Below are 57671 nucleotides of genomic sequence, written 5' to 3'. Positions count from 1 at the left end.
ATGGTCCGATTTATAATGTAACTACTGATGAATATGGTAGAGCAGGATTGCAAATTAACCTTGCTGCTGCTAATACATACACTTATGCATTAAGCTTCCAAGGTGATGATATGTATAATGCTGCACCGATTGCTTCATCCAAGTTGATTCTCACCAAGAAGGCAACAACAATTAAAGCAACTGATAAAACATTTAAATCAACTGCAAAAACAAAAACTGTAAGTGTACAACTAACAACCAGTAAAAACCCGTACGACGGTAAAACATACCTCAGTGCTGGTAAAAAAATTACCTTAAAAGTTAATGGTAAAACTTACACAGCAAAAACAGATAAAAATGGAATTGCTAAATTTAATATTAATTTAACTAAAAAAGGTAAGTACACAGCATCAATTAAATTTGCAGGTGACAACACATACAAAGGTTCATCAAAATCTATAAAAATAACAATTAAATAGAAGAGTACAACTCTTCTATCTTTTTCTTTTTTTCCAAAACCTAATTTTTACAAATGCTTTAAAATTAGCTATTTTTATATAATATTAAAACTAAAATTTAAATTATAATATATGGTGGTTAAATGAGAATTTTATTAATTCATTCTGATTATTTAAATTATAATGTAAAAAATAAAACACCTGTCGCTGAAGAAATCGAGGATGTTAAAAAAGAAGGATCCTTTGACGACTCTTTAGTAGTATTTACAGCTGTTGAAAAAGACGATGAGAATAATCCAGAAGGTATTGTTAAAAATTTAGTCAGTGAAGTTAAAAAAACTAATGATCAAGTTAAAGCCGAAAATATAGTATTATATCCCTACGCTCACTTATCTTCTTCATTAAGTTCTCCAAAAGTTGCCGTACAAATTTTAAAAGATGCAGAACAAGCTTTACTTTCAGAAGACTTAAATGTAAAAAGAGTACCTTTCGGATGGTATAAGGCATTTGAAATTTCATGTAAAGGTCACCCATTAAGCGAACTTTCAAGAACTATTGCTGCTGATGATGCACAAGAAGCTAAAGTTGAGAGAAAACCTTCAAAATGGCAAATCCTTGAAGGAGATAAAATTACTCAAATCAAAGACTTCAAATTTGAAAATCATGCTTTCAAACAACTTGTTGATTATGAATTAGGACAAGGCGCATCTGATGAAGGCGAACCTCCTCACGTTAAATTAATGAGAGAAAAAGAAATATGTGATTACGAATCCGCTTCAGATGTTGGAAACCTTAGATGGTATCCAAAAGGTAGGCTAATAAGAGATTTGCTTGCTGATTATGTTTATAACCTTAGTGTTGATAATGGAGCAATGCCTATTGAAACTCCGATTTTCTATGATTTGGACGACGATGCAATTTACCAGCATGCATACAAATTTGGTGAAAGGCAGTACAGAACCGATACTAAAAAGAATTTAATGCTTAGATTTGCATGCTGCTTTGGAGCATTCAGAGTAATGGCAGATTCATACTTAACTTGGAAAAACTTGCCTGCCGGAGTTTATGAATTATCTACCTACAGTTTCCGTTATGAGAAAAAAGGTGAAGTTGTAGGTCTTAAAAGATTAAGGGCATTTACCATGCCTGATTTCCATTCATTCTGCGCAGATGTACCTGCATCACTTAAGGAATTCTCAAAGCAAACTGACATGTGTATGCAGACAGGCAAGGATTTGGATTTGGACTTTGAAGTAATTTTCAGAGCAACTCAGGATTTCTTTGAAGAAAATGAAGAATGGATGTATGAAATAGCTGAAAAATTCCAAAAACCTATTTTACTTGAAATCTTACCTGAAAGACATCATTACTGGGTATGCAAAATCGATTTAGCAAATATTGATGCTTTGGGCCGTCCAATTGAAAATCCGACTGTTCAAATCGATGTTGAAAGTGGTAAGAGATTCGGTATTTCTTACTTAGGTGAAGATGGGGCTCAACATAATCCAACAGTTTTGCACTGTTCACCGACTGGAAGTATTGAAAGGGTTTTATGTGCAATGCTTGAAAAAACAGCAATTGAATTAAATGATAAAGCTCCGATGCTGCCAACCTGGCTAAGTCCGATTCAGGCAAGAATCTTAACTGTCGGCGAATCCCATAAAGAATTTGCAGAGGAATTATATTCAAAAATCAATGATTCAAATATCCGTGTAGATGTTGATGATAGAGATGAAAGCGTAGGTAAAAAAATCAGAAATGCCGCTAAAGAATGGATTCCTTACATCTTTGTTGTTGGAGATAAAGAAGTTGAATCTGGTAAATTCCAAGTAACTGTTCGTAAAACCGGTGAAAAAGTTGATATGACTGTTGATGAGTTAATTGCTGAAATCAATGATGAATGTGAAGGAAAACCTTTCAGAAGATTACCTTTACCTAAAGATATCTCAAGAAGGATTAACTTCCAATAAATAATTATATTTATAAATAAACTAATAACTTAATATGGAGGAAATTTAATGGACCCAATGTATAAAATAGGAGAAGCTCTTATTGGAGATGGCCCTGAATTAGCACACATTGATTTATTAATCGGTGATAAATTTGGCCCTGTTGGTCAGGCTTTTGCTAATGGTTTATCAAACTTATCTGTAGGACACACTCCTTTAACAAGTGTAATTAGACCAAATTTAATGACTAAACCAGCTACTTTAATCATTCCTAAAGTAACTGTTGGAGATTTAGAAGATGCAGGCAAAATATTTGGACCTGCACAAACTGCTGTTGCAAGAGCAGTAGCTGATGCAGTAGAAGACGGATACATTCCAAAAGAAATTGTGGAAGACATCGTGATAAATGTAAGTGTATTCATAGATCCTTCTGCTAAAGATTACAGAAAAATTTATCAATACAACTACGGCGCAACTAAATTGGCTATCAGAAGAGCAATGGAAGATTATCCATCTATTGACAAAGTATTGGCAGAAAAAGACCGTGGAACTCACCCGATTATGGGATTCAAAGTCAAAAAACTTTGGTCACCACCATACCTGCAAGTTGCACTTGACTTAGATAATGAAGCGGCAATGGAAAAAATCATTAATGATCTGCCTGACAACGACAGGATTTTACTCGAAGCAGGTACTCCGCTCGTTAAAAAATTCGGTGTCGGAATTATCGGAAAAATCAGAGCATTACGTCCTGATGCATTCATTATAGCTGATTTAAAAACTTTAGATGTGGGTCGTGTAGAAGTTAAAATGGCTGCAGACGAAACTGCTGATGCAGTGGCTATTTCCGGTCTTGGTACTGTTGAATCTATTGCAAAAGCCATCCATGAAACTCAAAAACAAGGAATCTATTCAATCCTTGACATGATGAACGTGGCTGAATTTGAAGAAAAGTTAGCTAAACTTCCTGAAGGATTAAAACCGGATATTGTTTTATTACACAGAAATGTTGATATGGAAACCTACAGAGCAGAACATGGTGAAGATACAAGCGACATGACTGAATGGGGTAATATTAAAGATATTAAAGCAAAACTCGGTGATAAAGGACTTATTGCTGTTGCTGGTGGTATCAAACCTAACAATGTTGAAGAAGCTATTAACAAAGGTGCAAACATCATTATTGCCGGCAGATACATTATCGGTTCTAGAGATGTAAGAAGGGCTGCACAAGACTTCTTAGAACATTTCGACCCGGATCCTGACAACATGAGACTTGCTATGGATGAAGATGAAAATATTGAAGTGAAAGACGAGTAAATTAGATTTATTCTAATTTACAACTATTTTTTTTAATGGAGTTTTTATTATGGGATTTTGCAATTCATGTGGCAGACCAATTGTAAAAGCAGATTATGGAACCAATAAGGATGGAAGTTTAAATCCGGAATTTTGTTGTGATTGTTATCAAAATGGTGAATACACTGAACCGGATATAACTCTACAGGAAATGATTATAAGAAAAACAAGGGAAATGATGGATAAAAATCCGAGATTATCCGAAACACAAGCAACTGGTATTACAGCGTTTGTTATTCCTGGACTTAAGAGATGGAATCCTGAGTTTCAGGATGATTACTAAACTTTTTACTTCCCGTTTTTTAAAATAAATTCTTTAACTTTGTTTGCAATAAATTCGTTATGGGATTTTGTGGACTTGACTTTATACAATTCTTCTTCCAACTCATTGAATCTGTCAACTAACTCATTATATTCTAGACGAAGTGAATCATATTCTTTTTCTAAATTTTCGTTCATTTCATATATTTCGGCATAGTTGGTTCTTGTGTTGAAACTTTCTTGTTTTAACTGGTCATATTTAGTTGAAATTTGATTGTAACTGTCTTTAATAGTTGCATGTTCGTCTTTTAAGTTAGAACATTTGTTTTTAAGATTCTTATTTTCTTCTTTAATGCTTGTATATCTAGTTTTCAGGTTTTCATTTTCAATTTTAATATTGGTAAATTTTGTTTTCAGGTTTTCATTTTCAACAATTAACTTGGAATGCTTATCTTTTATGTTTAGGTTTTCCTGCTTTAATGAGTCAATGTTACTTTTTTTCATTGATTTGTATTCATCTTCAATGTCTTTTAAAGAATTGATTTCATTTTTTAATTTTTCAATTTCCTTTTTGTATTCTGAAGTAAAGTCTAAATTTTCATCAATCTTTTTTTGCAACTCTTCCACTTCCTCAACATAAAAATAATTAGCGACTTTTAAAAATTCAATTTCTTCTTCTAGGCCCTTGAAATTTTCAATTTCGTTATTTGGAATAATTAAAACTTCTTCTTTGTCCTGATAAATATCTTCATTTTTTGGAATGGTGATTTGTATTTGTTGAGTAGTATATTTCTTCTGCTCGCCGCTTTTAAGCGTCCGCTTATACTCCCGTGAATATTTTTTTACAATACCATTTCCAGTTTTCATAATCATCCCTTTATATAGTATTTTAATATTTATGTTTTAGATATTATAAATATATCTAGTTTCAAAAATGGAGGGGTGAATTGAAATATTGCTATGATTGTTTTTTTTAGATTATAAAGACTCTTTTATTTCTTCAAACAAAAAAATACCTAGTAATTGTACCAATCCAATTTGTTTCATTATTTGTAGAGCTCCATATTCGAAGTCACTGCTTTATAATTAATGCTGGAAAGGAGGTATTATTTGAATATTACATGTTCAGAATATTTTTTTCGAATTGTATTACTTTTTAATTTAACTAATAATTTATTATTTCTTATAATTGCTAAAAATATAACAAAGTTACTTATTACTTTTTTAAAAAAGACTAAACCTCTTTTTATTTTAGTTTTTAATAAATTTAGGATATATTTCAGTAAATAACTCCTTTATTATAATGTTTTTAGTTAATTGACATATGTATGTTAATATGGGAGGTAATGATTTTATAATTAGGTATTTCCATGTGTTAAAATAATGAAATAGTAATACTTTTTTATAATTTTAATTAACTTTAGTAATAACTATATTTATATGTGTATTACTTTAACTTTTAAAATGTATTCATATGATTAATTTTTTCATATTATGTGTATTTACTTATGAATACAACTGAATTTAAAGAAAAATGGGGGTAAAATTATTAACAAACGGTTAATTTCACTTTTATTTTTTAGTATGCTTGTTTTGCTAATGATGGGTGGTGTTTGTGCAAATGATATTGATGAATCAACTCTTGGAGATTCAAATTCCACTGATATTCAACAGGATGGTATGCCTCAAGAGGATTTGGCAAATTTAAATGTTGCCGTTAATTATCAATATTCTGAAGATAATGGAAAAATAAATCCGACTATTATGGTTAATAATAAACATATTGTCTCAAAAGAGTATAATAGTTCATCCAACTATTATAATGTTGTAATTAACTCTACAAATGCGGATAAACTTAATATTTCTATTTATGCACCTGGATACTTAACTCAATATAAAATTATCACTCCTGTAGGTAACTCTGTTTTACCTAATGTTACCTTTGATATGAAAGCCTCTGAAAGTTACAAATTAGGACATGAAGTAACTGTTCAGGCGGATAAATATCTTGATTTTGACAATGCGGATGATGTTTTGGCCATCACTACAGCAGGTGTTGCAAAATATAAAGGTAAAACTAGTGAAGATACAATGGAAGCAATTGTTAACTATGGCAAGGTATCTTATAGTAATATATTGATGTTACGTCAAAGTGCTGTTGATCCTATTGACTTTGCTTTTATTGTTAAAAAAGGAAATGAGTTAAAAGCTGTCGTTTTCCAAAACGGGTCTACAAAATATTCATATTTGGGCACTATTTCTGAGAACATGACTAAATCCCAATGGAATAAATATTACAAAGCGGTTGTAGGTGAAAATTCATGGGCTTTTGCAAGTTTGGCAAATGGTTGGTCTGCTGGTGTTTCTAGAGAGATTCTTCAAGAAGCTGCTTTCCATGGTCATATTTGTGAAGGTACTTTAGGCGGATACAGTATTATTCAAGCTTTATTGAAGTACTATCCTCCTGAACAAGAAACAAATCCTGGCGGTGTCGGCTCTCCTGCGGATATAACTGCATATAAAGTACTTGGCGTTCCTGGCGGATCAGATGATGATGCTGCATTATTCTTTTTAGATGATACAATTGGTAAAACTGGTTATACTGGTATGAACACTACTAATACTGGCGCTACTGAAAATATGATCGGTTTTATTAAATGGAATGCTAAATTAAAAACTGGTGATTTAATTATCATGTCCTTTAATTCTACTAAACTTAAAAAACTCTTTACTAAAGAAACTAAAATAAACCCTGATGGTGGAAGTTTAGAAGAATTGAAATATTGTTCCTGGTGGATTAAAAAAATTAACAGTAATCCTGAAAAATTAGTCGATTTCTTATATGAATTTACAGGTTTGACTGAAGAACATTATAATTACTTGATGGGAACTACTGCAAATGTAACCTATGATGGTGAACCTGCAGAATATGGTGTTGATGGTCATGGATTAGACTTAAAATATATTTTATCATTAAATCTCCCGTCAGCTACAAGGGCTACTGTTTCTGATGATGGTCATTCTAAATTAACTGATGCTGAAATTAAACAAATAGGTACCGATGCAGCTAATGAAGCTAAGAAAATATTTAAAGATGAATTGGGTATTGACATTGAAAGAGATGACGTTGATTTCCTTGCTTTAACTGATGCAGGATACGCTTTCTTAAATGGTCAAGATACTGTAATTGCACGTGATGGTATTTTTGAAGTATTTGGAGGAACCTTATACAGTCAAAACTTATTAAGTCTCCACCAAGCTGTATGGAAACCTTTATGGTTTGCGTTTGCAATCCGTTATCCTGATTCTGATTTAGTAAATATGATTTACTTAAGATATAATCCTGATACTAAAGATTTCTTCGTTGGAAATCTTGACGGTAAAAGGGTTGTCGATATTGGATTTGAAACATTAAACAATAGTGCTAAATTAAGGGCTATTGAAAAAACTTTTGTTCCTGATGGAAACTGGTTTAATGTGCAAACTATTATTAATGCATGGAATGAACATCCGTTATTTGACCAAATGGCAACTTTCTTGTACCATGCTCACGTATGTCCTGGTGTACAACCTGGATTTTTCATAACTGATTATATCCAGAATAATTATCCATTAAGTGAAAACGAGTCTTACACTTACATTGCATCTAACATTTATTGTAAAGATGATAGTCTAACTTATTTATTAGATTTGTCTCCTGGTTTAGGTAATTTCTTTGTACAAAAATTACCAAAAAATGAAACCGAAAACGGTTTATCACAAGGTGTTCTTATTGTATGGGATGACAATCTTAAAATAGGTAGGGCAATGATTGTAAATTTCCAAAATGGTAAAATTGACACCAGCAAATATGTAACTAGTGAAGCACAACGTGCTAATATGATTAAAGGATTTATTGACATGTATGGTAATAGACCTAATGATGACATTAAATCCAGACCGACTATTACAACTGTAAGTGAAAAATGGATTACTGAAGAACAATTTAACATGTTAAAACAAGGCGTAGGTGCGGGATTCAATTCTATTTCCTACTTGAAAAGTCTTGCTAATGTTACTAAAGAAGATTTATTAAAAGCTATGAATCAGAACTCTAATAATAGCAATTCAAATTCAAACACAAATTCTAATTCTAGCTCAAATAGTAATTCTAACAGTAATTCAAATGCACAAGTGCCTAATGTCAATCCTTCACAATCCAGTAGTGTTGGAACTTCAGGTTCTGTAATTTCCAGTCCATCTGCAAGTGTTTCTGCTCAAAATAATGAAGCTGATGATTCACAAAATGACCAAGGGGATGCAAAATCATATGAAATTTCCAAATCTCCAGCTGCTAAATCTGTTGATTCAAATAGTTTAATATATGCTTTAATTGGTGTATTGGCTATTGGAATATTATTAGGTGTAGGTTATATAAAACGTGATAAAAAATAGTTTTTAAAGTAATAACTCTCTGAGTTATTATTTTTTTATTTTTTTTAAGTTAAATTTAATTAAATGGGTTTCAGATTGTTTAATTAAATTTAATTTATAATGTGGTGATAAAATGAGGTATAAAAAATTAGCATTGTTTATTACAATTATTTTCATGATATCTTTTGCTGCATCTGCAGTAAGTGCTCATCCGGGGCACGGTTCTGAGTATGTGGAGGAAGTAACTTCTGAATCAGTTAGTTCTTCAGGCAGTTCCGGATCTTCTTCTGGAGGCTCCAGTTCTTCCAGTCATTCAGCTTCCAGCTCTTCAGGTAGTTCAAGTCATTCATCTAGTTCAGGACATTCTTCTGGAGGTTATAGTTCTTCAGGCAGTTCCGAATCTCATTATAGTGGTTCTAGTTCTTCTAAATCTTATGATTCAAATCAGAATAATCAAGTTCAATCTTCATCTTCAGCCTCTGCGGCAGATAATGGCTCTTCTGTTAAAGAAGTGAAAAATGAAAGTGAAAATTTAACTAATGATTCAAGTGATAATACCAAGAGCAATGAATTATTTACTGTAAATAATATTGCATTATTGATTATTGTCCTGTTCTGCGGATTTTTTATAACAGTTTTTGTATCTAAATTACTTAAAAAATAGTTTGGCGATATTATGGGGTTTAGTTTATTGTGGTCAGTTGGCCTTATTGTTTCGATAATAATTTTTGCTTTATTGATGGGGTTGGTTGTTAGTTCTAATATTAAGTCTAATGGAAATTTGGCTAAATTAACTATATGTTCATTTGTATCTACTTTGATTATTGTTTATCTCCTTGACTTATTTAAAGTCCAGTTAAATTCAATTATGGGCATTTATAACTATACTCTATTGTTTTTAATTGCATTTCTGCTAATGCTGGCAGGATATATAATTATCAAAGAAAAAAGTCATGAAAGAACATTTATGCAAGTTATTTTACTGTCTTATTTAAGTTTTATTCTGATGACTGTAATTTGTATTGGATCTAAAGAGTCTATTTTCGGATTAAATTCTCTGCAAGTTAGTTTATTAACATCAGTCTTGTTTAATCTTGTTATTCTTTGTGTGTTCTTTGGTTGTAAAAAATTAAAGTTAATTGATAATTCATATAAAAATTTTGGAAGTATGTATTTTATATTGGGAATTTATTGTTTGGTTGTTTCACTATTCCTTCCAAATATTATCTCTGTTAATATGGGGGATATGAGCACTATTAATATTGTTTCAATAGAATATACTGCTTTTACATTTGTTTTATTAATTGTAATTGCTGTTTTAGGTTTATTATATTATAAAAAAAATACGTTGTTAAAATGATTTCAAATTTATTAAAAATGTTATGTGGTGATTTATATGGTGGCTATTCCTGGAAGTGAGTTATTAACTGCTACTTTAAATGTGATTTCTCAAAGTTTGCAGATTCCAGTTATTATTTTCTTACTTATATTTGCAGTTTTTGCAGTTTTTGCTTTTGGAGGTCTTATTTCAGATTATAAAACTCGTATAAAATTAAATAGAAATTATAAGGAGGAATTGGTATTTTCTCTTGTCAATGCTCATACGATTGATGAACTTAAAGAAACTATTGGCGGTTCTGATATTTATGACTCTCAAAAAGATGTTTTATTAAAAATTGCTAATTCCCATTCATTGTCTAGTGAATCACGCGAATCATGGGCTTTAAATTTAATAGAGGAAGAAGAAGTGGAGATGGCGAAATCCCTTGAAAAAGTGGATATTGTTACCCGTATTGGTCCAACTCTCGGATTGATGGGTACATTGATACCAATGGGTCCTGGTCTTGCAGCTTTAGGTAACGGTGATGTTACAACATTGGCAGGAGCCATTATCGTTGCATTCGATACAACAGTTGTAGGTATCGGGTCTGGAGCTATCGCTTATGTCATTTCAAAAATTAGGCGCAGATGGTATGAAGAATATTCCTTTAATCTTCAATTATTCGTTAATGCAGTTTTAGAAAACTTAAAAGGTTAATGGGGCAGTATTATGATTCGTCGAAGAAAAGGAAAATTTATTAGTCAGGGCGAAGAAGACCCGATGACTGGAACATCAAATCTGGTTGATGCAATGCTGGTTATTTCTGTTGGACTGTTGATATTTCTGGTTATTTCATGGAACATACAAAATATAGTGTTCAATGAGAACATGGACGAAGAACAAAAACAGAAAGTGAAAAATGCAATACAGGAAATTTCACAAATCGATCAGGGAAGCGAATTAAATCAAACTCCTGATTTAAGCAAATCTTCGGGAAAAGGTTTTACTGAAATGGGTAAGGTTTATAAAGATTCGAACACGGGTAAATTAATCATGGTCGAAGGTTAGTTTCCGAAATTATTTTAATCAATTTTTATATATTATCTTTTATGAAAATCTTTGGTATTTGTGCCAGTCCCAGAAATAATACAACAGAATATGTCCTGTCAAAAGCATTGGATAAGCTTGATGGTGATAACTTTAAGACAAAAATGTTCACCTGCATGGGCAAAGATATTAAACCTTGCATGCACTGCGATTATTGCTTAGAAAATAAAAAGTGCATTATTGAGGATGATATGAAAGAAGTCTATGAAGGTTTGTTAAATGCTGACGGAATAATATTGGCCACTCCAGTTCAAAGCGGAGGAATTAGCAGCAACCTGTCTGCAATTATGGATAGGACCAGGGCATTAGAAGCTATTGACTATAATATATTAAGGGGAAAAATCGGAATGAGCATTGCTGTAGGCGGAGACCGCAGTGGTGGTCAGGATTTTGCCCATTTAAAAAATATTACTTATTTTATGATACACGGGATTATCCCGGTTAGTGGAGGGCCTTTCGGTTCTAATTTAGGCGCTTCGTTTTGGTCAAATGATTCTTTGGATGAAATTAAAGAGGATGAATATGGTATGAACTCTTTAAATAGGACTTTAGTGGAGTTTGAAAATTTTTTAAATAAGTATATTTAAATACTAAAATTAAGTTATATTATTAATAGCTAATTTTTAAGGTAATATTATGGCAAATAAGTTGGTAAGAGGCAGTTTAATAATTTTAATCGGTAATGTGATTTTCCGTATTGGAGGTTATATTTACCGTTTTTTAATGGCTATTTTACTTGGTCCTACTGCCTATGGTGTTTTAGGAATCACTTTGCCCTTTCAGGGAATTTTCCAGACTTTGTCTGCAGGAGGACTTCCTCCTGCGATTGCCAAGTATGTTGCTGAATATGAGGCGATTGATGAAGCCGACATGGCCCGTCAAACCATTTATACGGCCTTAAAGATAATGGTATTTTTAGGTTTGTTCTTCGGAGCTTTAATGATTTTTGTTGTAGCTCCTTATCTTGCTTATAATTATTTGGGAAAACCTGCTGCTTTAGTTCCTCTGCAGATTGTAGGACTTATCACTCCCTTCAGTGTTATTGTCGGCGCTTTTAGAGGAGCATTTCAGGGAGTCTATAAGATGGAGTATATTGTATATACTCGTGCTGTGGAACAACTTGGTATGATTTTATTTGCAACAGCATTTGTTTTAATAGGTCTGTCTACAATCGGTGCTTTATGGGGTACTGTTTTAGGATATTCCCTTTCTGTTGTCGCTGCGGTTTATATCTTCAGGCATCATATGGGAGATTTAATACCTAAACCTAGTGAGGATTTTGTTTTTACAAGACGTGATGAATTGAAACTTGCTTCAACATTGGTTAAATTTTCAATTCCGGTAATCATAACAGCTATTGCCGAAATGCTAATTTATAATATCTGTACAATTGTAATGGGTAAATTTTTAACCTTTGATGACATTGGATTTTTTGCAGCGGCAGATCCTATTGCAAGACTTCCTTTAATAATCTCTGTTTCTATTGCCACTACAATTCTGCCGGCTTCTTCAGAGGCATTCAAATTAAAAGATATTACCTTGCTTCAAAAATATGTTTCTGAGGCTTATAAATTCTCATTACTGTTTGTTGTTCCGATGTGTGTCGGTCTTGCACTGTTCTCAGAACCTACCTTAAGAGTTCTTTACTTTAAGAATCCGGCTTATGTTGCAGGTGCAATGGCTTTGGCTATTCTGTCTTTAGGAATGACTTTTTATTCAATATTTGCCATTTCAACCAGTATTATTCAGGGTATTGGAAATCCGAGAATTCCTATGTATATTCTGATTTGCGGAGCAGTTGTTACAGGTATTCTAAATTGGGTAATGGTTCCGACCCTTGGAATTGCAGGGGGTGCGCTAGCTACCAGTCTTGCCTGTTTTTTAATGATGGTTCCATGTGTTTACTTTGTATTCAGATTGACAAAAACCAAAGCCCCTACTGTTTCGGTAATTAAAATATTGATTGCTTCTTTAATTATGGGTGTTTTTGCATACTTTATTCCGAAAAATACTCTGTACTTGTTCCCTGGAATATTTGCATGTATTGTTGTTTACTTCTTCTCTTTGATTTTAGTTAAGTTTTTCCAAAAAGATGATATTGAAAGTTTAAGGAAGTTTTCATCTAAATTCGGTCCTTTGTCTAATATTATTAATAAAATGTTAAATCTTGTTGAAAGGATTGAATTCAGATAATAATTAAATCAAAATTATTTTATAATATAAGGCTATAAATATACAATTATATTTTGGGGGATTTTAATGGCTGATGTAAAAGCTGGTGTGGAATATAAAATTAATGTGGATGGTAATCTTTTTTTATTGGATTATAAAAAGTACCAATTATTGCAGTCTATCTTGGATACTGGTTCTTTAACAAGCGCTGCTAAGGAAATCAATGTTTCTTATAGGACCGCTTTAAACTACATTGAAAAGATGGAATCCACACTTAACGTAAAAATTGTTAATACAACTAAAGGCGGAAAAGGTGGAGGCGGAGGAACCTCACTTACCGATGACGGTTACTCTATCCTGAAGGAATGTAAAAAAATCAATGCGATAATGGAGCTTCACAAAGATGTAAATGAAATTGAGGCAGATATTGTTGGCATTGATGAGAGTAAAGGCATAATGACTATTAAAATGGGTCAATTTGAGATAAACGCTCCATTAAACAGGAACTATGATGTTGGAGATAGGATATTGGCTTTGATAAGCTATGACAATATCTTCCTAATGTTGGAGCCTTACACTTCAAGTATCCGTAATATTTTAAAAGGCAAAATTGTTGAAATGAAGCTTGAAAATGAAATAATCCGTGTTAAAATCGATGTTGGCGAAGTTATTTTATGTTCTGATATTACCGTTTCTGCTGAAAAGGAATTAAATTTTAACATAGGTAAGGAAGTCTATTTAGGATTTAAAGCAATGTCTGTCGCGACATTGAAATTATAATTATTTTGGGAGATCTTAAATGTTACAAATTTTGGTAGATGAAGAAAAATGTATTGCGTGTGGAAATTGTGCTGAAATTTGTCCTAAATCCGCTAAAATTTGGAAGATAGAGGACGTTGCACATATATTGGATTTAAGATATTGTCATGTTTGTACATTATGTGCAATGGAATGCCCTACACAATGTATTAAAATCATACGTAATGGTTAAAAGGTACGAATTATTGAAGCTAAAATGAATTATTCATGGGTTAGATTATGACTAGAAATGCAAATGTTTCAAGAAAAACATCTGAAACTGAAATTGCCGTTAAACTCAATCTTGACGGCACCGGAAAATATAATATTTCAACCGGCGTGAACTTCTTTAATCACATGCTTGAATCTTTTTCAAAACACAGCATGGTGGATTTGGATATCCAAGCCAGCGGAGATATTGAAATTGATGATCACCACACCATTGAAGATGTTGGAATATTGCTTGGTGATGCTTTTAGTGAAGCTATTGGGGATAAAAAAGGAATAAAAAGAATGGCGCATGCCATTGTGCCGATGGATGAATCAGTAGCCACAGTAGCAATAGATATTAGCGGACGCAGTTACTGTAATATGGATTTAAGTTTTAAAAATGAAAAAATCGGTGACATGACTTCCGATATTGTAATCCATTTCTTTGAATCATTTTCAAGTTCCGCTAAAGTGAATATATATGGTACTGTTGAGGGGGCAAATGACCATCACAAAGCCGAAGCCATTTTTAAAGCATTTGCAAAATCAGTTAAGGAAGCGATTAAAGTTGAACACAATCAGATTCCTTCTACAAAAGGAGTATTATAGCTAATAATTTAGCTATCTTTTTTTTATATTTTTAATATTGATTTTAAAAGTAGTCAGTGTTTAGATTATCAGGTAAAAGTTTTTAAAAAAAGAAAAAAAGAAAAGTAGTGAATACTACTTATTCTGGTTTTGAGATTAACTCTGTTTTACAACCGAGGTTTCCTTCTTTCATGTGAGGGGTTCTTAAAACAGTATCATTTGCTTTTTCGATTTCTCTTGCTTCTTGAGCTAATTTAGCAGCGCATGCAGCAATTTCGTGAGCAGCAGCTACTAATGGGATGAAGTTTTCGAAACCTTTGGTCATGAAACAACCTTTCATGTCTAAGTTAGCAACAGATCCAGCCATTTCATATGCAGCAATAGCTTTTGCTTTTGCATATGGGTTTTCAAATCCGCCAGCTTCTGCAGCTTTTTCAGCAGTAATTATGAGTTTAGGTAATTCGATTTCTCCAGCTTCAGCTTGTTCGATAACAGTGTCGAGAGTTTTTTGAACTAATCTTAATGCTCCAGTTTCAGCTAATACTTTTAAGATGTCTGCGTTGAAAATAGCCATTTCAGTTGGGTCTAACCATTCTCTTTTTGCACCAATCATTGGGTCGGACATTACAATGATGTATCCTAAGCCTTGTTCATCCATTTCATCTTTTTTACCTTTACCTGGTGCGTCACCAATGATAATAGCAGGAATGTCTTTTTCAGATAACATTTCTCTTGCTTTAGCAGGACCTGGTGCTCCTGGGTTTGGACTGATGAAAACTGCGAAATCAGGTTCAAATGCGTCTATTTTAGGTACGACGTCTTCTACTTGTTCTGGGTTCATTTTTGCTCCAGATCCAAATGTTCTTACATCAATATTTGGTCTGTCTGCTCTTTCATCTAACAATAGGTCAATTACTGGTGAAGTACCAATATTACCACTTTTAATAATAGCAATTTTAACTACCATAATATAGTCTCCTTTTTTGATATTACTAAATTTAGTTCAAAAACTATTTAAATTTTATTATTTGTTGTTTTTAATCATTATATTGGTTATTTTTTAAAATATCGTTCATTGTTCAATTTAAATGATAAAAATCTATATTATTATCTAAAATATTTTATTTTTTTTAAACAATAATAATGTTGCACAATAAAATTTCAGGTTAAAATGTAACCTTTCTAAAACGAGAAAAAGCAGACTGAAAGTAATGAATTTTATAAAATTAGAAGTAGTGGTTCCGACGAGATTCGAACTCGTGATCCCCTCCTTGTAAGGGAGGTATCATACCACTAGACCACGGAACCAACAAATATTATTATGAATTTACTATTATATATAGTTTACTGTTTTTTAAATTCAAACAAAGAAATTTTAATATATAATAAAAACATATCTATTTACATATAAAATAATGAAGTGATAAAATGGCATGGGATGATACTGCTAGTAAAATTTGGATAGATGGCAACATGGTTGATTGGAAAGATGCAAAAATTCATGTTCTTTCTCATGTGGTCCATTATGGTACAAGTGTTTTTGAAGGAATTCGCGCATATAAAAATGATAACGGCGTTGCAGTATTCAGATTAAAAGAACACGTTCAACGTTTATTTGATTCTGCAAAAGTTTATAAAATCGATATTCCATTTACAAAAGAGGAAATTGAAGAGGCGATTCTGGAAACTGTTCGTGTAAATGATTTGCAAGGATGCTACATCCGCCCTATTGTATTTAGGGGGTACGGACAGTTAGGTGTGGACCCTTCAGGATGCCCAGTTAATGTGGTTATTGCCGCTTGGGAATGGGGATCATACTTAGGTGAAGAAGGAATGGCAAACGGAGTGGATATTGGAATATCCTCATGGAGAAAACCTGCACCTGACACTTTACCGACACTTGCTAAATGTGGGGCAAACTATATGAACTCTCAATTGGCAAAACTTGAAGCTATTGACAACGGATATGATGAGGCAATCATGCTTGACTATCAGGGTCATGTATCTGAGGGCAGCGGAGAGAATATCTTCTTGATTGAAGGTGAAAAATTATATACTCCTGCCATGTCATCATCTAACCTCAAAGGTATTACAAGAGATTCCCTTATGACTATTGCACGTGACTTAGGTTATGAAGTCATTGAAGATGTCATTTCAAGAGAAAGATTGTATTTTGCTGATGAAGTATTTTTCACCGGAACTGCGGCTGAAGTAACTCCAATCCGTTCAATTGACCACAGAATCGTTGGCAGCGGCAAGAGGGGGCCGATTTCTGAAAAATTACAAAAAGCTTTCTTTGATGTTGTAGAAGCTAAAGCTGAAGATAAATACGGTTGGTTATCATATATTTAAGTGGTGAGTACAGTGGATATACTGCAGGCAATCATTATAGGTATTGTTCAGGGGCTGACGGAATTTTTACCGGTCAGCAGTTCAGCACATTTGATTTTTGCTCATAATGTGCTGGGTGTTGAAAGCTCTCTTGCCTTTGATGTTTTACTTCATTTGGGAACATTAATTGCGGTTTTATGGTTTTTCCGTTGGGATATAGCAAAAATGATTAAATCCTGGTGGTTAAGCATTGGTGATTTGTTGCAAGGCAGATTTATGAAAGGTTTTCGCGAAGACCCTTATAAAAGACTTGCATGGTATGTTATTCTGGCCACTATTCCTGTAGGAATTGTCGGAGTGTTATTTGATGATGCTGTAGAAGCATTATTTGCAGGAGCGCTTTATGTTCCCGCATTTTTCCTGTTTGTCACAGGTACTATTCTTTATTTATCTCAGAGGATGAATAGCGGAAAAATTGATATGAATAATCTCTCCAAAAAAGAAGCATTGGTAATGGGATTGGGTCAGGCATGTGCAATATTGCCTGGTCTTTCACGTTCCGGAACTACAATTGCTGCCGGTCTGACTATTGGTCTTGAAAAAGAATTTGCAGCTAAATTCAGTTTTATATTGTCTATTCCTGCAATATTGGGTGCTTTTGTTTTCCAGTTAAAAGATATTGGGTCTGCAATTGATGTTAATTTTTTACCTATATTTATAGGATTTATAGCTTCAGTAATTGCAGGTTATCTGGCTATTAAATGGATGTTGGATTTAATTAAAAACAGAAGCCTTGATATTTTTGCCTATTATTGTTGGGTAATGGGTATAATTGTATTTATGGGTTCTATAACTCATATATTTTAAAATTAAAAAAATATAGAGATTAACAATCTCTATTTACATACTTTTTCTATTTTTTCTCTTAATTTTTCAACAGAATTTCCCAAAGCAAGGGCTGCAAACATCATTCCTCCTGCACCGACTCCTTCTTTAACGAATCCTGTTAAATAATTTTTCAATCCCTCGTGTGATGATTCTTCGAAGTGAGGGTTCACCACATTTACGGTAATGTTGTCATCAATCTGCTCTAGAATGCCGAACAAGTCTGCTGTTTCGTCTGCTGCAACGTATATGGTAGTAGCTAAATTGATTCTTGAAAAATCAAAGTTAGGCTGAATTGATTTTATTGCAGCACAGGTAGCTGCCATTTGAGTTCCTCCTGCTAAAATAACTGGAACGTCAGAACCTAATACCATTCCTGCTATTGCTACAATGGTGGGGTCTCCTACAGCGCCAATGGCCTGAATTGCATCGGCTTTGCCAGGTTCTATTCCTGCATTTTCCAGTCCTTCATCAACAACTTTTGATTTTAAGTCATGAGGGTTATGAGGCATGCTTCCGCTAACTTTTTCATTGGCTTCATAACCTAAGGCTTTCAGGACTCCCAGTGCGGTTGTGGTTCCTGCAGCTATGCTTTCTCCTATAATGATAATTTCATGCCTTCTTGATAATTCCGCACCTAAGTCTTTTCCGTTTTCAAGAATCTCAAGTGGATTTAAAACTCCTTTTCCGGTTCTTATGTCTCTTCCGTATTCATTTCCAAGCTTATAATATTCCACATCAGGTTTAACTTTGGAACCTGCGTCAACAACAATGAAGGGGATGTTTGTAAGTTGGAGTGCTGCTTTTGTAAGCCTTGCAGGGGTTGGTGCTGCTGCACCGTCAACAACAGTTTCTGCAACTGTTTGAGTACAGTGGACTTCTCCCAAAACCATAAATTCAGCATCTGCAGCAGGTGTAAACACGGTTAAATCAGGTGTTGCTCCTGCTCCTGAAATATCCTGGATTTTTGAAGTTTCGGTTGTTCCAATTGTAAGTAAAAATACACTATCTTCGGATTTCTGTAATTTTTCCATTAAATCAGTTGATCCGTATGTTTCTATTCCATCAATCATCTTTTTCACCTAATTTTTTCAACTGTTCTATAATAATTTTATTCTGATTAATAATTTTTTTATTTTGGAGCATGATTTTCTTTAACATTTCTCTTTCCGGCAATTCATCATCATTGAGGAATTGCTTTCCGTCTCTTGCTCTCGGAGGTATTTTAATCTGTTCTTTTGGAGGGAGTGAAGTTTTTTCATCTGGCTTTGGAGGTATAACTCCTTTTGATGCACTGTCTTCATTGGAAATAAAATCCACATATCTGTGTGTTACCTTGTTTTTTCCTCTCTCATCAAGCAACTCCATTAATCTGTCATCTACTTCTTTAACACCATGGAGCTGTTCCTGTTCTACCTCGTGAAGTAATCGTTTTTGAATATTGTAAGCATTATAAATTGGAATTCCACGAGTTTCACATTCATTTTTGAACATATCGCTGATGTTAATATCTCCTGTTAATTTTTTAACTCTTTTTTCTTCCGGAGTATTATTGTTATAAAATCCCATATAATCAACTTATGTTTTTTAGATTTAAAAAATATTTTTATATTTATTAAAAGTAATATAGTAATTAATTAAATTTTTTCAAGTTGATTATTTTGATAAGTTTAGGAATTGAAGGAACTGCAGAAAAAACAGGTGTAGGTATTGTTGATAGTGACGGCAGCATATTGGCTATGGCTGGAAAACAGTTGTTTCCAGAAGAAGGGGGAATTCATCCAAGAATAGCTGCAGAACATCATGCCGAGTGGATTCCTAAATTAATTCCGATGGCTATTGAAGAGGCCGGACTTTCTTATGGGGATATTGATTTAATATCTTTTTCACAGGGACCGGGTTTAGGTCCTGCCTTAAGGATTGTTGCAACTTCAGCCCGTAGTTTATCATTATCACTTAAAAAACCAATCATCGGTGTGAATCATTGCATTGGTCATGTTGAAGTTGGAAAACTTGATACTGGTGCAGTTAATCCCGTTTCTCTTTATGTAAGTGGGGGCAATAGTCAGGTAATTGCTTATGAAAGTGGAAGATATAGAATTTTTGGCGAGACTTTGGACATAGCTATTGGCAACTGTCTTGATCATTTTGGCCGTGAAACTGGTTTGGGTCATCCCGGAGGGCCTGTTATTGAAAAACTGGCTAAACAGGGGTCATATGTTGATTTGCCATATGTCGTAAAGGGAATGGATTTTTCATTTTCAGGATTGTTGTCTGCAGCACTTAGAAAAGCGCAAAAAGGTGTTTCTATGGAGGATATTTGCTTCTCACTTCAGGAAACTGCTTTTTCAATGCTTGTTGAAGTTACAGAACGTGCCCTGTCCCACACTCAAAAAGATGAAGTGATGCTATGCGGAGGGGTTTCTGCTAATTCAAGATTAAGGGAAATGCTTAAAACGATGTCTGAAGAACATGGCGCTAAATTTTACATGCCTAAAATGAAACTATGCGGAGATAATGGCGTAATGATTGCATGGTTGGGAATTTTGATGTGTAAAGAGTTTGGGCCAATGGATTTGTCCCAGACAAATATTATGCAGAAATTCAGAACAGATGAGGTGGATATTCCCTGGATTGACAATACTAAATCCTATTTAAGGTTAAGCGATGATTTGATTGCAAAAGGTGCCGAGTCAAATATTGTTAAATCCAGTTATTTGGGTCATAAAGCTGTTTTAAAAGATAGAATTCCTAAAAATTATAGAATCAAGGAAATTGACGATAAGATTAGAAAAGCAAGAACAAAAGAAGAAGCCAAACTTTTATCTGATGCCAAACGTGCAGGTGTGAAAACTCCTGTGTTATTTGATATTAATTTAAGCGACAAATCAATTTTAATGGAAGAAATTGAAGGGGATATCGTTAAAGACATTATGGATGAGGATTTGGCGTTCAGAATCGGTTCTGAAATTTCAAAGCTTCACTCTGCAGATATTATTCATGGGGACATTACAACATCCAATATAATGCTTCAGGATAATAAGTTAGTTTTCATTGATTTTGGTCTTGGCAGATATTCTCCATTAGATGAGGATAAGGCTGTGGATTTGCTTGTTTTAAAGAAATCACTTCAAAGCATTGACTATAATTTGGCAATGAAATACTTTGACTGCGTATTGAAAGGATATGGAAATGAAAGTATGTCTAATAAAATATCCGATATTGAATCCCGTGGAAGATATACTCACTAATTTTGGATTAACTATATAAAAAAATGAAATCATATTTAAGAATATGATAACATTTATAACTGGTAACGAACATAAAGTTAAAGAAGCAGAGAATATTTTCAAAGATTATGACATTAACTTGGAGCATATTGATTTAGGCTATGAAGAGCCTCAGGGAACTCTTGAGGAAGTGGCTATATCAGGCGCAAAATATGCTTGTCGTAAACTTGACAAACCTGTGATTGTTGAAGATGCTGGTTTATTCATTAAAGCTTTAAATGATTTTCCCGGAACTTATTCGCACTATGTTCAGGATACAATAGGTAATCAGGGAATTTTAAAGTTATTATCAGATGCTGATGACCGTTATGCCGAATTCAGGTCAGTTATTGGGTACTGTGCCCCCAATTCTGAGCCCAAGATCTTTTTAGGCAAGGTGTCAGGTGAAATCGCAGTTGAAGAAAAAGGAAATTTGGGATTCGCTTTTGATCCGATTTTTTACGTTCCTAGTCTGGATAAGACATTTGGAGAACTTACAACTGATGAAAAAAACCAATTTTCACATAGAAAAAATTCTTTAGAAAAATTTATTAAATGGTATTCCAGTAAAGAATAGCTTTGATTTTCTAAAAATTTTAATATTTTATATTTATTGGGCTTATCTAAAAAAATAATAAGAGGTTATATTATGGCAAGACCAGAATGGGTAACTTATAGTGATGAAGAAATTGAAGAGATGATTTTAAAATTTAACAAAGAAGGTAAAAGTACTTCTGAAATAGGTATTGTATTAAGAGACCAATACGGAATTCCTTCTGTAAAAGATGTAACTGGTGAGAGAATCACTCAAATCTTAAAAAGAAACGGTCAAGGTGGAGAATACCCTGAAGATTTATTAAATTTAATTAAAAGAGCAGTTAACATTAGAGACCATTTAGAAGAAAATCCTAAAGATTTACACTCTAAAAGAGGTTTAACTATCATTGAATCCAGAATCAGAAGATTGGCTTCTTACTATGTAAATGATGGTGTATTACCTGAAGGATGGAGATATAATCCAAAAGAAGCAGCACTCCTTGTTAAATAGAGCTAGTGAAGCTAGTGATATGCTTAAGGAGCATATCGAAAAAAACGATGTTATCAGAATTATTTCTCATAACGATGCTGATGGAATATCCTCAGCAGCAGTCATAGCCAATGCTTTAGCTGAAGAGGATGTTCAGTTCCACACTACAATTATTCCGCGTCTTAAGCAGGATATTGTAAATCAGCTAAGGCATGAAAAATATGATCTATTCATATTTTCAGACATGGGAAGTCAGTTTATTAAGGAATTTAATTCATTTAAACATGATGTTATTGTTGCAGACCACCATCAAATTAATGATACCGAAGCAGAAAGTAATGTTGTTCATATAAACCCTCATCTGTTTGGAATTGATGGCAGTAAGGATTTATGCGGAGCAGGCTCAAGTTATTTGGCTGTTCGCGATCTTGATAAAAAACATTTGGCATATTTTGCTTTAATCGGTGCATTTGGTGATATGCAATATCATGGTGAATTCAGTGGTGTAAATAAGCTTATTGTTGATGATGCTCTTGAAAGCGGAACTATGGAAATTCATGAAGGATTAAAAATAGTTTCTAAAGCATCTGAACCGATTTTCAAATCTTTAACCTACACTTTTTCACCGCCTCTTCCTAAAATCAGCGGGGATTTGGAAGGAGCTCGGGAATTTTTAGAACGCATGAACTTATCTTACGGAATCAAGTTCACCGATATGGAAGATGAAGAAAAGGATCTATTAAAAGATGCTCTTGTATCCATCAATCCTAATATATTGGGGGACTGTTATACAATTCCAAAGGAAGTGCCTCTATTGCGTGATCTTGAAGAGTATTCCTATATTCTCGATGCTTGCGGCAAAAATAAAAAACAGGGTTTAGGTTTAAGCATTGCACTTGGTGAACGTAATCAGGCTCTTGATACTGCTGTAAAACTGCAACGCCAATATCGTGACCAGATTGTTAAAGGTTTGGAATGGGTTAAAAAGCAAGGTGCAGAACAACTCAACAGCATTCAATTTTTATACTCTGAAGATAAGGTATTAAAATCTGTAATGGGCACTATTGCAAGTATTGGTTTGTCAGTTGAACTATTGGATGATTCAAAACCGGTCATAGGCCTTTCAAGACTTCATAATGATATTAAAATCTCAGGCAGAACCACTCGTGAAATGGTTGAAAGAGGAGTTGATTTAGGTAAGGCATTGCAGGACTCTTCAAATAACTTCGGGGGCTCTGGCGGGGGTCATGATATCGCTGCAGGTGCTATGATTCCTTATAAGGATAAAGACAATTTCCTGCACTTAGTTGATGAAATGGTTGAATATCAATTAACTAATGATTAATATGTTTTTAACAAAAAAAGAAGAACAGATGTGTGATGGGGAGTTTGGAGAAACTATTAGAAAAAGCATGGATATCTTAGTTGCTTTGGGAGATATTTATGGCGCTTCAAAATTGGTTGACATAACTTCTGCACAGGTATCTGGCGTCTCATATAAAACTATTGGAGATGCCGGTTTAGAATATCTTGAAGATTTGGCTCGTGATGGTTCAGGAAAAGCCACTATTAACGCTTCTTTAAACCCTCCGGGTACTGATTTAGATAATTGGAAAGAGTTAGGTTTTCCGGAAGAATTTGCTGTTAAGCAAAATAAAATCGTAGATGCTTATGCAAATCTTGGAATTTATAAGACATGTACCTGTACTCCTTATTTGGTAGGTAACGTTCCAAGATTTAGAGACCATGTTTCCTGGTCTGAATCATCTGCTGTGGCATTTGTTAATTCTGTCATCGGCGCTAGAACTAATCGTGAAGGTGGTCCTGCAGCATTGGCAGCAGCCATTGTTGGCAAAACTCCATTATATGGTTTCCACTTAGATAAAAATAGAAAAGCTAATTTAATTGTCGATGTTAATTGCAAACTCAGCGGAGCTGATTTCGGGGCGTTAGGTTACATTATTGGTAAGTTTGTTGGTGGAGGCGTTCCGTACTTTAAATTACAGAATACTCCTGACAATAATGATTTAAAAACTTTAGGTGCGGCACTTGCATCTTCAGGTTCAGTTGCACTTTACCATGTGGAAAATGTAACTCCTGAATATAATGTTTCAGGTAAAGATGATGTTGAAGATATAATGCCGATTTCTCAAAAAGAGATTAATGAAACTCGTCAAAAGTTATCAACTACTGATAAGGAACCTGATTTGATTTGTTTGGGTTGTCCTCATGCATCACTTGATGAAATTAAACAGGTGGCTAACATCGTCAAAGGAAAAACCATTAAAAATAAATTATGGATTTGCACATCAGTTAGCGTAAAAGCAACAGCTGACAGAATGGGTTATACCGGGATTATTGAAAATTCTGGTGGAAACATTGTATGCGACACTTGTATGGTTGTTGCTCCTATTGAGGAAATGGGCTTTGAAGTAATCGGTGTAAATTCAGCAAAAGCGGCAAACTATGTTCCATCAATGTGCGGACTTGATGTTGTTTATAATGATGTGGAAAATTTAATTCATTTCGAATAAAATTTCCTAAAATTCTTTTTTTTAAAAATATTTATTAAATGTTTAAATTTAATAAACTTCAAATATTAAACTAATAAAAATTGTGAGGAAGACTTTTTATGAATTATTTAGTTGTTGGCGCGGGAAATGCTAGCAGGCCCGTTGCAAGATTATTGAATTATTTAGGCCATGATGTTGTAGTAACAGATTTAAAAGACATTTCTGAATTTAAAATTGAATTTCAACGAAGTTTAATTGAGATGGAAAAAGAAGGAGTTACTTTAGACATGCCTAATAAAGATCCTTCAACAGATGGCTTTGATGCGGTTTATATGCCTCCTACTTTGCCGGATTCCGCTCCGATAGCTCAAAAGATTCAGAAATCCAACTTAAAGATTCTAACCAATGAGGATTTCTCCAAAATAGTAAATGACCTGATTCCAGTTGACATTATTGGTATTACTGGAACCATGGGAAAAACCACAACAACATTTATTACAACCAGCTTATTTAAACAGGCAGGATATAAAGTATGGTCCTGTTCGTCTCTTGTAAACAATTTAGTTTCAGAAGCCATTATTGATGGTATTGTTAAAGGCAAATCCGAAGAATGTGATATAGCCATTTTTGAACTTCCTCATGGAACTATTGGTCTTTTGGATAGGCTGGATATTAAAATAGGTCTTTTAACTAATATTGCAGAAGACCATTTATCCGAGTTTGGGGGATCTCTTGAAAAATACCAGCAACGTAAATTGGTGCTTGAAGCTATGAGTGAAACTTTCATTTCAAATAACTCTTGCAGAGATATTATTGAAAAAGTCCGTAGCGACGCAATATTCTATGCCCTCGGAGAAGATGTCGATTTTAAAGGTAGCGTTGGGGACAAATCACTGACTATTGAATATGGGGAAAATGAATTTACAACACCATTTTCCATGATGAGCTATTTTTTTGAAAACTCTGTTGCGGCATCTGCTGTTGCATTAACTTATGGCATTGGTAAAGAAGATATAATTGATGCTTTAACTGAATTTAAAGGATTGCCGGCACACATGGAAGATGTTGGGGATTATAACGGCAGGAAAGTTATTCTTGATTCCGCATTTCTATATGATGGAATGAAAATAACTCTGGATTACTTTAAAGATGAAAGTGTCGTATTATTCCTTGATCATTTTGATACATTGTCTGTAAGGGATAAAGAAGAGGTAGGTCAGCTAATCAGCGGTTATGATATTAAAGTTGTTATAGCTAGCGGATTTAACGAAGTTACACAATGTGTTGAACTGGATGCTGCACAAAAGATTTTAGATGCTGTATCAAACCCTAATATTGAAAAAGTGGCTGTTGAGAATATAGAAAAGGCTGCCGAACTGACTTTTAAATATTCCGAACCTGGAGACATCATTTTACATATGGGGCCGCTTATTGCGTATGACAGGCTGACAACTGTTGATAAAATTATTAAAGGACTTGAAAAAGGAAGTAAAAAATATGAATAAAAATAAAACCTTTGGCGTTATTGGTGTTTGCGGTGCAAACGGAAATTTAATAGCCAGAATCCTTAAACAAAGAGGATATGATGTTATTGGAACTGATTTGTCATTTAAAAAGGATTGTCGTTTTGCCAAATCATTAGAAGGTTATGATATTGAAGTATTTTATGGAAAAGCTCCTGAGGCCTTTTTCAAAAAAGCGGATTATATAATTCCTCCTGCAAGTTTGTCAAAAGATGATGATTTATTTAAAAAAGTAGACAAGCCAATTGTTGAATTGTTTGATGTTATTGACATGATTAAATCTGAAAAACCAGTATTCGGAATAACAGGCACTAACGGTAAAACAACATCAACCACATTGCTTAAAAAAATTGCTTACGATAATGGAATTAAACCATGCGAGCATGATTTAGATGGTATGCAGGGAAATGCGGAGTTTATACCTATTTTACAATCCCGACTTGATGGGGATGTTGGAATTCTTGAAGTCGGAACATTTGGTGTTTCTGGCACTGTTGGAAGAATAGTTAAAGATACTTCAATGTCTTCAGGATTAATTACCAATATCACTCCGGACCATTTAAAAGACCTTGGAAGTTTTATGGATTATGCTAATGTTAAAGGAGAGTTTATTTCAGAATTGGGCCTTGGTCAGTTAATTGTAAATGGGCAGGATCCAACAATAATGGGACTTTTAAGAGAACTTGATTTTAAAGGAGAAGTAATTACCTTTGGTGTTGATGAACTTCCGGAATCCATCGGCATGAAAGAATGCGTATGCGGGGAAGAGATTGCAGTTAAAGAAATAATTTCAGGTTGTGGTTATTATTTCTGCAAATGCGGGCTGACAACTCCTCAAGTGGATTATATTGCAACCAATATCGATTTAAAAAATAGAACTTTTGATTTGCACACTCCAAATGAAAAATTAACAGTTAAAATGGGTATTGATGGACTTCACAATGTATACAATTTAACTGGAGTCATTATTGCAGCTCATAAATTCTTGGACTTGCCTTATGATAAAATTTTACCTTCAATTGCTAGTTTTGATGGTGTTAGTGGAAGGATGGAAGAAGTAGGCAAGGTTAATGGTAAAGATATTTATGTTGATTACGCTCATAATCCTGCAGGTGTGGAAACTGTTTTAAAGGAATTTAAAAAGTTATTCGGTGATTTTACTACTGTTATTACAGTATCATCTGAATCTGGTTATGAAGGGGATATTGATATATTCAATAGTGTTTTAAAATTCTCAAAATTCATTGTTCCGGCTTCTGTAGCATCTCAAAAAATAGCCGTTGAGAAACTAAAAGCAAATTCTAAATTAAACGATAGAATCTTTTTAAATCATGTTGATAATTTTAAAAAAACCGGAACTCTTGGAGCTTCACAAGAAGAAGTAAGAGACGGTTTAAAGAAAGCTTTAAATTTAGATTGTGAAATGGTAATTGCTATTGGCGAAGCCGCCACAAAATTTAAAGATGTAGTTTCAGATTTATAATATCTTTATTATTTTTATTTTTTTTACTTTTCAAATGCTCTTACTAAATATTTTATAATATTAAAAAAGATAAAAATATGATAATAACTTAAGGGTTAGGTATGAATTCTTAAAATTATCAATTATATGGGTTTTATTATGGGCAGTTATATTAATCATCCTTTATTGAAAAAAGACACAATCGAATCAAGATTATACCAACAGATTCTTGCCGGTGATGTCTTAAAAAAAGGTAATACTATGGTTGTTGCACCTACTGCATTAGGTAAAACTATCGTTGCAGTTTTGGTATCGGCAGACAGATTGCAAAAAGTCAAAAATTCTAAAATATTGGTTCTGGCTCCATCTAAACCTTTGGCAATACAGCATGAGGCAAGTTTTAAAGATTTTTTTACTCTTCCATGCACTTCATTAACAGGAGCCATTAAACCTGAAGAAAGAGTTAAAAGATGGGAAGAATCAAGAATAATCTGTGCAACGCCGCAAACTGTCGAATCTGACTTATTAAATGGTCGGTATGATTTAAGTGATGTGTCATTAGTCGTTTTTGATGAATGTCATCATGCTGTCGGATCTTATTCTTATGTTTATCTTGCTTCCCGTTATATACGGGAATCTAAATTTAATTTGATTTTGGGTCTTACCGCTTCGCCGGGTTCTGATAAACTTAAAATTAAGGAAATCTGTGAAAATTTATACATTCAGAATATTGTTGTTAAAACAGAAGACGATTCTGATGTAAAACCTTACTTTAATCCTGTTGAAATCGAATGGGTTAGGGTAAAAATGAGCAGTGAACTTGAAAAAATTAAAAAACACATTGACAAGGCTTTAAAAGTCAGACTTAAAGCTTTAAAGAATATGGATATTATCAGAACCGTATCTGTTGGTAAAGTGGATGTCTTAAATGCAAGAAATAATGTTCAAGGTGAAATTGCAAGATCAACTAATCCTGATAAAGACCTGTTCCAGGCTATTTCAATATTAAGTGCTGTTATTAATATCCAGCACTCTCAAGAGTTAATTGAAACTCAGGGCGTTCAAACTTTCAATAAATATGTTGCAAGACTTCGTAAAAAGAAAACTAAAGCTGCTAAATCCTTGATGTGGGATGACAATTTTGGCCGGGCAGCTAAAATGGCGAGAGACGCTGAAAAACATGGATGGGAACATCCTAAATTAAAAGAAATTACAAATATTATCAAAAAAGAATTAGGCGAAGAAAGCGGTCAGGTTAAACTTAAAACATCTCGTTTTGATGATAAGAGCGATGAAAATGCATCTAAAATCATTGTATTTACACAATACCGAGATACTTTAGAAATGATTCATAAAAAGCTTGAAAGTGAAGGAATCAAGTCAGCTAAATTTTTTGGTCAGGCATCAAAGGATGGTGAAAAAGGCCTGACTCAAAAACAACAAAAGGCCATTATCAAATCCTTTAAAATTGGAGAGTATGATGTTTTGCTCTCAACTAGTGTGGCTGAGGAGGGTATTGATATTCCTGCTGTTGATTTGGTTATATTGTATGAGCCTGTTCCGTCTGAAGTGCGTATGATTCAGCGTCGTGGAAGGACCGGCCGTAAAAGAACAGGCCGTGTGAAAGTATTAATTACAAATGGAACAAAGGATGAAGCTTATTACTGGTCCAGCATCAATAAAGAAAGTCGCATGAGAAACCAGCTCATTGATAAGGATGTGCTTGATGAGTTAAATGCTTCTGCTGTTGAGCGCATGGAAAATGAAAGGCATGTTAAAGTAATTGAAAGGCCTAAAAAAGAAAACAATTTTCCTGTTGTTTATGCAGATTCACGTGAAGGAAATTCTAAGGTAATCAGACATCTGACTGAAATGGAAATTGATGTTAAGGTTCATTCAATGGCTGTTGCGGATTATCAGGTAAGTGATGAAGTGGCTATCGAGAGGAAAACCACTAAAGATTTCGTAGATTCAATTATTGATAAAAGACTCTTTAAACAGGCCAGTGAGCTATCTGAGGAATTCAAACGTCCTTTGCTGATTCTCGAAGGAGATGGTCTGTATAATGGTATGGTCAATCCTAATGCAATTCGAGGTTCACTTGCTTCAATTGCAATTGATTTTGGTATTAGCATTATTCCAACAAGAAACGCTCAAGATACGGCGGCTATGATTAAAAGAATTGCTGTTCGTGAACAAGGTGGTGAAAGAGCACCGATTCAACTTAGAACAGATAAAAAACCTCTCAGTCTTTTAGAACAACAGCTATTCATTGTTGAATCCCTGCCGAATATTGGACCGGTCAATGCTAAAAATTTACTGTCTCACTTCGGAACTGTGGGAAATATAATTAATGCAAGTGAAAGCGAGCTTCAGGAAGTTGAAGGCATTGGTAAAAAAACAGCCAATGATATAAGAAAGGTCATTGATTCAAAATATTTATATTTCCAAAAAGAAATTAGTGAAAAAAGACTTCTCTAGAAGTTATTTTTCATGTATTGATAACTTTTTTTGATGGAATCATAGTCATTTACTTCAATGATATAGATGCCATCATAATTATTTTTCTCTAAAGTATTTACTATATGTTTTAAATCAATAGAGCCTTCACCTAAAGCAAGGTGTGAGTCGTCATCACCAAAATTATCATGGATATGTACGTGTTTAATTGAATCAAAATACATTTCATTTGCAGGATATCCTGCATGTTGGCTGTGACCAATATCCAGTGTCATGTGAAGATTATTATTTTTTAAAAAATCATGGAGTTCCTCCATATTTGAATAAATCATAGTATCAAATATGGGCATATTTTCAAAAGTTGTTAGCACTCCCAAATTCTCTCCGTATTTTCCAATTTCCACCATCGATTCATTGGAAACATTAATGACCTCATTTTTAAAGTATTTGTCGGCTAAAAAGGAGGTTGTTCCCGGATGAACCACAACTGCCTTTCCATCAATTTTATTTGCCAGATCAATCGATGATTTAATTTGTCTGACTGCATTTTTTCTAGTTTGACTTTGAAGACTTGCAATATTAACATCTAAAAATGGAGAATGAATGGAATATTTTAATTTGAAACTGTCTAATAAGTCAATATCAATATTTTCAAAAGGATACTGGTGTACTAGTTCAGCATAATCCATGCCTAAACTTTCAATAAATTCCAAAGTGTTTTCCAAATCATCTTCAATTCCTGCTAGTGTGGATGCCCCAATTTTCATAAATATCACATTTTCCTAATAGCCATTATTTCCAATCCCATTTCAATAGCTTCGATAATAAAATCGGACAGTTCAATTCCTCTTTTGATTTTTATTTCTCCTTTTTTAGAGGTTGTTGCGGTAAGTAAATATTCATCACCTATTAAAATATCAAAATTTTTTCTTCCATTGTCTCTGCCCAGATTTAAAATCAGCTGTTTATTGGTATGGATGATGTCCACTTCAATTGGGGATTTGTTAACAGGTTTGCTTTCAATCACCTCAACTCCAAGTCCTATTCCAATTGACTCTTCAATCTCGGCAATTCTCTTACCATTTTTGCCGATAATTTTTGGAATAAATTCTTCAGGGATATAGATATTCGCTCTTTCAGGAGATATTACTTCAACATCGACTTTGGCTTTTTTAGGAAGAATCTTCTTAATTTTTCTTAAGATTTCTTTTTCAGCAATTTTGTCAACAGATGATTTTTGTGTTTCATTATCACATGAGCCGTTGACTAGATTCATGTCCATAACAATGGTTTGCTCACCATATGTGTAAATTTCATTTTTAAGCTCGCCGGTTTCAAAATCTCTAACTTCAATAACCGGTCTTGCAAGGTCAGCTTCTTTCATTCCGGTTGGAACTTTAACAGTCATTTTTGTTTCATAAACACTTGTAACTCTGCCATCTTCAATATAAATACTTGTATCAACGATTGAAGGTATTACTCCAAGTTCCACTCTTGAAGCTATTCTTTGAATTGCATCAATCGGACGAGTTGCATGTACAACTCCAATCATTCCCACACCTGCTAATCTCATATCCGCAAAGATGCTGAAGTCACTGTTTTTCCTAAGTTCATCATAAATTGTGTAGTCCGGCCTTACAAGCAACAGAACATCTGCAGTATTTTCCATACTTCCTTCTAATGGAGAATATTGTGTAATTTCATCTGGAAGTTGCAAATCTCTTGGGGATTCCATTGTTTTTACGACTTTATTTAATTTTGAGGAATAATATTTTGCAATGGCCTGCACAAAAGTGGATTTGCCCGCTCCTGGTGAACCGGAGATTAATATTCCCTCGGCACTGGTCCTGATTCTGTTTAATAACTTTTCAGATAAATTGTATTCATTTAAACTAATATTGGCTACAGGACGTACTGCTGTGATTTCCAAAGCTTCTGAAAATGGAGGATAAGCTATTGAAATCCGATACTCTCTTGATTGAACAACAAAAGAACCTTCTTTATCACTTTCCAAATAGGTTTTCGGATCATTTTTTGTTTTATCCAGAATTTCCTCCACAATCTTGTTGAGTTCTCTGTATGAATAAGGTTTTTCACTTAATATCTCAAAATCCACATGGCCGGGTGTTCCTTTTTTAGCCATTGGAACAACATTTTCCTTTAAATGTATGGACATGGTATATTCATCAAAGTATTTTTCGATTGAAAGTGGTTTCTCTTTATATTCCTGTTTGAAATAATAAACTGGAATTCCCTGAGCTTTGGCAGTTTCAGCCTGTATTTTATCGTTTGTAAGAAGAGTTCCCATCTCGCTTCTTGCCAAATCCCGTATGATGCTATCGATTTCCCCACTTTTGGCATATTTGATATCATAATTTGTTGGTCTTTTTCCTTTAAAACTAACGGACAATTCTCCTTCATATTGAAGGTTCTGTAATTTCTGTAATTCTTTTAGACCTTTCTTGCCTTCAGATCTATTGGTATTTGCTTGGTGTTCAAGTTCGCAGACAACTGCTTCCGGCACTATAATTTCGGGATAATCCAAGTCTTCTTTTTCAAGTATTTCACTTACTGCACCTATAATGACGGCACTTGTGTCGGGTATTATGCATTTCATTTTAATACACGTCTTCTGGGTTTACAAGTCTTTCTAAAATAACTTCTAAATCTTTATCCTTTAAATTCTCAATATCAACTTCGTTGTCAGTGTTTATCTTCCTGTAAAAGCATGACAGGTATCCTTCATGGCAGGCTGCACCTTCCTGATTTATTTTTAAAACAATTGCATCCATATCACAGTCAACAAGGATTTCTTTTACTTCCTGAAAATGGCCTGAACTTTCTCCTTTAAGCCAAATTTTGTTTCTGGAAGTGCTCCAATAGTGGGCTTTGCCTGTTTCAATGGTTTTAATTAAGGATTCTTTGTTCATATTTGCTAACATTAATATTTGATTTGTTTTAAAATCTTGTGCAATGGCAGTAATTACTTTAACACCATTGATTTCATGCCTGAAGTTGATTTCCATATTCATTCCTCTTTTAGATAATCAATAAGGTTATCAATATCAACTAAGCTTTGCTCGCCGCTTATCATGTTTTTAACAGTAACTTTGCCTTCGGCCAGGTCATTGGCTCCGATGATGATTATCTTTTCAACTTTTATCTTATCGGCATAATTCATTAACTTCCTGAACTTTTTACCATTTAAATCAACATCGGTTTTAAAACCGTTTTTTCTTAAAAGTTGTGTTATTTCAAATGCTTTTGGTCTGACTTCACTTGAAATAGGAGCTACATAAACATCTAAGTGTGAAGGCAATTCTTCTTTATCTGACAGTTCTTCAATTGCATTCATCAACCTATCAAAACCTAATGCAAAACCAGTGGATTCCACTTCCTGGCCTCCGAAGAGCTTAACTAAACTGTATGACCCTCCGCCGCAAATCTGTTTTTGGGCACCTAGTTCAGGAACATAAATTTCAAATACGATTCCGGTATAATAGTCAAGCCCCCTTGCAACACCTAAATTCAGTGTATAATTTTCAACTTTAAAAGCTTCTAATAATGCAATCAATTCTTTTAATTCATCTAATGATTCTTTCGGCTCTTCATAAGGCGCTATTAATTCTTCAACATCTGGGATGATAGATGCATCTCCGACCAAATCAATTAATTTTAACAATATCTGGTTTAATTCATCATTGTTAATTACCGGATTTTCTCCACTTAAAGCTTCAACAAGCAAATCTTTATCGCCTTTGTCAATGACAATCATAATTTCACTTTGGCTTTCAACGGAAATGTCAAAGTGCTTAAATAATCCTCTAATGATTCCTAAATGGTTAATATTAACATCTGCAGTAGTGATTCCCAATGATTTAATTGCATCAGTACAAAGTGCAATGACTTCCGCTTCACCTTGAGGGGTTTTAGCACCGATTAATTCACAACCGAATTGCCAAAACTGTCTGAATCTGCCTTTTTGAGGCCTTTCATATCTAAAGCAACTTCCATAGTAATAAAGCTTGATTGGTTTTGTTGCGGTTTTTTCAAGTTCGTTTAAGTATAATCTTGCAACGGGAGCTGTTATTTCCGGCCGCAGAGTTAATTCTCTATCGGATTTGTCCTTAAAATTGTATAATTGGTTTACAATTTCATCTCCGGATTTGGTTGTAAATAATTTTAATTCTTCAAATAATGGTGTTTTAATCTCCTGATAACCGTAATTTTCAAATACTTCTCTTAAGGTACTTTCTGCCTGTTTTCTTTCTCTCATTTCTTCAAATAAAAAATCTCTTGTACCTCGTGGTCTTGTAAATTCCATTTTTACTCTCCTCATAAATAATATAGTATAAGTTAAGTATGTATATACAAATTTATATAATCTTTGTTAATCTAATTAGATATTATGAAAATTAAAGGTAGTACAAATATTGTCGGGTTAATCGGTCATCCGGTTGAGCATAGCTTCTCACCGCCTATGCATAATGCAGCATTTAAAAAACTGGCAATGGATTATGCTTATGTTGCCTTTGATGTTGATCCTGATAATTTAAAATCAGCAATTATAGGGGCTAAATCATTAAATATTAAAGGATTTAATGTTACAATTCCTCATAAAATCGAAGTATTGGAATTTTTAGATGAAATTGATGAAGTGGCTAATTTAATAGGCGCCGTAAATACAATTGATTTTAAAAACTTAAAAGGGTATAATACTGATGGAATAGGTGCTGTAAAGGCAATTGAAGAAATAACTTCTATTAAAAATAAAAATATTGTAATTGCCGGTGCGGGAGGTGCATCAAGAGCCATTTCATTTTATATGGCAAAATTCGGTGCTGAAGCTATTAGTATATTAAACAGAAATGTTGATAATGCCGAAAAGTTAGCAGGGGATGTTCTTGAATCCGGATTAATTGGCAATGTTAAATCTGATTCTATTTTAGATATTGACGACTATCTTGACAGTGCAGATATTTTAATTGATACAACACCTGTTGGAATGCATCCAAATATTAACGATAATCCAATAGCCAGTGGAGAAAACATGCATGAAGATTTGGTTGTATTTGATGCAGTTTATAATCCTAATGAAACTGTTTTAATAAAAGAAGCTATTAAAGCAAATGCAAAACCAGTTTACGGAATTAAAATGTTGCTTTATCAGGGAGCTGAAAGCTTTAAAATCTGGACCGGCAGAGACGCACCTGTTGAAGTGATGGAAAAAGCACTAAAACAAACACTTAATTTAAAGTGATAATATGGATTTGATGTTTGATATTTCAGGAATGGATAATGAAAAAGAAGAATTTTCAACTTCCAAGAAAGACGTGTTGAAATTTCTAAAAATAATTGGAGTAGATACCCGTTTTATTTCATATACTTCCGATAAAATTTACATTAACAATTTAAGATTTTCTAAGTTTTCAAGAAAAAGACAGGCTACCTTTAATAAACAATATCCTGAAATGGAAGTTGTGAGAAGCTCCCTATTTCAAAAAATTTGCTCAAGATCGTCAAAACACCTGGCATTGGAAATCAGTCCGAATTCCACTATTTTAATGCCAAAGGATAATTTCATTGTAGAACTGATTATGGAGCCATATACTCGTAAATATGGTGCTAAATTGGTTTATGGAGGGGATCATGATTTAGTTGCCAATCCTCTGATTTTGGATGATCAGGTAAATGATATTTTTGAAGGCATTTTTGAAGGTGAAGGTTTAAATTTCAATAAAAGTTCCGATGAAATTTATCCTCTAATTAATGTGCCTTTAAAATGGATTAATTCATTTCTAGAAAATGATGGCAGGGATTTAATTGAAAATAAAAACAAAAATGAGTTGGCAATTTCCTTTAGTGAATTTTTAGAAGATGTGGCTCCTCAATATAGGGAAAATGTTGTAAAAGCTGCAGAATTTATCGAAGAAAAATTGAAAACTCAATAATTCTTCTTATCTTTAAAATAAGAGGGTATTGAAGAGAATTATAACTTTTAATATCTTATTTTAACATTATTCTGAATTAATTAAGAATCCTTAAATAATCTAAAACACCAGATGCTCATTTTTCAATTACTGAATCGGATAAACAACAATTAAAAACTAAATAATGAAACTTGTTTGTCGGTTTTTTTGTCTTTTTTCTCTTCTTTTTCTTCTTTAGGTGCAGGTTCGTCTTCTATTTCTGCAGCTCCCCTTTCAACTTCAGCACTATCGATACCAGATATTTCAAATGGAAGGTCATTTTCACTGCTTTCTTCAACTTCATTAATGACATTAATCATTTGATTTTTAAGCTCTTCAGCACGTCTGTCACGTTCTTCTACTCTTTTTTGAGCTTTTTGTTTTTCCATTTTATTAATAACGGTTTTTGGAATCTTTTTTGATCTAAATCTTTTGATTTCTGTCTCTTCAAGTTCTAAAAAGTCAGAAATTTCCCAAGCAAGTTCGTCATTTTTAAACATTATTTCAAGGTAAGGAAACATTGAAATCGCTATTGAATGTGAAACATGCATTTTTCCTGACATTTTTTCAGCAATTCCATCTCTGAGGTTTCTTTTACCTCTATTCCGACCCATTAATGTGAAAATAGTTGGAGTCTGAATTTTTGTAAATTTTTTATAGGTTTCATGTTTGGAGTTACTCACTCCAATTCCCATAAAGTCACTTGCATATTTCCAATAACCGTAATTTCTGCTGGTCAATGTTCTTCCAAAGAACAAATCTGCTTTTGAGATGTAATCATACGCTTTTTTAATTTCGTCCTGTTTTTTATATTCTCTTGGAATATTTTCTGCAATGTATTCCATAACCAGTGTGGGGTCTTCTTCAATCCAGAGAGCTTCTTTAACATGAGCAGGTGTTTTACTTTTCAAAACTCCGCTTATAGCATTAAAAATATCGGAACGGGTATCTTTGGTTACAAGATTTTCCACATCATTCACTTCAAGTGATGAGTCCTTGCTTGCCAATGCCTGCAGGGTATTAATGGCTGATCTGACGTCTCCTTGTGATTTTGTAGCTATCTCTTTTAATGCTTGAGGATTTGCTTTTATGTCTTCTTTTAGTGAAATTTCTCTTAAGAGTTTTGAGATAGAATTCCATCTTGGCTTTTTCATTTTAATTATTTGGCATTTCGGTTTAATGGATTGCAATCTCTTTGAGTAGAAATCATTAGCAATTAAAATCATTGGATGTTTGGAACTTTTAATTATATCTCCTATAGCTTTAACTCCTCCTCGGTCATTGCTTCCGTGAAGTCCATCTACTTCATCGAGAATGATTAATTTATATTCGTCTCCAAATAAGGATTTTGAAGATGATGACTCTCCTATTGTACTTTTGAGAATGTCCTGTGAACGTTTATCACTTGCATTAAGCTCAACATGTTCTGAAAATTCTTTTGCAATTATTTGGGCGAGAGTTGTTTTCCCGATACCTGGGGGCCCAACTATAAGTAACGGTATTTGGGGGTTATTTGATTTCCAAGCGTTAACCCAATTTGTGATTATTTTAATCTCTTTGTTATTACCTACCACTTCGCTTAATTCTTGTGGCCGGTATTTGTCAGTCCATAACATTTCCATACCTTATAAAAAATGGGTTAGTAAAGCTTCAAGCTGTATTCTTGGGTTCGCTCCTTCCCTTATTCTAAAATCACATTCAGCTATTGCTTCTATTAAATCTAAGTAAATATCTGCACTCATCTTTCCTTCAAGAACTCTTTTGGAAACGTCCTGATAAATTTGGGTAACCATATCTTCTCCGCTGGTTCCCTGAAGAACCATGGTTTCCCTTAAGATATTGCGGGCACTCATAAAGTCACCCATTAATGCTTTAGTTACCATATTTCCAATGTCCTGTGGCTTTGCTTTTGAAACAACTTCATAAACTGAATTTTCTGTAATTGCTTCACCTTCTGAAGCGGCGGCCTGCAGTACATTCACTGCTTTTCTCATGTCTCCTTCTGCAAAGTAGACTATTGTTTCTAAACCTTTGTCATCTGCTTCAAATCCTTCATTTTCACAAATATACTTTAAACGTTCTTTTATTTCTTCTCCTTTTATTGGAGCGAATCTAAATATTGCACATCTGGATTGGATCGGGTCAATAATTTTTGATGAGTAATTACATGAAAGTATAAATGAAGCGGTTTTAGTATACATTTCCATTTCACGACGAAGAGCATGTTGAGCATCTTTTGTCATGTTGTCTACTTCGTCTAAAAAGATTATTCTAAATGGAGCACCAACAGGTTTTAATCTACAGAAATTTTTAATATTATTTCTTACAGTTTCAATTCCTCTTGCATCTGACGCATTTAATTCTAAAAAGTTTTGTCTCCAGTATTCTCCAAGTATGGATTTTACTAATGCTAATGCTGTGGTTGTTTTGCCGACACCTGCAGGACCTGTAAACATCAAATTAGGCATACTTTCTTCGCCGACATACTTCTCTAATCTTGCAATGATTTGTTTTTGTCCTACAACGTCTTTTAATTCTTGTGGTCTATATTTTTCTACCCATGGTCCGCTCATTAAATCACCATTTTTTTATAGTAACATTTATGTATGTTGTAATTAAATTATTTTTTGCTTAACTTTTTAAATATATTGAAATATAATAAATATATAATTAAAGTGAGCATTTGAAAATTAATGTTTACAAAAAATAGGTGTTAATAATGAAAAACACATGGAAACTTAAGTTAAGAATGATTTTAACATCAGTATTAATGTTTTCAATTGTATATTTCCTTATAATGCTTGTAGGGGCATATCTGGGAATAAGTAGTTGGAAATTATACTTTGGAGCAAGCTTGCTCATTGCATTTTTACAATATTGGTTTGGACCAACCTTGGTAAAACGTTCAATGAAGGTCAGGCCTTTATCAGAAGCCGAAGCACCTCATATTCACCAGATTGTTCAAGAATTAGCTGATGCAGCAGGAATTCCGAAACCGGAAATTGGATTATCTGAAATCAACATTCCTAACGCTTTTGCATATGGCAGATCAAGCAGAAGTGGCCATATTGCAATTACTCGTCCGATTTTAGGATTGCTTGACAGGGATGAACTAAAAGCAGTTATAGGTCATGAAATGGGTCATATCAAACACAACGACATGATTGTCACAGCCACTGTCAGTGTTATCCCGATGATCTGTTATTATCTTGCTGTGTCATTTTTGTATTCTGACAATAATAATAACGGTGCTGGAATCATTATTGGTATTCTTGGATATGTATTTTACTTGGTCGGTCAATTGTTGGTATTGTTTATTTCAAGAACTCGCGAATACTATGCTGATGAAGCAAGTGTCGAATATGGAAATCGTCCGGCAGCATTAGTATCAGCATTATACAAATTGTCTTATGGTGCGGCAAATTGCAGCAGCCAATCTATTTCAAATGCAAGTTCAAACAGAGCATTCTTTGTCAATGATATAAACAATGCAAAAAACGATGTTTTTGAGTTCAGGCAAATTGATTTTGACAATGACGGAACAATATCTGATGATGATTTAAGAAGACTTGCCATTTCAGATATAAAAGTTTCTAAAAAGAATGGGCTCATGGAAATATTCTCAACACACCCTGATTCTTTAAAAAGAGTAAAAAGATTAGCGGAGTTACAATAATGAAGATGATTTTAGATGAACGTGGTAAAAAGTATGTTTTAAAACCTGGTGAAGAATTCCAAAGTGATTTGGGAATTGTGTCTGCTGATGTTTTGGATAATGCAGATATTGGTGATGAGGTTAAAAGCCACTTAGACCACACATTTAAAATTGTAAAGCCAAATATCAATGACTTTATTGATGTTATGGATAGAAGATGCTCAATTCTTCTTAAAAAAGATATAGGGTTGGTTCTGGCTCATACAGGATTGGGTTCCGGTTCACGTGTTGTTGATGCAGGAACTGGTGCTGGAGCTATTGCCCTTAACTTTGGAAATGTTGTTGGGTCTGAAGGGGAAGTATTTACCTATGAAATCAGAGAAGACTTTGCCGAAGTTGCCCGCAAAAACATTGAAAAATTTGGAATTACCAATGTTCATGTTAAAAATCAGGATATTAAAGATGGAATTAACGAAGATAACATTGATCTGATTTTTCTAGATTTGCCAAAGCCGTTTGAAATATTTGAAGAGGTAATGGATTCTTTAAATGTTGGAGGATGGCTTGCAGTGTATGCACCTTACATAGACCAGGCAGAAATTTCCCATCGCATTGCTAAAAAACTGGGATTTTATGATATTGAAATCATTGAAATTTTAGAACGAGGCCTTGAAGTCAGACCTCAGGGTGTAAGGCCAAAAACCCGTATGGTTGGTCATAGTGGGTACATTGTATTTGCAAGAAAATTATAGTATATGGATGTGCAGGATTAAAACATTAACGTATAACCTAAACCACTGAAGATTGCTGAAGTTGATTGGTACGTTTTTAAAGAAAAAAAGTTGGAATAATGGGATTATTCCATAAATATTGCTGGTTTGTAAGGCATTGCATTTTTAGCCTTGTTTTGAGGGTCGTATGAATCATCAGTATGGATAATAACTTCATTTCCACATTCTTCTTTAATGTAGTCAAGAGCATCAGTTAAAATATCTTTCTCGTTAATTTTGCCGATATATCTTGTTTTAGTTATTTCTTTACCGATTTTTTTAGCCACCATAGCTATTTCTTTTTTATCATCATAGATTTTGGCTCCAATTGCTCTTCCCATGATTTGTCCGATGTCTGGCTTTCCAACTTCGTCAGCAATTTTGTATAAATCCCATTTCCAGTCCGGTGCAAGGTAAATGTGGACTTTTTCGACATCTTCTCCAACCATCTGTTTAATATGCGCAATATCTTTGATGATATCTTCAACCAATTCTTCTGATTTTTCAATTTTTGAACTTACAAGCTCTTCATCATATTCCGGCCATGCAGCTTCGCTTACAAATCCTTCTCCACCATAACTCGCCCATAATTCTTCACAAGTATGAGGTGTAAAAGGTGCAAGAAGCCTGATCCAAGCTTCAAGAACGGTTGATAAGACATAAATTACTGCAGGATCATTATCATCAATAATGTGTTTAATTCTGTAGAGGTAGTGATCAACATCTTTTTTAAGCAGGAATAGGGAATCCTGTAAAGCCTGTCTGGTTTGGAAGACTTCTAATGCTTCTGTCGCATTTTTAATATGTTGGTTAAGCTGACTAATCATCCACAAATCAACTGTTCTTGTTAATTTCACTTTTTCAATATTGCTTAAGTCTAAAGCGGAACCTTTGATTTCTTCAACTCTGGCAGCAAATTCCCTAAACCATTCAAGCCTTCTTTTGGTTCCTAAAACTTCTTTTTCTCTCCAATCGAAGTCTTGCCATGGTTCGGCAGATGCCATTAAGAAGAGTCTTACAACATCAGCAGTATAATCGCGAATTGCATCTTTAAGAAGCACAACATTTCCTTTAGATGAAGACATTTTATTTCCTTCCAAAAGACCCATACCAAAGACCACAGTTCCTTTTGGCCATTTGTCTTTAGGATAGATTGCACTGTGATGGAACATTAAAAAGCTTAAGTGGTTACCGACCAGATCTTTTGCAGACAATCTCCAGTCAAGAGGATACCAGTAGTTGAATTCATCTTGGATTTCTTTAACTTTTTCAGCAGGTACACTAATTTCTCCTGAATCTTTGTTTAAGAGAACTTTATCAAAGAAAGCAAGGTTTAAATCATTAGGATTCATGTCCTTTAGGTATTTTGCAATTGTATAATAAGACATGTATATTGTAGAATCACTTAAAGGTTCAATTAACCACTGATTATCCCAAGGAAGTCGGGTTCCAAGACCTACTTTTCTAGAGCACGCCCAATCGTCTAACCAGTCAATGTAATATTCGAAATTATTTTTAATTTCCTTTGGAATGATGGTTTCTCCTTCAAGAACTTCCTGTGTCTTTTTGGTCCATTCTTCATCACCATATTTCATGAACCACTGGTCGTCCATGATTTTAACAACACAATTATTGCCGCATCTGCACACAACCGGCCTTTCAGCAAAGTCGTACATGATTGTAGCCATATTATCAGCAATCAGTTTTTCTTTTAGTTCTTCACGTGCAAAACGAACTTTCATACCTCCAAAGTCAGGTATTGACTCGATAATGGTACCTTTACTGTGCTGAGCTTTGTACAATTCATTAGTGGCTTCATGCAGTTTCTCATCGTTTTGGTCTGTAATTCCAAGTCTTTCAATAATGTCTGATGCAGGAATTTCTCCATATCCTTTAAGTGAACATACAGGAATCGGATGAACATTTTCAATAATGCCTTCTAAATTATATTTGGATATTAATTTAGCGTTATTCTTTAAATCTTGAAGAGCAATGTAATCAGCAGGAGCGTCTGCAGGTTCAGAGAAAACAACTCCGCTTCCGTAAGATGCACTTACAAAACTAGCGGGGAAAATTGGCAAATCATCGCCGGTGAATGGATTTTTAGCCATTTTTCCAATTAAATCATTAGGATCAATTTCAGATATAATTTCTAAGTTTTTAATCTGATTTTTCAAATTGTAGTGAGCTTCTTTTGTGATTACCCAATTTTCACCGTTATTATCAACTAAAAGATATTCAACATCAGGATTTAGCCAGATATTGGTTGCTCCAACTATAGTTTCCGGTCTTAAAGTTGCTGTTACAAGAAGTTTATCTTCAATTGGGAATTTAAGTAATGTTAATTCATTGACTCCCACTCCTTCACCTTCAAGCAAATCATGGTCTCCAACAGGGTTGTCACAGTTAGGACAGTATTTTACCGGGTGTTCACCTTTTGCAACTAAACCTTTGTCGTGCAACTGTGTAATGTGCCATTCTATGAATTTTTTGTAAGTTGGATCAATTGTTCTAAATTCTCTTCTCCAGTCAATGGAATAACCCATCTCTTCCATTACTTCATGATATTCGGTTGAGAAGTATTTTACAATGTATTCGGGGTCTTCCAATTTCGGTAAAGTTTCTTTGGGAACGCCATGCACTCTGTGGTACAAGTCAAGAGTCCACTGATCTTTTCTTTTAATTCTGTCAGCTATTCCAATAACCGGAGCACCGGTTACATGCCATGCCATTGGGAATAATACATTAAATCCTTCCATTCTTTTAAATCTTGCATAAACATCAGGCACGGTATATGTACGGCCATGACCTATATGCATTGCACCACTGGGGTATGGAAAAGCAACGGTAAGGTATAATTTTTTTCTTTCATCAGGGTTAGATTCAAATATTTTTGCATCTGCCCATTTTTTCTGCCATTTCTCTTCAATATTTTCGCTCACTAAATCACCAGTCTAGTATTGTTTTTTTAGGGCTTTCAGGAACTTTGCTTTTGTGCTGGTTCCTGATTATTTTTTTAATAATCATATCCACATCATCAACGGAAATACTTAATTTTTCAGCTATTTCAGTATTTTTCATATCTCTTTGTGTGCGGAGATAAAGAATCTGATCAAGTAAATCATAACTCATTCCAATTTCTTCTTCATCAGTTTGATTGTCCCACAATCCTGCGCGGGGAGGCTTTGAGATAATATCTTTTGGAATGTTTAAAAATTCACTTAATTTATAAACGTCAGTTTTATATAAATCTCCTATTGGCTCAATATCGCACGCGCCATCTCCATGCTTTGTAAAGTAGCCAATCAGGATTTCACTCTTATTGCCTGTTCCACAAACAAGGTAGTTTTTATGATTGGCAAAATAATAAATGATGGACATTCTAATTCTAGCTTTCAAATTTCCGATAGCTAAATTATCACTGTCTAATTGAGTTACAGATAAATATTCATTTAAAATAGTGTCAATTCCCACTTCTTTATATTCGATTCCTAGTTTTTTAGCTACATCAACGCCATGAATTTTATCTTCTGTTGGTGTGGTAGTGGATGGCAAAGTTATTCCAAAAACATTCTCTCTTCCAACTGCTTCACAGGATAGGTAGGCTGAAAGTGTTGAATCAATTCCTCCGCTTAAACCAATTATAATTCCATCAGTTTTAGATTCAGATACTTTTGATTTAATAAATTCAGCAATGTCTTTTTTTGTTTTCTTACAGTTTAATTCTGGAATTTCACTAATTTTCTCACCAACCTTATCATCTATACATAAAATAATTTGTAATTATTAATTTATATATATTAATATTGAATGAAGTTATTGGGCTATATGTTTATACAATGAGGAATGATTGTTGGAAGTAAGAAAGGTGAAATTCTTATTGTTGCTACTTTTTTAAAGATTTTAATATTAGTTTGTATGCTTATCATGTTTTGTATCAATGATATGTATAATTGAAACAGACAATATAATTTGAATGAAACATCAGGTATGGGAATATCTGTGTTGGAATTGAAAAGCTATTTATTGGGATTATTGTCTGGTGAATCAGCAGCAATGGTATTGCTCATTTAAATAATGGGATCGCAGCAAACAACAATTTAAGTGATGTGGAAGAATATATTGGAAGTTTGGATATAGAACTTATAAACCAGTTATTTGGAATATTTTGCTAATTGATTAAATTATTTAATATCTGTTCTCATTAATAATAACTAACTTTATATACTATAAAACATTAAATATCATTTAGTAACCAAAAGTAAGTTTAATTAAATCATATGGTTGCCAAAAATTGCCAATTTCATCTGAAAAAGCGCGTGGGTGGTAAGTATATGGGATTTAAACTACTCTAAAAGTAATTTTATTAAGGAGGTAAATTGCTTGGCATTTAAAGATTATTTTAATTTTAATAAAGATAAAACAACATTTATTTTCGTTGGTGGTAAAGGAGGGGTTGGAAAAACTTCTGTTTCTTCTGCTACTGCATTATGGTTGTCTGAACAAGGTAAAAAAACATTAATTGTATCAACTGACCCTGCACATTCATTGGCTGATTCATTGGAAATGCCAATAGGAAGTTATCCTCGTGAGATTAAAACTAACTTGTTTGCTGTTGAAATTGACCCTGATGAAGCGATGGCTCAAAAACAGGCGCAATTGGAAGCTCAAAAAGCATCCAATCCTGACGAGGGTGGTTTGTTGGGTATGGACTTTTTATCAGATCAACTGGACATGGCGTCTTCCTCACCGGGTGCTGATGAGGCGGCTGCATTTGAAATGTTTATGAATGTAATGAATTCTGACGAATATGATGTTGTTGTATTCGATACTGCACCAACCGGTCACACTTTAAGATTATTGTCATTTCCTGAAGTAATGGATTCATGGGTAGGTAAAATGATAATGCTTAAAACAAAATTGGGTTCTGCAACAAATGCTTTAAAGAAAATCATGCCGTTTATGGAGGCGGTTGATGATCCTAAAACTTCTGAAGATTTAAAAAGAACTAAAGAACAAATCGATAAGGCAAAAACAGTTTTGTCCGATCCTGATAGGACAACATTTAAAATGGTCGTAATCCCGGAAGAGATGTCAATTTATGAATCTGAAAGGGCATTGGAAGCTCTCGGTAAATATGATATTACTGTTGACAGTGTTATTGTAAATCAGGTAATGCCTGATATTTGCGACTGTGATTTCTGCCACTCCAGACATAAATTACAACAAAAACGCTTGGCTTTAATTGACCAAAAATTCCAAGACCAGCATATTGCTGAGGTGCCTCTATTTAAGGATGAAGTTAAAGGTTTGGATAAGTTGCTGAAATTAGCCCATATTTTATATGAGGGCGAAGACAACGACGAAGTTGTTCAAGAAGCTATTCAGCTTTAAAAAATAAATAAGTTAAAATAAATTGTTTATTTTAACTTTTAATTTCTCATTTTTTATTAAATACAATATCAAGGAAAAGTGCTAGTGTTAACAGTGCTATTGAAGTAATAAGGGGATAGCCAATAACTACTTCACATATTCCTGTTATTACAGCTAATATGAATAATATTTTCACTGAAATATGTGTATTTTTTATTCGTTCGTTTGCTGTTTCATTATTATTTAGAGCAGTAATTGCTGTATAAACAACACATATTGCAAGTAATAATTCCCATAATCTTTCGTATTGGTAGACAAGCGTTATTGTCAGCAATATGATAAATATCAAAATTATAGGAATCATGTGTTTGGGTTCTTTAATTTTTATCACCTTTTCCAGCTTTCATCCCAATATTTTTTAGGAACACTAAATGGTGTCCAGTATTCATCAGTAAAATATTGATATGTTTCTGATTTACTTAACTGTTTTGTTTTTCCTTCACTGATGTAGATTGCACTGTCTCTGTCTAAGGTCATGTCACCTTTGATTTTTACTTCAATGTAGTCATATCCTCCTTTTTTATTTGGGATGTTATAGACTTTTTTGGATTGCAAATATCCCGGTCGTGTAAAGGTATATTTGTCCATAACTTTATGCCAATCTTTTTCATCAACCATTCCATCTTTATATATTGTGCCTCCGGTTTGTATGGCTGCCATTGCAGTTAACAGTCCTAAACCTGCAGCTGATGCTCCTGTTAATGTTTTTGACAAAAGTGCAACTGATAAGTGATACGTTATTTTGGTTAATGGATGTATTTTATTGAATTTCTCAGTCAGTTGCTTTACCGGTGATGCAAACTTGAATGTGTTTCTTATTCCTGCAATTATGTCTTTTGGCATTATTCCAACAGAGCAGCAGTCCTTGGAAGTTGATATCGCTGATCCTTTATAAACCGAGTCTTGAGCCAATACAACATTTGATACGCCACTTGTTGTGTTTAGGATTATTGCAGACTTGCCATTAACGTCTGAGAAAATATAAATCATATCTCCTAACTGTGCGATGCTGTAATTATTTTTTGAAACGGCTGAAAACATGTTGGAAAGTGAATTTGAACTTTTGTCAAAGTATCTCTCGGCAACATTTATAAGGACGTAATCTTCTATATTCGGCAGATTGATGGAATTGATTAGCTTAAATAGGATTGTATTGTTTTTATTGCCTGTTACTTTCATTCCCATGTCTGCATTTAAAATGTTTAAATATGTGTCCTGTAAGTTTATTCCACCCAGTATTGTTAGTGTATTGCTTCTCTCCCATTTTACTTTAAATTCTTTAGAATAATCATCGGCAAAAGCATCTGCAAGCCAAGCTACTTCAAGTGATGCTAAATGCATTCCGTAAACATTCATCACTCCGAATCTATTTAAATAGGTTGAACTTTTTGAAAGCCAATTGTCTAAAATGTCTTCTGTTATTTTTTCATTTATAATGGTATATGTCTGCAAAACTTCAAATTCTAATGTTTTTCGATAGTATTTGTCAAGTCCGTAACTTATGCTTTCTTTCTTTTCAAGTTCTTCTTTTTCATCAACTTTAAATTTTGTGATGATGCCTTCTTTAGATATATAACCTGCTATTGATTTTCCAAAATAACTAAAGGTAACTGCAGTTCCTGTATCTGCAAATTTAATTGATTTGGTATTGTTGTTGGTTATTTCTTCATAGCTTTTATAATTGAAATCGCTTACTGGTTTTCCATATTGTTTTGAAAGAGTGTATTTAAGTCCCAATTCATCAAAACTTAATGTTTGAAAGCTTACTCTGGCGATTATATTTTCATTTTCCATATATGTTAGTTTTTCGCTGTTGTCTGTTCCTTTACCTGCATAAAATCCGAATAATGCAGTATTGTTTTTAGTCTTGCTTTGATAAGTGATTTGGGTATAATCCTTAAATTTGGCGATTATGATTCCATCGCCTATTGGATTGGTTGTGCCTGTATTAATCTTGATGCCGCTTCCGTCAAAAGGTATTAAATAGCTATGTTTGTCTTTCAGTTCTATGGAATCTATTCCGTTAATGCTTGTTGTTGAAAATGTATAACATTTTTCCCCAATTTCAATTTCAAATACTTCTCTTTTAGGCATTTTTATAATGCCGTTGCTTCCACTTTTTAAACAGTATTTTGAATTGTTAAAAACATAGTCTGTTGTAACATTAACATAATTTGGTATTGATGTTGTATGTGTAAACTTACTTAGTTTTATGGCTTTTATGTAAATTTTGTTTATATTCCTAAGACCACTGTATTCTGTGGATATGGAGTATGTTCCGGCTTTTAGGTGTATGTCTAATGTTGCGATACCATTTTTATTTGTTGTTTTTGTATAGCTTTTTCCATTAACAGTCAATTTAACTTTTTGGTTAGGAGAAACTTTTCCGGTATTGCTTAGAACTTTCACATTGAATTTGCCGACGCAATTCTCATTAATTTTTAAATCATCAGTTTCAATCAATGATTTTACTGTGAGGGTTTTTGACACGGTTTCTGCTGTTTTCGGATTAACAGAATAAATGGTGTATGTTCCTGGCTTTAAATTAATTGCTAATTTGGCAACGCCGTACTTGTTGGTTTTAACAGAATAATATTTGTTATTTACTTTAAATTTAATCGCAGTATTTTTCAGCACATTTCCCTTTTGGTTATAAAAAGTAGATGAATATTGTGCAGTGTTTGTATAATATTTTTTAAAATTGCTGCATTTTATTGTGCTTTTAACATCAATCGTGTTTTTTTTAGATGTTGCAGAATATTTGCCCGTTCCTGCAAATTTTGTTAAAATGGAATAATTTCCACTTTTCAAATTTATATCAAGATAGGCAATTCCCTTGCCGTTGGTATTTTTACTATATGTCTTGCCATTTATTGTAAAAGATATTTTTGCTTTGGCTATTGGCTTTTTATTTTTGTCTTTTAGACTTATTTTGAACTTGCTTCCGTCTTTATAATACATTTTCAAATTAGAAGCAGTTATTGTAATTTTTTCTTTGGTTTTAGTTGGTGATGTGGCTTTTAATATTTCAGTCTCATCATTACTTATTTTTAGTTTTTCATAATCGTTTTCAATGCTTATTTTACATAAATCCTGATTTGGATTTGGTTGTTGTAGGTTTGTTTCTGTTTCATTTTCAATATTCGCTGCCGATACTGCAGAAATTAAAAAAAGAAATAAGAAAATGAAACATATGGTGTTTATTTTCAATTTCATAATATCTACCTTATTTGAAGTCTCATCGACGATTAAAATTTGATATTATGAAATATATAAACTTTGATTTTAAAAACAAATGGTAAATGACTTTTAAAATGATTTTTGAGGGTAAATTATTCTAATAAATTACCATAATGCACATATAGGTAAATTCACTCTCAGCAATGTCTTTTAAAGTAGCCTCTACAATCTTTTCATCAGGGTAACTTAACCTTTCACAGACTACAACTTTTCTGTCTTCTTCAACTCCATTGTCAAGTAAAAATTGGGCCATGTCTCTTACTTTTCTTGAAGGAAGAGCGATTGTGGTTTTTTCATTGTTAATAACTGACAAAATCTCGTCTATATTTTCTCTGCCGTGAAATGTCATTACGTTGGCACTGTCCCATTGGATATGGCATTTTGCCGCTGCAAGCTGCAGTGAACTAATTCCTGGAACCACTTCAATATTTTCTTTTGAAAATCCTTTTTCTTTTGAAATTCTCAAAACAGTATTTAAAACGCCTGAAAAACCAGGATCTCCGGTGGATAATATGGACACGGTATTTCCATCACAGGCTAGCTGAACTCCTTCTTCCAATTTGTCCAACAGATCTTTTACATTAAATGCAATTTTATTTTGAACATCATCAAATAACTCAATTGCCCTTGTACTTCCAACGGTATAATCACTTGATTTAACACTGTCAACCGCTTTTTTAGTTAAATATTCGGATGCGCCAGGACCAATTCCGACAATATAGATTTTTCCACTCATTTTATCATCATTTTAAAGTTTTATTATATTATTATTTAATTATTATAACTTAAATTTTAAGATTTTAAATTTTCTATTTCATTTTTTAGGAATTCATATATTGATGAAGCACCAATTAACTCTTCAGGCGCTTCCCACTGTGAAGGATATAAGATAAACGGTTTTGTTTGGTCTCCTCCAAGACCGCCATGGCTTCCAATTAATTCTTCAAAAGCACAAACTTCTCCACATTTTTCATCATAAAAACTATTGACCATTATGTCAGGCAGGTTATTAAATGAATTCTGTCTTTTTAAATGGATTGCAGCATTTTTACCGTAGTTGGCTAGCGGATTTTCTCCAACAACATTATCTGTATCCAAGTAGTAGATTCCGTCTTGCCCGATAATCATCCCTCCATTGGACAGTGAATTAACTAAGATAAATCCGACTCCGGGATGTTTTACAAGGCCAGGTATTAATTCGGGAAATAGCATTACGATTTCTTCATAGTTTAAACGTTGTTTCCATTGGGTAAAGTATATCAATCCAAGATTTCCAGATCCTAAAACGATTAACTCTGAATCTTTAGCTTTTTTAGTGCTTTGTTCAATGCTTTCATATCCTGTGATGTATTCTAAACTGTTTGAATATTTTTTTCTTAAATTTAGGTATTTTTCATTTTCAAAAATGATTGCTGGCTTTTTATTTTCAAGCTCTTCTCTGATAGTCTGAATATATGTATTGTCTTCAAATAAATCGTCACGGATATTTTCCATTTTTTCTTTGATGTTTTTCAGCTGTTCATTTTCTGATAAAAACGCATCCCTGAAGTGGTCGACATTATATTCGCTTCTATACATTTTCAAATCATCTGGAAGCAGTCTTCTAACATAATTTCCAAGACTGATGCCATATCTTTGCTTAAAGGTTGCACCATTGCTCTGGCCATGGTCTGATAGAATAACAAGTTTATAGTCTCTGTCACTCATTTCTACTGCGGAAGCAAGCCTTTTGAATTGCAGGTCAATTTGTTTTAGAACAGGCCACACATCTTCATCTTCTGTTCCTGAATGGTGGGCTATTTCATCATAACCCATAAATGTTGCATATGCAGTATCAGTTTCTCCTTTTAATATTTCAGCAGTTAATATTTCAGTTGCAACCTCCCTAAGCACAACATTTGCTCCTGCTCTTACTGCCGCATAAACAATTGTCCTTCTAAGTCTGGGGTGCACATTCTTTATTAGATGTTTTAGCTGAGATTTTAACTCAACTAAAATGTCACATAAAAACAATACAAAAATTCTTTGGAAATTGTAAGAATCTAAAAATATTGTGTGGAGCGTTTTATTATGGATTCTGGACATGCTTCCCAATCTTGATGATGTTAAAGGCGCGTTTTTGCTGTCTCCTGAAAACATGTTGCTGATGCTTATTCCATCTACAAGCAATCCCTCTCCGTTACTGATTCTTTTTTCTATTAACGGGGCATGACTTAATTTTCCAGATACAAGAATGCGATTGTTGTTTTCTTTTTCAACCCATCTATACGCCACAATATCTTCATTATTTCCGTGCAATATTCCTGCCTGACTTGCTCCTGTTTGCGAAGACAAATCAGTTTCCCATTCTTTTAGACAATGGGAATTTGTATCTATCCAGCTTTTTATTGTCGGCATGATATTTTTATCGATGGCTTTTTTTAAAATATTTATGGATAATCCGTCGATTTCAAGCATTATGACTCCGGAATATTTTTTCCCGTCTCTCTTTTCATCACCGACATATTTTAAAATATTTCTGACATATCTGTTGTAATAGTTTGTGTGTGTTATGTTCATGACAAAAGTAATGGCAATTGAGAGAACTATTGGAACTTCAACTGCTGCGTAAAATCCAACACTTACATTTGGAATAAAATAGCAGGCAATATAAAAGATTAAAGCATTGATGAATAATGCACCAATGCCTAATGTCATAATCATGAATTTCATGAAAAATTTTTGAAAAACAGGCCAGAGGAGGGTATTGGTTATTGTTATTGCTATTACAATAAAAAATGCATTATACCATTTCCCAATGGTGAAATCTCCACATAAGTAAGTCATTCCTATAATGACTATAATGTTGGTTATAATAAGTAAAATCAATGTTGTTGTGGATTTTATATAGGATGTAAAGTCATATTTTTTCATTCTATCTCTATTTTCTGCTTTTTATTTGTTTTTAATGTGATTATTGTAATTTCAGGTTTACAGTTAATCCTCATTCTAAACGAATTGGTTCCAAGTCCTTTACTTGTATATTGCATCATATTTCCAACTTTATAAAGGCCAACAGGGAATTTTCTAGAGTTCGGACCTCTAAAAGGTGTTGTTTCAACTTTTGGAATTATGAACTGCCCTCCATGTGAATGGCCTGAAATTTGCAGATCAAATTTATTTGTTTTGGATGATTCTGTTGCAAAATCCGGTTCGTGGGAAAGCAAAATGCTTGGAGTATCATCTTTTATTTTAGATATTACCTTATTCAGATTATCTGCACAAACAGTACAGGAATCAACACCACACATGTTTAAAAAATCACCATTTTTTTCAAGGGTGTGGACATCATTGCTTAAATCCACAACTTCTGACTCTTTAAAAATTCTTCTGACCTTTGAAGCACCCATCCAATGGTCATGATTTCCCAAAACGCCAAATTTGCCATTTTTTGCCTTTAATTTTTTAAATGAATTTTCTAAGGATTTTTCATAGCCATCTGTCACATATGAAAAATAATCTCCGGTCAATGTAATTAAATCGATATTTAAGCTATTGACATAATTGACAAGTTCATCAAGGTATTCCGGATTAATCCATTGGCCTAAATGAATGTCCGTTAAATTCAAAACCCTGAAATTATGAAAATTCCAACCGAGATTGTCCACTTCCAAATCAATTTCCACTAAATCGATTTTTTCAGGTTTAAACTTTTTATCCGGAAGGGAATAGGTTATTGCGTCCTGAATTCCTTGACGGATTTTCATAGCCTGCGGGCGGTCAATATCATCATTATTCATTGAATAGTATATTGCACTCTGAAACTATTTATAATTTTAAATACAAACATTAAGATGTTATTAATTATTAAGTGATTATTATGCTTCAAATTGCAGTTTGTGGAAAACCGAATGTAGGAAAATCCTCTTTTTTTAATTCAGCAACAGCATCTGCAGTAGAAATGGCGAATTATCCATTTACAACAATCGATGCCAATAAAGCTGTTGCTCATGTAATTAAGGATTGTCCATGTAAAGAGTTAGAAGTTACCTGTAATCCTCACAATTCAATCTGTATAGATGGGAAAAGATTGTTGCCTATTGAATTAATTGATGTTGCGGGACTAGTTCCTGGGGCTCATGAAGGAAAAGGATTAGGTAACAAATTTTTAGATGATTTAATGCAAGCTAAAGTATTTATCCATGTTATCGATGCTTCAGGTTCAACAGATATTGAAGGAAATCCTGTTGATGCCGGAAGTCATGATCCATTAGAAGACATTCAATTTTTGGAAGAGGAAATTGTAATGTGGATGTATGGAATTTTATCAAGAAATTGGGTAAGGCTTGTAAGAAAGGTTGGTGCAGAACATTTGGATATTGCAAAAGTATTATTTGACCAACTGTCAGGTACTGGAATAGCTATTGAAGATATTATTGAGGCTAAAAGAAATATTGAACCTGATTATAATAAATGGGAAGAACAAGATTTAATTGACTTAACAAGGAATATTTTAAAAATTGCCAAACCAATGATGATTATTGCAAACAAAGCAGATCTGCCAACCTCAGCTAAAAATATTGAAAGAATTAAAGAAAAATATCCTAATGTGATTCCGACTTCAGCAGAATCTGAAATAGCACTTGTTAAAGCAGCAGAAGCAGGTTTAATTTCATATGTTTCAGGTGATGACCATTTTGAAATTTTACAGTCTGATAAGTTAAATCCTAATCAGCTTAAAGCACTTGAATATATTCAAACCAGCATTTTAGATAAATATGGAAGTACTGGAGTTCAGGATGCTCTAAATTATGGTATTTTCGAATTATTGAATAGAATAGTTGTTTATCCAGTTCAGGACGAAAACAAATACACAGATCAAAAAGGCAATGTTTTGCCGGATGGTTTTTTAGTTCCAAGCGGAACAACTCCAAGGGAACTTGCATACATTGTACACACTGATATTGGTGATAAATTCATGCATGCAGTTGATGCAAGAAAAAAAATGCGTGTAGCTAGTGATTATGAACTAAAAGACGGGGATATAATCAGTATTGTAACAAGAGGTTAAATTCTTTTTTAGGAAAATATTTTAAGTATACTTCATTTTTTCTATTTTAAAAAGAGTTTTACCTACAACTGAAACTTTTCTTAAATTTTTAAAAAGAAGGCAAAAAGATTTAAAGTTAAATTTCAGCAACGGATTAAATCATGTCATGATAAGAATTATGAGATGCAATGCCGAATATAAAAAATATTAAAGGCAAACGGGGATTTGTCATGAAAAAGGTAAGGATTACAGTCATGAGAAAAGTTAGGCATGATGATTTAATTGAGGAATATGAAAATCCTCTGGAACATGAATGTGATGTTGAAGAAGGGCAAGTTTTCATTGCAAACGGTTGGTTAAAACCGGATAATTTCTGTGATAGTGCATGGGAGAGTCTTTCACCTTTTGTAATGGCTCTAGCTAACGGAGCCAGTGATTTTTATGATGGTTGGATGAAGAATAAAAAATCTGCAATGATTTCATGTAATGACGGATTTAGGCCGGTAAGTTTTCTTTTAGAAACTTTAGATGAAGATGCAGAATAATCAGATTAATTAATTATCCTGCGGCATTTTAATCTTTGCTTTTATTGTTTATTTTTGATGGAGTTTAGATTTTCAGTTTAAACTTTTTATTAATCCATTAATTTGCCCATTTCTGACTAGAATAACTTTGGAGGTGCCGTCCTGTTCATTTCTCCTAATGCGATATCTGTACCTTTGGATATGTAATATTTTTTTAATTCATTGGTGTCATTTAAATAGTTATATACTGATAACTGCCAACTTCTAAAGTGAATTTGGAATTGATTTTTCTTAACATTTTCAAACTGAACAATGCAGTTTTCACCAAATTCTTCAAATATTTCTATCATTTCTATTTCAAAGCTTGATAATTCGGATTTGTGAAGCTCAAGATATTTATAATTAATTTTAAAAATAATATTTTTCTCATATTCGACAAACTCCAAAAAACCTTTTCGAACTAATTCATACATTCCGGCATTAAATCCATACAAATGGGGTATTCCAACTATGATTTCATCATCACAACATATTGCATTAACAATTACTGGATTGTCATGTGTTGGCAATTCCCTTGATAGATTATGCCGGTTTCATGGAATTCTTCACGACCGTACATTAAATAAATTATAACTGGAATTAAAAGTGTTATAAAAATTATAATTAAATATAAAAACACAAAACCACTTTTCAGATTTAATTTATAAGCTTTAAGCATATATATGCTATCGTTATGGGTACTGCAGTAATCTTCAGCATAATCTATTTTTGCATTATCTATTTGTTTTTTTAGACAAACAGTACATTCTTAAATGGTATTGATGTTTACGGCATTCATTTTTACTTCGTTTTTGGATTTGTCATATCCTTCTTTAAGGTAGAAACTAACGCTTGTCATTTCTCTAAACTGATTCATATTCCCTTTAAATTCATATTTTTTAAAGAAATAAGAGTTGCCCTCTTCACTTTGGATGAATCCTGCTTTTCCATGAGGCAATATTTTACTTATTATTCCATAATGGATTTCCTGATTTTTATATTTTAAATCATTCCAGAAATTTTTAAGATTGTTTTCAATTTTTAGATATTCCTTATTTTCAGTATCGAGACCTGCATTTTCAATTTTTTCAGTTAGCCTGTCATCGATTTTCCATTGTTTTTTAAGTCTAATGCTGTATTCCAAATATCTGTTCTGCATGGCCTCTTCGGGATATTCATCTTCAATTAAATCAGCAATCAATGAATAAACGTTTACTTTACTTTCACTTGGAGCAGTGGTTAGAGCAGCATCAATTGCATAAGATAATGAGTTTTCAAAATCTCCTTTGAAATAATAGCTATTTGCAATTTCAGCTTTAATATACCAATCTTGCTTTTTGGTTATAATTTCTTTAAGATATCCGATTGCCTCGTCATATTCTCCAATTTCATTTGCACACTTTGCCAATCTCCATTTAAACCAAATCTCATCAGTTAACTCATCTAATTGGAGTGCCTCTTTTGATAATTCATAACAGGCATCAACATCATCAAGCTTTAAAAGAGCTTTGGTTAATTGACTGTAATATTTCTCTTTATTGGAAGGGTATTTTCTACCATTAAAATCAATGGCTTTTGAACTTAAATAATCAGGATTAAGTGTTTCGGCCCACATCATCACTTCTTCAAAGTCATTATTTTTATTTAATGCTTCAAGGACTTTTAAAACAGCCAAAGTGTATGGGCATGGATATTTGCTGTTTTTTGTTTGGTCTTCTTGTTTTTTAAGCTTTGTAATTAACTCTCCATTTTCAACAATTTCATCAATATTTTCATTATTTTTAATGTATTTGTTGTATAAAATCCAACTAAAAGTAGTTTTATTAAATTCAGAGAAATCTTTAGGTGAAGTTTGCCAAAATTCTCTGAAAATATCTTCTGCTTCATCATTCCGGTTTTCTTTTCTGAATCTTTGAGCTAATTTCAATTTTTCTTTGGTAACGGCATCCATAAATAACACATCCTATGTTATATATATTTTGTTATTAACTTCATCCTATTTATAAATCTGTAATTATTGGATATTTTCAACAGCTTTTGTATAAAATATTCAAAATATCATTAAAAATTATGTTATTACACATTGCTTTTTTAAATCAATGTGCAATTTAAAAAAATTGAAAACTACACTTTTAAAACTTATATTAGAAAACTTATAGAAAATAGTATTTGTTGCATTATTTAATCATTATGGAGGTTTTTCTTATTCGCCCCACAAATCTGCAAGCTTATTTGCAATGAATACACAGCAGTCAACGCATTGGGATTTATCTTCTCCATTGCTGGTTATTGTACCGCAGCACACGCTTCCATATTCTTCTTTAAATGTCTTGAATATTTCTTTTGCATTATTTTTTATTTTTTCACAGTCATCTAAAGCCAATCCGTTTGCCATTAAAGCACCGGTAAGGGCACCGCATGTTCCTTCATCAAATGTTCCTCCGATTCCTCCTGCAAACCCGCAAGCTATTGTGGTCATTTCGCCCTGACTTATAGGGAGTTCCGCCACTTCACACAGGCCTGTTAATGTTGATTCAGAACAGCTTTTAGATTCCCTATACTGCCTGATTTTTTCCTCTAAAATTTTTTTGTCAAGTTTCATATTAAATCCCTTTTCTGTCAATTGTATAATTATATTAATTAAGAATTTTAAATAATTATTTGTTAAATTTATTATTAGGTGAAAAAGATATGCATCCAAGACCAAGTCCAATTGCAGCATCTCTTTATACTTTAAGAGACATGAATGTTGATGTTATAATTATGCACGGGCCTAATGGTTGTTGTTTTAGAACAGGAAGACTTTTAGAAAGTGACGGGGTGAGAGTCTTAACAACTGCAATGGCTGAAAATGATTTTATTTTAGGAGCCGGCGAAAAGCTTGAAGAAACTTTAATTAAAGCTTATGACATGTTCAATCCAGATTT

The 57671-nt window shown here is 33.3% G+C and carries 52 protein-coding genes and 1 tRNA gene (2 of these 53 cut by a window edge); 32 read left to right on the top strand and 21 right to left on the bottom strand.

Going from position 1 to position 57671, the window contains the following annotated elements; all coding sequences use genetic code 11:
* The 4 genes from Q4Q16_RS01435 to Q4Q16_RS01420 all read left to right on the top strand — a co-directional run.
* The coding region annotated (locus Q4Q16_RS01435) for an Ig-like domain repeat protein (RefSeq protein ID WP_303345656.1) crosses the window boundary (this coding region is incomplete at its 5' end): on the top strand, window positions 1-458 show 458 of its 3409 nt. 2951 nt of the annotated region lie to the left of the window's left edge.
* Window positions 459-580: 122 nt separating this feature from the next.
* Entirely contained in the window at window positions 581-2407 is a 1827-nt protein-coding gene (locus Q4Q16_RS01430) for a threonine--tRNA ligase (protein WP_303345655.1), read from the top strand.
* A 57-nt stretch (window positions 2408-2464) separates the two neighbouring features.
* Entirely contained in the window at window positions 2465-3706 is a 1242-nt protein-coding gene (locus Q4Q16_RS01425) for a bifunctional 5,6,7,8-tetrahydromethanopterin hydro-lyase/3-hexulose-6-phosphate synthase (protein WP_303345663.1), read from the top strand.
* 49 nt (window positions 3707-3755) lie between these two features.
* Window positions 3756-4028 (top strand): zinc ribbon domain-containing protein, encoded by a 273-nt coding sequence (locus Q4Q16_RS01420; protein WP_303345654.1) that lies wholly within the window; start codon window positions 3756-3758, stop codon window positions 4026-4028.
* 5 nt (window positions 4029-4033) lie between these two features.
* Here the strand turns inward: Q4Q16_RS01420 and Q4Q16_RS01415 are convergent, their stop codons facing one another.
* A complete protein-coding gene (locus Q4Q16_RS01415) occupies window positions 4034-4873 on the bottom strand; it encodes a phosphoserine phosphatase (RefSeq protein WP_303345653.1) in 840 nt (279 codons plus the stop codon).
* Between the two features lie 717 nt (window positions 4874-5590).
* Here Q4Q16_RS01415 and Q4Q16_RS01410 point away from each other — a divergent pair.
* The 10 genes from Q4Q16_RS01410 to hisB all read left to right on the top strand — a co-directional run bounded on the left by Q4Q16_RS01410 (window position 5591) and on the right by hisB (window position 14636).
* Window positions 5591-8440: an FmdE family protein gene (locus Q4Q16_RS01410; protein WP_303345652.1), complete on the top strand. Its 2850-nt coding sequence runs from the start codon at window positions 5591-5593 to the stop codon at window positions 8438-8440.
* A gap of 112 nt (window positions 8441-8552) precedes the next feature.
* Entirely contained in the window at window positions 8553-9083 is a 531-nt protein-coding gene (locus Q4Q16_RS01405; RefSeq protein WP_303345651.1) for a hypothetical protein, read from the top strand.
* 12 nt (window positions 9084-9095) lie between these two features.
* Window positions 9096-9779 carry a DUF2162 family putative transporter gene (locus Q4Q16_RS01400; protein WP_303345650.1) on the top strand — a complete coding sequence of 228 codons (684 nt, stop codon included), beginning with the start codon at window positions 9096-9098 and terminating at the stop codon, window positions 9777-9779.
* Window positions 9780-9815: 36 nt separating this feature from the next.
* A complete protein-coding gene (locus tag Q4Q16_RS01395; protein WP_303345649.1) occupies window positions 9816-10457 on the top strand; it encodes a MotA/TolQ/ExbB proton channel family protein in 642 nt (213 codons plus the stop codon).
* A gap of 12 nt (window positions 10458-10469) precedes the next feature.
* Window positions 10470-10808 (top strand): DUF2149 domain-containing protein, encoded by a 339-nt coding sequence (locus Q4Q16_RS01390; protein ID WP_303345648.1) that lies wholly within the window; start codon window positions 10470-10472, stop codon window positions 10806-10808.
* Between the two features lie 41 nt (window positions 10809-10849).
* Window positions 10850-11434, top strand: coding sequence for a flavodoxin family protein (locus Q4Q16_RS01385; RefSeq protein ID WP_303345647.1), 585 nt, complete (start codon window positions 10850-10852; stop codon window positions 11432-11434).
* Between the two features lie 49 nt (window positions 11435-11483).
* Window positions 11484-13040 carry a flippase gene (locus tag Q4Q16_RS01380; protein ID WP_303345646.1) on the top strand — a complete coding sequence of 519 codons (1557 nt, stop codon included), beginning with the start codon at window positions 11484-11486 and terminating at the stop codon, window positions 13038-13040.
* A 66-nt stretch (window positions 13041-13106) separates the two neighbouring features.
* Entirely contained in the window at window positions 13107-13799 is a 693-nt protein-coding gene (locus Q4Q16_RS01375; protein WP_303345644.1) for a TOBE domain-containing protein, read from the top strand.
* 19 nt (window positions 13800-13818) lie between these two features.
* Window positions 13819-14010, top strand: coding sequence for a 4Fe-4S binding protein (locus Q4Q16_RS01370; protein ID WP_303345642.1), 192 nt, complete (start codon window positions 13819-13821; stop codon window positions 14008-14010).
* 47 nt (window positions 14011-14057) lie between these two features.
* Window positions 14058-14636, top strand: coding sequence for an imidazoleglycerol-phosphate dehydratase HisB (gene hisB / locus Q4Q16_RS01365; protein ID WP_303345640.1), 579 nt, complete (start codon window positions 14058-14060; stop codon window positions 14634-14636).
* Between the two features lie 118 nt (window positions 14637-14754).
* On the opposite strand, the gene Q4Q16_RS01360 is transcribed toward hisB, so the two are convergent.
* Both Q4Q16_RS01360 and Q4Q16_RS01355 read right to left on the bottom strand, forming a co-directional pair.
* Entirely contained in the window at window positions 14755-15582 is an 828-nt protein-coding gene (locus tag Q4Q16_RS01360) for a F420-dependent methylenetetrahydromethanopterin dehydrogenase (RefSeq protein WP_303345638.1), read from the bottom strand.
* 269 nt (window positions 15583-15851) lie between these two features.
* A tRNA-Val gene (locus tag Q4Q16_RS01355) sits at window positions 15852-15923 on the bottom strand.
* A 120-nt stretch (window positions 15924-16043) separates the two neighbouring features.
* On the opposite strand from Q4Q16_RS01355, the gene Q4Q16_RS01350 reads away from it, so the two are divergent.
* Window positions 16044-16967 carry a branched-chain amino acid transaminase gene (locus Q4Q16_RS01350; protein ID WP_303345636.1) on the top strand — a complete coding sequence of 308 codons (924 nt, stop codon included), beginning with the start codon at window positions 16044-16046 and terminating at the stop codon, window positions 16965-16967.
* A gap of 12 nt (window positions 16968-16979) precedes the next feature.
* Window positions 16980-17813, top strand: a complete 834-nt coding sequence (locus tag Q4Q16_RS01345) for an undecaprenyl-diphosphate phosphatase (RefSeq protein ID WP_303345635.1) — start codon at window positions 16980-16982, stop codon at window positions 17811-17813.
* Window positions 17814-17842: 29 nt separating this feature from the next.
* On the opposite strand, the gene cobT is transcribed toward Q4Q16_RS01345, so the two are convergent.
* Window positions 17843-18904, bottom strand: a complete 1062-nt coding sequence (cobT, locus tag Q4Q16_RS01340) for a nicotinate mononucleotide-dependent phosphoribosyltransferase CobT (RefSeq protein WP_303345633.1) — start codon at window positions 18902-18904, stop codon at window positions 17843-17845.
* Entirely contained in the window at window positions 18897-19400 is a 504-nt protein-coding gene (locus Q4Q16_RS01335; protein ID WP_303345632.1) for a hypothetical protein, read from the bottom strand. Before Q4Q16_RS01335 ends, cobT begins: the two co-directional genes overlap by 8 nt.
* Window positions 19401-19483: 83 nt before the next feature.
* Here Q4Q16_RS01335 and Q4Q16_RS01330 point away from each other — a divergent pair, with 83 nt between their 5' ends.
* The 8 genes from Q4Q16_RS01330 to Q4Q16_RS01295 all read left to right on the top strand — a co-directional run bounded on the left by Q4Q16_RS01330 (window position 19484) and on the right by Q4Q16_RS01295 (window position 30106).
* Window positions 19484-21082 (top strand): bifunctional N(6)-L-threonylcarbamoyladenine synthase/serine/threonine protein kinase, encoded by a 1599-nt coding sequence (locus Q4Q16_RS01330; RefSeq protein WP_303345630.1) that lies wholly within the window; start codon window positions 19484-19486, stop codon window positions 21080-21082.
* Window positions 21083-21125: 43 nt separating this feature from the next.
* Complete coding sequence (locus tag Q4Q16_RS01325; RefSeq protein ID WP_303345629.1) at window positions 21126-21677, top strand: XTP/dITP diphosphatase; 552 nt, start codon at window positions 21126-21128, stop codon at window positions 21675-21677.
* A gap of 72 nt (window positions 21678-21749) precedes the next feature.
* Window positions 21750-22148: a 30S ribosomal protein S15 gene (locus tag Q4Q16_RS01320; protein ID WP_303345627.1), complete on the top strand. Its 399-nt coding sequence runs from the start codon at window positions 21750-21752 to the stop codon at window positions 22146-22148.
* Window positions 22138-23472, top strand: coding sequence for a DHH family phosphoesterase (locus Q4Q16_RS01315; protein WP_303345626.1), 1335 nt, complete (start codon window positions 22138-22140; stop codon window positions 23470-23472). Before Q4Q16_RS01320 ends, Q4Q16_RS01315 begins: the two co-directional genes overlap by 11 nt.
* A gap of 1 nt (window position 23473) precedes the next feature.
* Window positions 23474-24661: an aconitase X catalytic domain-containing protein gene (locus Q4Q16_RS01310; RefSeq protein ID WP_303345625.1), complete on the top strand. Its 1188-nt coding sequence runs from the start codon at window positions 23474-23476 to the stop codon at window positions 24659-24661.
* 98 nt (window positions 24662-24759) lie between these two features.
* Window positions 24760-26145 carry a Mur ligase family protein gene (locus Q4Q16_RS01305; protein ID WP_303345623.1) on the top strand — a complete coding sequence of 462 codons (1386 nt, stop codon included), beginning with the start codon at window positions 24760-24762 and terminating at the stop codon, window positions 26143-26145.
* Window positions 26138-27646 (top strand): Mur ligase family protein, encoded by a 1509-nt coding sequence (locus tag Q4Q16_RS01300; protein WP_303345621.1) that lies wholly within the window; start codon window positions 26138-26140, stop codon window positions 27644-27646. Before Q4Q16_RS01305 ends, Q4Q16_RS01300 begins: the two co-directional genes overlap by 8 nt.
* A 138-nt stretch (window positions 27647-27784) precedes the next feature.
* The gene (locus Q4Q16_RS01295) at window positions 27785-30106 is read left to right on the top strand and encodes a DEAD/DEAH box helicase (protein WP_303345662.1); all 2322 of its coding nucleotides are present in this window, start codon (window positions 27785-27787) and stop codon (window positions 30104-30106) included.
* On the opposite strand, the gene Q4Q16_RS01290 is transcribed toward Q4Q16_RS01295, so the two are convergent.
* Genes Q4Q16_RS01290 through hisS form a run of 4 tightly spaced genes read right to left on the bottom strand, consistent with a single transcriptional unit; the run spans window position 30103 to window position 34409 of the window.
* Window positions 30103-30852, bottom strand: a complete 750-nt coding sequence (locus tag Q4Q16_RS01290) for a sugar phosphate isomerase/epimerase (RefSeq protein ID WP_303345619.1) — start codon at window positions 30850-30852, stop codon at window positions 30103-30105. The two genes, Q4Q16_RS01295 and Q4Q16_RS01290, sit on opposite strands and share 4 nt — an antisense overlap.
* 5 nt (window positions 30853-30857) lie before the next feature.
* Window positions 30858-32702, bottom strand: coding sequence for a PINc/VapC family ATPase (locus Q4Q16_RS01285; RefSeq protein ID WP_303345617.1), 1845 nt, complete (start codon window positions 32700-32702; stop codon window positions 30858-30860).
* A gap of 1 nt (window position 32703) precedes the next feature.
* Complete coding sequence (gene hisI, locus Q4Q16_RS01280; protein ID WP_303345615.1) at window positions 32704-33111, bottom strand: phosphoribosyl-AMP cyclohydrolase; 408 nt, start codon at window positions 33109-33111, stop codon at window positions 32704-32706.
* A gap of 2 nt (window positions 33112-33113) precedes the next feature.
* On the bottom strand, window positions 33114-34409 hold the full coding sequence (hisS, locus tag Q4Q16_RS01275; protein WP_303345613.1) for a histidine--tRNA ligase: 1296 nt from the start codon (window positions 34407-34409) through the stop codon (window positions 33114-33116).
* 84 nt (window positions 34410-34493) lie between these two features.
* Between hisS and aroE the strand changes: the two genes are divergently transcribed.
* Both aroE and Q4Q16_RS01265 read left to right on the top strand, forming a co-directional pair.
* The gene (gene aroE, locus Q4Q16_RS01270; RefSeq protein ID WP_303345611.1) at window positions 34494-35345 is read left to right on the top strand and encodes a shikimate dehydrogenase; all 852 of its coding nucleotides are present in this window, start codon (window positions 34494-34496) and stop codon (window positions 35343-35345) included.
* A gap of 4 nt (window positions 35346-35349) precedes the next feature.
* Window positions 35350-36036 carry an ATPase gene (locus tag Q4Q16_RS01265; RefSeq protein ID WP_303345609.1) on the top strand — a complete coding sequence of 229 codons (687 nt, stop codon included), beginning with the start codon at window positions 35350-35352 and terminating at the stop codon, window positions 36034-36036.
* 149 nt (window positions 36037-36185) lie between these two features.
* Here Q4Q16_RS01265 and Q4Q16_RS01260 read toward each other — a convergent pair whose 3' ends face one another.
* Both Q4Q16_RS01260 and Q4Q16_RS01255 read right to left on the bottom strand, forming a co-directional pair.
* Entirely contained in the window at window positions 36186-37670 is a 1485-nt protein-coding gene (locus tag Q4Q16_RS01260; protein ID WP_303345608.1) for a replication factor C large subunit, read from the bottom strand.
* A 9-nt stretch (window positions 37671-37679) separates the two neighbouring features.
* Window positions 37680-38627, bottom strand: a complete 948-nt coding sequence (locus Q4Q16_RS01255; RefSeq protein ID WP_303345606.1) for a replication factor C small subunit — start codon at window positions 38625-38627, stop codon at window positions 37680-37682.
* Window positions 38628-38773: 146 nt separating this feature from the next.
* Here Q4Q16_RS01255 and Q4Q16_RS01250 point away from each other — a divergent pair, with 146 nt between their 5' ends.
* The gene (locus Q4Q16_RS01250) at window positions 38774-39730 is read left to right on the top strand and encodes a zinc metalloprotease HtpX (RefSeq protein ID WP_303345605.1); all 957 of its coding nucleotides are present in this window, start codon (window positions 38774-38776) and stop codon (window positions 39728-39730) included.
* On the top strand, window positions 39730-40461 hold the full coding sequence (locus Q4Q16_RS01245; protein ID WP_303345604.1) for a tRNA (adenine-N1)-methyltransferase: 732 nt from the start codon (window positions 39730-39732) through the stop codon (window positions 40459-40461). The genes Q4Q16_RS01250 and Q4Q16_RS01245 overlap by 1 nt, the downstream gene beginning before the upstream one ends.
* A gap of 104 nt (window positions 40462-40565) precedes the next feature.
* Here the strand turns inward: Q4Q16_RS01245 and leuS are convergent, their stop codons facing one another.
* Entirely contained in the window at window positions 40566-43421 is a 2856-nt protein-coding gene (leuS, locus tag Q4Q16_RS01240) for a leucine--tRNA ligase (protein WP_303345602.1), read from the bottom strand.
* A 4-nt stretch (window positions 43422-43425) separates the two neighbouring features.
* Entirely contained in the window at window positions 43426-44211 is a 786-nt protein-coding gene (locus tag Q4Q16_RS01235; protein ID WP_303345660.1) for an NAD+ synthase, read from the bottom strand.
* Between the two features lie 651 nt (window positions 44212-44862).
* Between Q4Q16_RS01235 and Q4Q16_RS01230 the strand changes: the two genes are divergently transcribed.
* Complete coding sequence (locus Q4Q16_RS01230; protein ID WP_303345601.1) at window positions 44863-45873, top strand: ArsA family ATPase; 1011 nt, start codon at window positions 44863-44865, stop codon at window positions 45871-45873.
* Window positions 45874-45919: 46 nt separating this feature from the next.
* Here Q4Q16_RS01230 and Q4Q16_RS01225 read toward each other — a convergent pair whose 3' ends face one another.
* The 5 genes from Q4Q16_RS01225 to Q4Q16_RS01205 form a co-directional block, all read right to left on the bottom strand.
* Window positions 45920-46243, bottom strand: a complete 324-nt coding sequence (locus Q4Q16_RS01225; RefSeq protein ID WP_303345600.1) for a hypothetical protein — start codon at window positions 46241-46243, stop codon at window positions 45920-45922.
* Entirely contained in the window at window positions 46240-49128 is a 2889-nt protein-coding gene (locus tag Q4Q16_RS01220; protein ID WP_303345598.1) for a hypothetical protein, read from the bottom strand. The genes Q4Q16_RS01225 and Q4Q16_RS01220 overlap by 4 nt, the downstream gene beginning before the upstream one ends.
* 121 nt (window positions 49129-49249) lie before the next feature.
* The gene (locus tag Q4Q16_RS01215; protein ID WP_303345596.1) at window positions 49250-49888 is read right to left on the bottom strand and encodes a cobalt-precorrin-7 (C(5))-methyltransferase; all 639 of its coding nucleotides are present in this window, start codon (window positions 49886-49888) and stop codon (window positions 49250-49252) included.
* 56 nt (window positions 49889-49944) lie between these two features.
* Window positions 49945-52065 carry a phage holin family protein gene (locus Q4Q16_RS01210; protein WP_303345595.1) on the bottom strand — a complete coding sequence of 707 codons (2121 nt, stop codon included), beginning with the start codon at window positions 52063-52065 and terminating at the stop codon, window positions 49945-49947.
* A complete protein-coding gene (locus Q4Q16_RS01205; RefSeq protein ID WP_303345594.1) occupies window positions 52062-52931 on the bottom strand; it encodes a metallophosphoesterase in 870 nt (289 codons plus the stop codon). The genes Q4Q16_RS01210 and Q4Q16_RS01205 overlap by 4 nt, the downstream gene beginning before the upstream one ends.
* Window positions 52932-53011: 80 nt before the next feature.
* Here Q4Q16_RS01205 and Q4Q16_RS01200 point away from each other — a divergent pair, with 80 nt between their 5' ends.
* Both Q4Q16_RS01200 and Q4Q16_RS01195 read left to right on the top strand, forming a co-directional pair.
* Entirely contained in the window at window positions 53012-54202 is a 1191-nt protein-coding gene (locus Q4Q16_RS01200) for a redox-regulated ATPase YchF (protein WP_303345592.1), read from the top strand.
* 167 nt (window positions 54203-54369) lie between these two features.
* Complete coding sequence (locus Q4Q16_RS01195; RefSeq protein WP_303345590.1) at window positions 54370-54726, top strand: TIGR04076 family protein; 357 nt, start codon at window positions 54370-54372, stop codon at window positions 54724-54726.
* A gap of 116 nt (window positions 54727-54842) precedes the next feature.
* On the opposite strand, the gene Q4Q16_RS01190 is transcribed toward Q4Q16_RS01195, so the two are convergent.
* The 3 genes from Q4Q16_RS01190 to Q4Q16_RS01180 form a co-directional block, all read right to left on the bottom strand.
* Window positions 54843-55274, bottom strand: a complete 432-nt coding sequence (locus tag Q4Q16_RS01190; RefSeq protein ID WP_303345588.1) for a hypothetical protein — start codon at window positions 55272-55274, stop codon at window positions 54843-54845.
* A 239-nt stretch (window positions 55275-55513) separates the two neighbouring features.
* Entirely contained in the window at window positions 55514-56695 is a 1182-nt protein-coding gene (locus Q4Q16_RS01185) for a lipopolysaccharide assembly protein LapB (RefSeq protein ID WP_303345586.1), read from the bottom strand.
* A gap of 252 nt (window positions 56696-56947) precedes the next feature.
* Window positions 56948-57346, bottom strand: a complete 399-nt coding sequence (locus tag Q4Q16_RS01180; protein WP_303345584.1) for a C-GCAxxG-C-C family protein — start codon at window positions 57344-57346, stop codon at window positions 56948-56950.
* An 89-nt stretch (window positions 57347-57435) separates the two neighbouring features.
* On the opposite strand from Q4Q16_RS01180, the gene cfbD reads away from it, so the two are divergent.
* Window positions 57436-57671: the 5' end (the start) of a Ni-sirohydrochlorin a,c-diamide reductive cyclase catalytic subunit gene (cfbD, locus tag Q4Q16_RS01175; RefSeq protein ID WP_303345582.1), read on the top strand. The gene runs 835 nt beyond the window's last position; only the first 236 of its 1071 coding nucleotides appear in the window; its start codon is at window positions 57436-57438; its stop codon lies beyond the right edge, outside the window.

Source organism: Methanobrevibacter sp. (genome assembly GCF_030539875.1).
Taxonomy (GTDB): domain Archaea; phylum Methanobacteriota; class Methanobacteria; order Methanobacteriales; family Methanobacteriaceae; genus Methanocatella.
The sequence above is the reverse complement of the archived record's forward strand: the minus strand, read 5'-3'. Positions and strand labels throughout refer to the sequence as shown.

Bases quoted from the DNA above. Each gene is read 5' to 3' on its own strand.
- Q4Q16_RS01310 (WP_303345625.1), top strand. From the start codon at position 23,474: ATGTTTTTAACAAAAAAAGAAGAACAGATGTGTGATGGGGAGTTTGGA.
- Q4Q16_RS01325 (WP_303345629.1), top strand. From the start codon at position 21,126: ATGATAACATTTATAACTGGTAACGAACATAAAGTTAAAGAAGCAGAG.
- Q4Q16_RS01390 (WP_303345648.1), top strand. From the start codon at position 10,470: ATGATTCGTCGAAGAAAAGGAAAATTTATTAGTCAGGGCGAAGAAGAC.
- hisB (WP_303345640.1), top strand. From the start codon at position 14,058: ATGACTAGAAATGCAAATGTTTCAAGAAAAACATCTGAAACTGAAATT.
- Q4Q16_RS01295 (WP_303345662.1), top strand. From the start codon at position 27,785: ATGGGCAGTTATATTAATCATCCTTTATTGAAAAAAGACACAATCGAA.
- Q4Q16_RS01320 (WP_303345627.1), top strand. From the start codon at position 21,750: ATGGCAAGACCAGAATGGGTAACTTATAGTGATGAAGAAATTGAAGAG.
- Q4Q16_RS01350 (WP_303345636.1), top strand. From the start codon at position 16,044: ATGGCATGGGATGATACTGCTAGTAAAATTTGGATAGATGGCAACATG.
- Q4Q16_RS01395 (WP_303345649.1), top strand. From the start codon at position 9,816: ATGGTGGCTATTCCTGGAAGTGAGTTATTAACTGCTACTTTAAATGTG.
- Q4Q16_RS01380 (WP_303345646.1), top strand. From the start codon at position 11,484: ATGGCAAATAAGTTGGTAAGAGGCAGTTTAATAATTTTAATCGGTAAT.
- hisS (WP_303345613.1), bottom strand. From the start codon at position 34,409: ATGGAATTTACAAGACCACGAGGTACAAGAGATTTTTTATTTGAAGAA.
- Q4Q16_RS01300 (WP_303345621.1), top strand. From the start codon at position 26,138: ATGAATAAAAATAAAACCTTTGGCGTTATTGGTGTTTGCGGTGCAAAC.
- Q4Q16_RS01405 (WP_303345651.1), top strand. From the start codon at position 8,553: ATGAGGTATAAAAAATTAGCATTGTTTATTACAATTATTTTCATGATA.
- Q4Q16_RS01375 (WP_303345644.1), top strand. From the start codon at position 13,107: ATGGCTGATGTAAAAGCTGGTGTGGAATATAAAATTAATGTGGATGGT.
- Q4Q16_RS01195 (WP_303345590.1), top strand. From the start codon at position 54,370: ATGCCGAATATAAAAAATATTAAAGGCAAACGGGGATTTGTCATGAAA.
- Q4Q16_RS01220 (WP_303345598.1), bottom strand. From the start codon at position 49,128: ATGAAATTGAAAATAAACACCATATGTTTCATTTTCTTATTTCTTTTT.
- Q4Q16_RS01400 (WP_303345650.1), top strand. From the start codon at position 9,096: ATGGGGTTTAGTTTATTGTGGTCAGTTGGCCTTATTGTTTCGATAATA.
- Q4Q16_RS01215 (WP_303345596.1), bottom strand. From the start codon at position 49,888: ATGAGTGGAAAAATCTATATTGTCGGAATTGGTCCTGGCGCATCCGAA.
- Q4Q16_RS01370 (WP_303345642.1), top strand. From the start codon at position 13,819: ATGTTACAAATTTTGGTAGATGAAGAAAAATGTATTGCGTGTGGAAAT.
- Q4Q16_RS01415 (WP_303345653.1), bottom strand. From the start codon at position 4,873: ATGAAAACTGGAAATGGTATTGTAAAAAAATATTCACGGGAGTATAAG.
- Q4Q16_RS01385 (WP_303345647.1), top strand. From the start codon at position 10,850: ATGAAAATCTTTGGTATTTGTGCCAGTCCCAGAAATAATACAACAGAA.
- hisI (WP_303345615.1), bottom strand. From the start codon at position 33,111: ATGGAAATCAACTTCAGGCATGAAATCAATGGTGTTAAAGTAATTACT.
- Q4Q16_RS01260 (WP_303345608.1), bottom strand. From the start codon at position 37,670: ATGTTATGGACTGACAAATACCGGCCACAAGAATTAAGCGAAGTGGTA.
- Q4Q16_RS01420 (WP_303345654.1), top strand. From the start codon at position 3,756: ATGGGATTTTGCAATTCATGTGGCAGACCAATTGTAAAAGCAGATTAT.
- aroE (WP_303345611.1), top strand. From the start codon at position 34,494: ATGAAAATTAAAGGTAGTACAAATATTGTCGGGTTAATCGGTCATCCG.
- Q4Q16_RS01250 (WP_303345605.1), top strand. From the start codon at position 38,774: ATGAAAAACACATGGAAACTTAAGTTAAGAATGATTTTAACATCAGTA.
- Q4Q16_RS01200 (WP_303345592.1), top strand. From the start codon at position 53,012: ATGCTTCAAATTGCAGTTTGTGGAAAACCGAATGTAGGAAAATCCTCT.
- Q4Q16_RS01285 (WP_303345617.1), bottom strand. From the start codon at position 32,702: ATGAAATGCATAATACCCGACACAAGTGCCGTCATTATAGGTGCAGTA.
- Q4Q16_RS01205 (WP_303345594.1), bottom strand. From the start codon at position 52,931: ATGAATAATGATGATATTGACCGCCCGCAGGCTATGAAAATCCGTCAA.
- Q4Q16_RS01265 (WP_303345609.1), top strand. From the start codon at position 35,350: ATGGATTTGATGTTTGATATTTCAGGAATGGATAATGAAAAAGAAGAA.
- Q4Q16_RS01210 (WP_303345595.1), bottom strand. From the start codon at position 52,065: ATGAAAAAATATGACTTTACATCCTATATAAAATCCACAACAACATTG.
- Q4Q16_RS01255 (WP_303345606.1), bottom strand. From the start codon at position 38,627: ATGAGCGGACCATGGGTAGAAAAATATAGACCACAAGAATTAAAAGAC.
- Q4Q16_RS01430 (WP_303345655.1), top strand. From the start codon at position 581: ATGAGAATTTTATTAATTCATTCTGATTATTTAAATTATAATGTAAAA.
- Q4Q16_RS01290 (WP_303345619.1), bottom strand. From the start codon at position 30,852: ATGAAAATTGGGGCATCCACACTAGCAGGAATTGAAGATGATTTGGAA.
- Q4Q16_RS01360 (WP_303345638.1), bottom strand. From the start codon at position 15,582: ATGGTAGTTAAAATTGCTATTATTAAAAGTGGTAATATTGGTACTTCA.
- Q4Q16_RS01245 (WP_303345604.1), top strand. From the start codon at position 39,730: ATGAAGATGATTTTAGATGAACGTGGTAAAAAGTATGTTTTAAAACCT.
- cobT (WP_303345633.1), bottom strand. From the start codon at position 18,904: ATGATTGATGGAATAGAAACATACGGATCAACTGATTTAATGGAAAAA.
- Q4Q16_RS01335 (WP_303345632.1), bottom strand. From the start codon at position 19,400: ATGGGATTTTATAACAATAATACTCCGGAAGAAAAAAGAGTTAAAAAA.
- Q4Q16_RS01185 (WP_303345586.1), bottom strand. From the start codon at position 56,695: ATGGATGCCGTTACCAAAGAAAAATTGAAATTAGCTCAAAGATTCAGA.
- Q4Q16_RS01180 (WP_303345584.1), bottom strand. From the start codon at position 57,346: ATGAAACTTGACAAAAAAATTTTAGAGGAAAAAATCAGGCAGTATAGG.
- Q4Q16_RS01410 (WP_303345652.1), top strand. From the start codon at position 5,591: ATGCTTGTTTTGCTAATGATGGGTGGTGTTTGTGCAAATGATATTGAT.
- Q4Q16_RS01305 (WP_303345623.1), top strand. From the start codon at position 24,760: ATGAATTATTTAGTTGTTGGCGCGGGAAATGCTAGCAGGCCCGTTGCA.
- Q4Q16_RS01425 (WP_303345663.1), top strand. From the start codon at position 2,465: ATGTATAAAATAGGAGAAGCTCTTATTGGAGATGGCCCTGAATTAGCA.